The following is a 54,470-nucleotide window of genomic DNA, read 5'->3' on the forward strand; positions in this document are numbered from 1 at the left end:
AAGCGCTACATCGCCCGCGAAGTGTTCCGCGACCTCACCACCGACCTCGGAACCCTTGACAAGCTATAGGACCGTCTTGTTGCGAGGCCTTCGAGGCTCGTCGCTATCGCTCCTCGCACCTCAGGCAGCGGGAGGTTCGGGCAGCTGTTCGGGACGTTCCGTACGTGGTCTCCAGGCGTCCTGCGCAGATGCATCAGAAATGGCCGTTTTAGGCCTCTGACCACCCGATTTGTGGTTTGCTCGAAACCTGTCATAAGCTATGCGAGCTCCCAGCGGAGAAGCGAGACCGGCCCCCTTCGTCTAGCGGCCTAGGACGCCGCCCTTTCAAGGCGGTAGCGCGGGTTCGAATCCCGTAGGGGGTACGCCTGGATGGCACTCGGCAACGAGAGTCGGACAGAACAATTAAACAAGGCCCTGTGGCGCAGTTGGTTAGCGCGCCGCCCTGTCACGGCGGAGGTCGCGGGTTCGAGTCCCGTCAGGGTCGCCAGAGATGACCGGCGCATTCGGTTCTACCGGATGCGCCGGTTGTCTTAGGGCCAGGTAGCTCAGTTGGTACGAGCGTCCGCCTGAAAAGCGGAAGGTCGCCGGTTCGATCCCGGCCCTGGCCACTCAAGAACCACCTGGTGACGGGTGGTTTTTCGTGTCTCTGGGGCGGGTGCTGGCAGGGCCCCGATGACCCAGAGTGACCCATTCCAGATTTAATCGCCGACGCGGTGACCCCGATGACCCAGCCGGCGGTCACTCCGAAGAGGCAGCGTCCGGCTTAGCGGTCGTGATCGAGTTGAGCACCGCGGCGGCATCAGCGAGCGCGTCGTTCGTCGAGTGCGCGTACGTGCGCAGCGTGAACCCGGCGTCTTGATGCCCGAGCCACGCCGCGATGACCACGACCGGCACACCGCGCATGTGCATCAGCGTCGCGCAGGAGTGCCTCGCGTCGTGCAGGCGAACGTGTGGGAGTCCGGCGTCGCTCAGCGCCGACTTCCACGCCTTCGTCAGTGTGTCCGGGTGAGGCGGGCTGCCGAACTCGTCCACGACAACGAGTCCGGAGTCCTGCCACTTTGAACCGAGCGCGAGGCGAAGCTCCCGCTGCCGCTTCCGCTCCGCCCGCAGCGCACGGGCGAGATCGTCCGGCATTGGCAGAGTCCTGGTGCTGGTCTTCGTCTTCGTCGCGCCGGTGACGCTGCCGCCCGAGACCGCGAGGCGCGCAGCGGAGATCGAGACGGTGCCCTTGTCGAAGTCGATCGAGTCCCAGTCGAGCGCGAGGATCTCACCGCGGCGCAGCCCGTACACCGCGAGCTGCCACGCGATCCCGAATGCATCGCCCGCCGTCGCCTTCAGCAATGCGGTCACCTGCTCCGCGGACAGCGTGTGCATCGTGGACTTCTCGGTGGGGAGACTCTTCACGAGCGCAGCGGGGTTACGGACCACGATGCCCTGCGCCATCAAGTCATCGAAGATCGATCGCGCCCTTGCCAGCATTGGGTTGATCGAGGCTGGTGCCCATGGGGCGCGGACCTGCTTCTTGTTCTTGATCAGCTTCTCCGGCGCGTGCCAGGTGCCCATGCGGCTCGTGCCGTCGCGCAGCGCAGTGACTACCTTCTCTATGTCGGCCTTCGTCACCTGCTGCACGGGCCGATCACCGAGAGCGTCGACCAACGGCCGCAGCGACGTGATGTACGCCGACACCGTCTTCGGCCGGATGCGCTGCCCGATCAGCCACGAGTCCACAGCCTGGCGCACCGTGATCTCGCTCGGCGCGACGTGCGTCCCGTGACCGAGTTCGGAGACGACAGTGCTGCGCCACTTCACCGCGGCCTCGACCGTGTCGAACCGCTTCTTGTGCTGGAACCGCGAGCCGTCGGGCCGTTGCCCGTGCACCCGCACCTCGTATCTGCGGCCGGCGCTCGTCTCTACTACCTTTACCCAGTCGGGTCTGCGTGCCATGCACTGAGCCTCTCTTGAGGCACGGCCATTTGCATTGTCAAAAGGACGACACGCCGAGATGTAGACGAAGAACCAGGGAGCACTCAGCGCGACACGCCGAAAAGTACGCGATTCCGTCTCAGTTGGAGGCGTCCGTTTCTCGTGGTGCGATTGCAACATGAACGAGAGCACGACTCCCGACATCGCCGCCGCGCTCGCCACTCTGCTGGCCGCGGTCGGCCAGAACCAGCCCAACCAGACGCCGGCACCGGTCACCATGTTGACCGTGTCGGAGACCGCCGAGCTGCTCCGCTGCAGCGAGTCGCTGATCTACGCGCAGCTGCGTGACGGCAGACTCCGCGGGGTGAAGGTCGGCCGGCGTCGCCTGATCCCGAGCGCCGAGATCGACCGCCTCATCTCCGGCGACATCGCCGCGGCGTAGGCCCCGAACAGCAACGCACCCCGTCACTCGCAGTGAGTGGCGGGGTGCGTTGCGTCGTGAGTCAGGCCGCGGCCTCGATCGCGTGAACCGCTCCCATGACCGCGACACGCTCCATGATCACGTGCCACCGATTCCCGACGGACATCGCGAGCGAGGCTCGGGCCGCCTCGTCCAGCTCCGCGCTCCCGGCGGCGGCCACAGGATCGCTCTCGATCACCGTGTCGATCACGGCGGTGGCTGCCGGATCGGTGAGCCCGTCGATACCCTCGGCGAGCCACCGAACGTGGGCTACTGCGAGCGCGGCGGCGAACGCGAGCGTGGCGGTTCCGCTGTTGGGGTCTGTCTCGGTGAGCAGTTCGATCGTCGCGCGGCGGTACATCTGCTCGTCGGCGGTCAGCTCGGGCACCTCCGTCACGGCGGCGAGTGCGGCCACGTCACCCCACACCTCCGTGAGCCAGTCCGAGAGCGTGAGCATCGTGAAGGGCCCGACCTCCACGGCGGCGGCGTGAACCGCCGGGTCCGTGCTCAGCTCGGCGATCAGCTGGCACGCCAGCGTGGTCCCCTCCAACTGCGCACGATGTCGAGCGGCGGCCACTGCCCCGGCGTACGCGGTGACGGCGGCGGGCGCGTCGCTGTCTCGGGCGATGGCGTAGGCGGCGTGACGGAAGGCGTTCTCGTTCATCGTTCTCTCCTTGGTTCCTGTGGCCCGGCGGTCGGGGCCCGGCACCCGCTGAGGCGGATGCCGCACCCGGACGGTCGGCTCAGATGTCGGCGTCGGTCTCGGGGTTGCCGTCGGTCTTGCCGGCGTAGACACCGAACGGATCGCCGGGCGGCACACGCGGTGCGTTTGGATCCGGCGTCCAGATGCGCTGCAGGTTCTCGTCGTGGTTCTCGTTGGGATCGGTCATGGTTCATCTCTCCTGTTTCTGGTCCGGCGGACCGGCCGTCTCCACGTCACGGGGTACGCGGAGCAGCCCCGCTCGTCGGACTCAGCCGGCCGCCGAGGTGCGGTCTGCCTCCAGGGCCGTTCCGAGGTCGGGCATCCAGTCGCCGGCGAGCACCTGGGCGATGCGCACGATCAGGTCAACGGTGCCGGGCTCATCCGGGACATAGGGGTTCTCGGCGTCGGGGTCAGTCATCACTCTTCTCCTTGGTCCGCCGGGTCAGCGACGGCTCGGGTCGGGATCGGTCCGACATCCGGTCACACCGACTGCTCGGGGATCGACCCGCCGCAGTTCGCCACCGTGCAGTGGACCGGCCCAGACCTCGTCGGAGTTGAAGCCGTGGACCACCGTGCTGCAGACGCCGTCCACGCTGGCCTGGTACACCGAGGCCGGCGGTGCGACGCCCTCTTCGTGGCGCGGGAAGAAGTTGTACGTCACGAGAGCTGTGGCGACCACGGCGCCGATGACGAGCAGCGCGAAGTGCGTGATCGGGTCGCCGAGGATGCGCTTGATGTTCATGGCCGTTTCTCCTTGTTTTAGTTCGGGTTCGTGCTCGCCGGGACGCCCGGCACGACTTCTCCCGCCGTGCAGCCATAGCCGTCATGGATTCGAGCCAGCGCGTCGCCGGCAGCGCGCGGTCCGCCGGAGCGGTTGAGGAACCACTCGGTGCCGTCAGCGAGACGGACCCCGACGTTGCAGACCGGGTTCGTGCCGTCGGGGATCGAGTAGATGAAGGGGTGTCCCTTCGCCTTCGCGGCCTCGGCCGCCGTCGTGTCCATCGCCGTGGCGGGAGCCGGTGCGGTGGTAGGCGCGGGCACGGAGCGACCCGAGCAACCCACCTGCGCGAAGTCCGTCTCGAACGCCGCTCCCTCAGGCTTGATCGGGCCGTTCAGGATCCACGGCGCCGCGCCGCCCGGCACGAGGAGCGCCGAGTGGCAGGCCACGCTTGCGCCGTCGGGCAGACCGACGAGGAACGGCCGGCCCGCCTTGAGCGCGGCCTCCGCCGCCGCGCGGTCCATACCGGTCGCGAGCCGGAGCTCCGGCACCGTGACGGTCGGAGCCGTGCTGCTGCTGCTCGGCGCCGAGACGGACTCGGTCGACGTGCAGCCGGTGAGCGCGACGGTGGCTGCCGCCGTCACCATCCCAGCCGCGATGAGCGTGTACTTCATGTTCTTCTCCTTGTTCATGGTCAGTTCGCGACGCGCAGTGCCACGCCGCGCTCGGGGATGTCGTGCGGCAGCTCGAACGTGACGCCCTGGACACGCACGAGGTTGCGGTCGCCGTCGCGCCAGCGGTAGGGCGTAGACACGGTCGGGTCGTCGACAGTGGGGATGTTCGCGAGCTGGTAGCAGGTGCGGTCGCTCGCCGCGCCGGGGTTCGACCGGAACCACCGCTCGTCGTCGCGGTCACGGGTGAGCGCGCCATCGCCGCGGTACAGGGGCCACAGCGCGGCATCCCAGGTGCGGATGTACTGGCATCCGGTGCGGTAGGTGAACGCGTACGGCAGGGCCTGCCGCGCCGCCTCCTCCGCCGCGATCCGGTCGACCGTGCTCGGGATCGAGAGGACGCCGTGGAGTGCGAGCTCGCGCTCGCCGACCTGAGCCTCAGCCTTCTTCACCTCGCGCGCTCCGAATGGGGAGGCCGAGCTGCTCGGTGCCGCGACCGGGTCGGTAGCCGCGGTGCCGCACGCGGTGGTCAGGGTGAGGGCGGCCGCGGCGAGCGCCGCGACCGAGTACTTCTTCGTGCTCATGTTGTCCCTTTCGTGGACGGAGTGAGGGGGGTGCACCCGGGTGTCGGTGGGGTGGGTAGCGGAGGTCTATGCGAAGGCCGGCTCGGCGGCCTCCAGCTCGCGGGCGGCCTTGACGATGCGCTGCACCGCGCTCTCCGTGATCCCGGTGGCCGCGGCGAGTTCGCGGTTCGAGTCGCCGTTTGCCTTCCCGCGAAGCACGCGGTGCACCACGTCGACCGAGGCTGTGGTGCGGCCTGCTTCGACGAGCAGTTCGGCGCGACGCAGGTGCTCCGAGTCGCCGTCTGCGTCGCGATCGGCGACGGTCCGCGTCGAAGGCGACGCAGGTGCATGCGTCGCGGCGGGTCGCGTCGTCGGTACCGCGGTGAGGCGCCGCGACGTGGCCGCTTCGTCGCCGTTGATGGTTTCTGCGTCGCGCGAATCGTCGCTGGTCACGGGGATCTCTTCCGTGTCTGCGTCGCGAAGCGCGTCGCGCTGCATCGCGGCGTGAGTCGCGGGTTCATCAAGCGCCGCGTCGCGAACGGAGTCGGTCTGCGTCGCGGTGGGAGCGGGCGCTGCGTCGCGAACTGACGCGGTCTGCGCCGCGGTGGGTGCGGGCTCTGCGTCGCGCGTCGCCGGGGCTTCGACCGGCTGCGTCACGGGTGCCTCGTCGCGAAGCACGGGCGCGTCGACGGGGCGGCCCGCCGCGATCTGCGTCGCGTCGGCGGGGGCGCTCCGCCACCAGGCGCGCACCCGCTGCGGGAGGGGTACGGCACCGGCCTGCTGCGCGCCGGCGGCGTCCTGCTGCTGTCGCGCCTCCCGCACCAACTCCAAGGAGGACACCGCGATCGTGATGTCCACGATGAGAGGCAGGATCATGGCGACTACCCAGTCGAGACCCAGCAGCAGTGCGAGGTCACGCTGCGTGATGTAGCTGACGACGAAGGCACCCAGGGCGACCACCGCCGCGGCGGCCACCCCCACCCAGTCCCTGCTCCAGTTCCGGGCGCGGGCAGGGCCGCTGACCTGGTTGTGCGTGATCCAGAACAGGAAGACCGGCGGGATCGAGGCGAGCACCGCAGCACCCGCCGCGGAGGCGATGAACGCGTGCCACACGTTCAGCCCGATGGACGTGGCGAGGGACAGGGCGAGGAGGCCCTTCCAGCGCGGCCAGGTACCGGCGGCCTGGGCTCCTGCGTTCTCCATGCTCTTCTCCTCGTCATGTGCCTTGACCTGCGGAAACGGCGGCACCGGCCGGACTGGCTGATCGACGGCCACAGTGGCGGTCCCTGCCGACCGGTCCGGCTGATCGGCGGCCACGGCGCTCGTAGCGGGCGTTGTGGCGGTCCTTGTAGCGCGGGTTGTAGCGGAACCCGGGTTGTGTTTCGGGTCGACCGGACCCTCGTCAGGGGTGTAAACGTGCAGGTCGCGGGTCTGGAAACACATACCCGGACCCTCGGCCGGCGCGTCCGGACCGGTCACCGCGGTAGGCGCTTGTAGCGCGGGGGTGATCATGCGTTTGCCTCGCGTTCGACGCGTGCATCCGCGACCATCTGTGCGACCGCGTGGCGCCCCAGACCGATCCGGTCGGCCAGCGCGCGCTCGGAGACGCCGGCCTCGTGCAGCAGCAGGAGCGTGTGTGCGATCCGGCGCCGGCGTGCCTTCTCGCCGCGCACCCACCGCTCGAGACCGATCAGGGCATCCTCGGCGGAGTATGGATCCTCGGGGTGGGGAGCGAGCTTCTGGCTAGCCACGGTGATGACGACGGAGAGCGCCTTGGCGGCCTCGCGCAGCTCCTCGGTCGCGCGGGCTGCTGCGGACGGATCGTGGGTCACGAAGCGAGTCACGGTGGTTCCTTCCTGCTGGACGGTCTGAGAGTTTGTGTGCGGCACGGTCTTAGAACTGAGGTGCGGATTGCGCGACGGTCGCGCTGTCTTCACGCACGCGCGCAGCCCCCGGTTTCCTGGATTCCGGTGATCGCTTCGGCCACGGCGGCCTCGACCAGGGCCTCGTCGAGCTCCTCGGTGGGCTTGTACTTGCCGACCTCGGCGCGGGCGACGGACCACTTCCCGCTGCCCTCATCGACCAGGTCCGCATGTCGCGCGTGCGCGAGGGGCTGTCCGGCCAGACGGCGCTGCAGCGTGTTCGGATGCACGCCGAGCGCTTCGGCGAGCGACATGCGCCGGACACCGCCGAGCACCAGCGCGGCGAGGACAGGGTCGAGCGCACCATCGAGCTGCTGACGCGACCGGTGCAGGTGCAGCACCGCCTCGAGCGCCTCATCGACCACGGCGGCCTCGGGTACGAGCCCCTGACTCACCGTGCTGATCGGACGGAGAGCCGCGGCGTAGGTACGGCCGAGGCTGCGGGCGGCGCCGATCATCGACTCGCGGGCGGCACGGATGCTGACCCTGTCCTTGCGTCGGAACATGCCGAGGTGCAGCTCCGGCACGGGAACCGCAGTGGGAGCCGAGGCGGCGAGGCGGTCGGTGAGGGTGCTGCTGCGGATCGAGAGGAGTCGGGCCAACTTGGACTCGCGGACCCCGGCGTCGATCAGCACGCGCAGCAGATCGGTCACAGCGGCATCGACGGTGGGTCGCGCGGCGATCAGGTGCAGCGCCGCGGTGAGGGCGGCCTCCACGGTGGGCGGGTCGGCGACGGTGCGGGCACCGATCGCGGTGAGGGGCTGCAGAGCGTCGGCGTGGGTGGTCACGACGCGGTCCGCAGCGCTGATGATCGCAGCGGTGGTGGCCATGGTCATGGAGGTCTCCTGGTCAGTTGAAGTGGCTGTCGAGGTCTAGGACTTCGCCGCCGCTGTCGAACTCCGGGTGCAGCGGGTCGTACTTGAAGTGGGCCGGAATCGGGTTGCCGTTCTCGTCGTCCAGCGGGACAGCCCGGAGCTCGCGCACGGTTGGTTCGGTGCCGTCCTTGCCGGCGTACAAGCTGAGGTCCTGCCAGTTCTCCAGTCCCTCCGGCGGGGCCCAGCCGAAGCGGCGGGTCGACGGCACCTTCTCCAACGCGGCCTTGGTCTCGCGCCAGCTGGCGAGGGTCTCGGCGGGGAGTCCAGCGAACTTCGGATCGGTGGGCTCCTCACCCGGGGTGTAGCCATGGAACGTGCGCACCAATGTGGGCTTGCCCTGGTGATCCATCAGCGCGAAGCCGGGTTGGCCCTCGACGATCCCGGCGGCGACGGCACGGGCCTCGTCCTGCTGGTCGGGCTGGAACAGGCGCTCGATGTGGCCCGATCCGCCGCTACCGGTCTTCGGCTTGCCGGCGATCAGGCGCCAGCCGGCGGACTGACTGATCGATCCGGGCAGCGAGGCGGCCAGAGCGCTCTGCATCACCAAGGTCATGTAGACCTTGACCGACCGGCCCTCCATGTAGATCTTCGAGACCAGCCGGACCAACTCCTTGCCGGCGTTCTGGTCGGCCGTGTCGGTGGAGTTCAGCAACTCGCTGAGCATGGATCCCCACTCATCGACGATGCACCACACGGGTGCGAACGGCGGGTCCGTCACGCCGCGCTGCGACAGGAGCGGAATCAGCGCCTGCCGCTTCTTCATCTCCTGCCGCGCCCACCAGAGCATCCGGCTGATGGCCGTGACCGACGTCGAGACGTTGCGCACGCCGGGCAGGTTCGCGGTGATCAGCTCGCCGCCCTTGGCGTCGCCGATGAGGATGCCGCCCTGCGGCGCGCCGGCGACCTCGATCGCGAACGCCGTGATCGCGGTGCGGACCCAGCGCGACTTACCCGACCCCGGCGAGCCGGCGACGAGTCCCATCGGACGGGTAGCGAGATCGATAGTCACCGTCTCGCCGTCGGCGGTGAGGCCGACGGGCAGGAACACCTTCCGCGCCACCTTGAGAGCAGACTCCGGCGACGTCGGGCGCCACAGCATCGGCGGCCGCAGGGTGATCGCGGTCGGCCACGTGATCTTCTTCTCCGTGTTGAGGCGCACGAGCACCTGCGAGGTACCGACCTCATGCACCGTGACTGCGGTACGGAAGATCGCAGTCAGCTTCGGTACCGCCGCCTCGAACTCGGAGAACGGCTGGGCCTTGAGCATCCGCAGGGTGAACTCCGGACCGGTCGGGCCATTGCTGTCGATGGAGACCACAGTGGGCACGGTGCGCTGGCCGTTCACTACATAATCGAGTCCCGCCGAGGCGAGGATGCGGTGCCGAGCGAACTTGTCGTCGGCGTAGAAGGCTCCGGCAGCGTGCCCCGCGGCGTTCCACGGCGTTGCCGGGTCCGCCCCGACTCGCTTGCGCCAGACTCCGATCAGGTGGCCGCCATGGGGACCGCGACCGGCGAGGACCGTGCCACCGTACTGGCCGGCACCGATCGCGAGTGCTTCGCGCTGGAACGTCTTGATCGCGTCCTCGGGCTTGAGGCTCGGGTCAGTCTCCGCGAAGATGCGCACTCCCGGTCCGTGCGGCTCCGCATGCGCCGGCGCGTTGCAGCCGAACATCTGGCGGCGCCACGACTCGTCGGCGAAGCGCTGGTTCCAGAGGCGCGCAACGCGCTCGGGCGAGTCCTCCGGTTCGGCGGGCGCAGAGGTGACGCTGGTCTCGGGAGCGGGAGGCTCCGACGCCGCGGAGACCCGCCGCGCGAGCTCGACGAGTTCGGCGGCCTCGGAGTTCAGGATCTGCGTCTGCGACGCCTTCGCGGAGAGCTTTCCCTCACCCGCGACGGTCTCGGCGGCGGCCGTGTCGGCACGCCGCGTCTCCTTCTCTCTCTTGGGAGCGGGCTTCGCCTTGCGCTCAGGTGCGGGCTCGGCCATGAGACCCAGGAGCTCGTCGATGTCAGCCATGGACCGTCACCACTTCCAGATGTCGATCGAGGGCTGGTCCGTTGCCGGCGCAGCGGCCTGCTCCGGCTCCACGCGGTTGGTCAGCGTGGTCACGTAGCGACCCGTAGCCGCCTCGCGGACGAAGGGAGTCGCGCGCTCGACGCGGGCCTCGACGACGAGGAAGGGCAGCGCCTTGTCGAGCTGCTTCTCGGCGATGTGCAGACCCGCGGGCTGCACTACCAGCTCCACGTCGCCGTCGTCGTAGCGCACGTTCGTGAGGGTGGCCGACGGGGTAAACGCGCCGTCCTCATCGACCTCTCCGAGGCCTGCCTCCTGCGCAGCGGTCAGCCACGCCGCGGTCGCCCGGGCGAGGCTTCCGTCGCGACTCACCACGGCGGCGAAGGCGGTCCCGGTCTCCCACGGAGTCACCGCACCGAAGGCCGTGTACCGCTGCAGGTCCGTGGGGTCGGTCGACGGCGGTGCGGGGATCACGGGGTCCGGGGTGGGCGGGACCGCACCCATGTTCATGGGGTCGTAGACCTCGCGAGGCGGCATCTGTGCGGCGGCCTCCGCGTGTGCGCGTTGCACCGCGGCGGCATGTGCGGCCTCGGCGATCTGACGACCGCGGGCCTGGGTGGCGGCGGCGCGCTTCTGCTTCTCCTCGGCGGTGTCACGCCGGTTCACGATGACGACCCACACGACGAACGCGACCAGTCCGCCGAAGAAGAGGAACGCGCCCCAGTCTTCGAAGAACGAACTGAACCAGTCGCCGATGCCCCCACCGGAACCGCCGGACGAAGGCGTCGTGGTGGGCGGGGTGTTCACGACGTTGCACAGGCGTTGGAGGTTGTCCGACAGTCCCACGCAGTCCGGATCCGCAGCATCGGCGGCCGCAACCGGCGTGTTGAGCGTCGCGACCGCGAGGGCCGCGAGGGTGAACCCGCAGGTCAGAAGGCTGCGGGCGCCGGGGGACGTGACACTCGCTCGTCGGGAGCTCGGGGCGGGTCGGTTGATCATGTTCACCAGCGTGCAGCGTTCTAAGACCGTCCCGCAATCGGCGAACGCACTGGTCAGAGCCATTTCTGGCGCCTCACGACGGTGTATGGCACCGCGTGGCGACCGATGCCGCGTCAGAAAAAAGTCTCGGGACACGACACGCTCCTGACCTGGGCGTTTCATCTGAGTCGTCGTCTAGTGGCGGCTGGAGCCATAGTTCTGCGGCACACGGCGCCACGAGGCGCACCAACCCGGGGAAAGGACCGAGATGAAGCAGAACAACATCGTGCGGCGGCTGGGCTACCGGCCTCGCGACGTGGTCGAGGCGACGGGCTTCAGCCTGCGCACCGTCCAGCGCAAGATCGCGAGTGGTGAGCTCGTCGCGCACCGGTGTGGAAGCGCGGTGATCGTCTACCCGGAGGATCTCGAGGCCTGGTTGGGCTCGCTGCCGACCGTCGTGGATCGGGCAGCCGCGTGACCACCGACTCCGTGCGCGCCGCCGCCGAGTCCGCGTTCCGCGCTGCCCATCCCGGTGACCGAACCGGTGCCCTGATCGCCGGCTGCCGCGCCGCCGCACGCGTCGCGGACCCTGATCACGTCCGGGCCTTCACCATCGGCAAGCTCGCCGACGAGGAGAAGGCGCGCGCCAGGGAGATCGACTCCTGGTTGGACCTGCACTGGGCGCGGATCGCGCCCTAGATGCGCGAAAGGGCCGGTGTCGGCCGGCCCGCTTCGCTTCGAATACCCCCGCACTACCAAGAACGGAAGGACGTTCTCATGATCGCATACCCCGCCGATCTCGCAACCCTCACGGACGACACGCCGAAGACCCGCACCGTCCTCCTGAACCTCCCCGTCGCCGGCGTTCGCATCACGGATCAGGACCAGCTCGAGCCGTACGTCGCTACGCCGCTCGCCCACGGCGAGCGCATCGCCGGCCTGGTGATGACGCCGCTGGGCGTGGCCGTCACGGTCACCGTCGCCGATGGAGAGGTGGTGTCGGCATGAGTTGCATCGATCCCACCTACGACCAGCGTGGCGACCTCTGGGTCGGATACCGCCGCGCTTGGGAGACCGCCGAGGCCGAGGTGGTGGCGCGGTACGCCGGCGTGCAGATCGACGTCGTCCGCTCGGGACGCCTCGCCGTGACGCTCGACGAGGTGCGCCGGTACATGGCCGCGCACGGCATCCCCGAGCCGACGAGCATCCCTGAGAAGCTGCCGGCCTGCACGCCTGAGGAAGCGGCCTTCTTCGTCGACGCCATGCTCCGCGCTGGCCTCGCCCTGGTGCCCGCCCGGGTCGGTGACAAGCCTCCGATCTCGGAGTGGTGGACCGAGCGTGCCCCGATCGGCCGGGACGAGGCGATCGCGCACCTGGTCGCCGGTGGCAACCTGGACTACGACGCGGGACAGAGCGGCGTCGTGGTGATCGACTGTGAGGACGCGTCGTCCACGGCGTCGATGAAAGCGCTGGGCATGGTGCCCGACGCCATCACCGCGAAGGCACAGGACCCCACCACCTCGAAGTTCTGCGGTTCGCACTTCATCGTGCCGATCCCCGATGGCGTCGACCGGGACACTCTCGAGACGCGGACCGCGATCAAGCTGCCTGGCGGTGGTGTCGTGGACATCCTCGCCGGTCCCGCTGATCCCAAGCTGCGCAGTACCCGCGTCGTCGTGGGCCTGGGATCGCGACTCGACGTCGCGCCCGGGTACCGGTACGGACACACCGCCGATGGCGTGTTCACGACCGGCGAGTTCCAGAACCGCGGTCTCGCCGACTGGCTGTTCAGCAACGAGGTCGAGTGCCCGGAGTCCGTGGTGCCGCTGCACGGGATCCTCCTGCCTCGCCAGAAGCGGGAGTACACCCCGAACCCCAATGCGGACAGGATCACCCAGGAGGTCGACGGCATGGACGTCGACGCCATGCTCGCAGGGCAGAACCGGGTCTGGATCACGGAGTACGACTCGGACGGCTGTTACGTGCTGGGTTCGGACACCGGCTCCACCAACCGCTCGGCGGTGATCCACGACGGGTGCTCGGTCGGCCGCGGCGTTCACGCGTGGTCCGGTCACCTGCAGGAGGAGTGGGGGCGGCCGCACGGCAGCCGCCTCCAGTTCACCGCGCTGATCCACGGCGAGTCCGAGGCAGACGTCGCGAAGCGGTTCGACATCGACCTGAGCACTCCGCTCACCGCGGTCCCCGCGCCGGAGGGGTTCGAGTACCAGGAGCAGGATCAGGTGGCGGCGGAGACGCCCACCGCGGACTCCACTAACACCAGTGAGCAGCAGCGCTCCGAGAGCGCCCCCGCAGAGGCCTCGGATGACCTCGACGACGGGGACTCGGACGCCCAGGTCACCGCCACCGCCGAGGAGCTCGAGCAGGTGCGGCGGCTCCGCTCGGAGATCCAGGTCCGCGAGCGCCGCCTTGCCCTCATGACGCCGGGGCTGGGGCGCGCGGATCACTGGGCCAAGTGCACGGGCGTGTACCTCCATGGCCTGGTGACCGCGCTGATCTGCCACAGCATCACGCTGGTGCCCCCGAACGTCGTGCTCCCGTCGCGGCAGGGGCTGACCTTCTCCAAGGCGATGGGCGTGTCGGTGAACGCCTTCGGCCTGCTGAACGGCCCCTCGGCTGCTGGCAAGACGGTGACCATGGGTGTCGCCAACGCAGCGATCCCGATCGGCGGCCTCGGCATCAAGCCGATCAGCGACGGCACCGCCGAGGGCATCTGCCGAAAGGCGCGGAACGCGGATCACGGCTGGGTGGAGATCACCGCGACGGGCCTCCTCGTGGCCGCTGATGAGTTCGACTCCGTCGCCGAGGAGATGGGCCGCAACGGCTCCAAGTACGACGCGTTCACCCGCAAGATCTGGATGGGCGTGGAGGCCGGGTCCACCGCCAGCGATAAGAAGAAGGACGCCCAGCTTCCCGCGCACAGCACCCGCGTCTGCATGCTCTACGGCGCCCAGCCGGGAGCGCTGACCCCACTGATCGGGCAGGCCGGTCGGGGCACCCCGCAGCGGTTCGACTTCGGACTCGCCGGCGTGGTGCACAGCAGCGAGCGCGACGAGCTGTACGGGAAGCAGCCCACCCAGCCGATCCTCATGCACCAAGACCGGCTGCCGTGGTGGACGCCGACCGGTCTCCCGCCGGGGTACACGCCGCCGGAACCCGACGAGGACGGCAACGTGGTCACCGTGGGCGGCCTGCCCGGCTACGACGAAGCACCTCCGATCTGGGTGGGCGTCCCGGAGGTGGTGCAGAAGATCATCGACGCGGAAGGTGACCGCGCTGCGCTGCGGGCGGCGGACTGGGACCGTGCCCGACGCGAGGACGAGGCAGGCATCAGCGGCCACAACGTCCTGCTCCAGGAGCGCATGGCGTTCGCCATCGCCATGTGGGACGGAGAGCACAACATCGCGCAGGAACACTGGGACGCTGCGGAGTTGCTCCTCGAGATGCGTCAGCTGGTGTACGACGCCGCGGTCATCGAGTCGCGCATCACCGCGGGGAAGACGAAGACGGCCGAGGGGGTGGACCGCGGCATCGTCAACGCGGGCGCCAAGGCTTCCGAAGCGGCTACCACGGCACGACACCTGCAGTCGGCCTGCGACCGCATCATGGACCTCGTCGACGCCGCGGCGGGTGTCAGGGGGAAGGCTGCGCTGCGCAAGAAGGTCGAGAAGGCCAACCCGCGGCTGTTCGAGGACGGTGCCGTCCGAGTCGCGTACCTCGATGCCTCGCTGTCGAAGGTTCAGCGCGGGTTCGCCGCCACGGCTGTCGCGCAACTTCGAACCCAGCAGGTCATCACCGGGGAGGAGTCCGTGACCCGGCGCCCAGCCCTCAAGGTCGCGCCTCCGATCGGAACCATGCCGGCGCCCGCAGCGTAGGTTCCACACGTGCTCCACAGCGTGGAGACCCCGCAGCCGAACTCCTGGTTGCGGGGTCTTCCGCTTCCGGGCGAACCGAGGTAGTGGCGGCCACTACTTACGCAAGAACCAGGACAGGAAACCGGTTCCCACCTGCGGGTATGTGAGTAGTGGCTGTAGTGGCGGCCACTACTGGCTGCCCCGCGCTACGAGCCACTGCTCCGCTGCCTCACACGAAAGTGAGAGTCTGATTCATTATCTTTAATTTCGGTCACCGATCGAGGGCCGTAGACCTGCCGTGGAGTACCGATTCGGCGCCGTTTCGGCGGAGGGCGCGGGCCAGGGAGTAGTGGCCGCCACTACAGCCACTACTTGCATCCGCGCAGGTGAACGGTACTTTCTAGCAGTGGCTCCGGCGCAAGTAGTGGCCGCCACTACGGACTTTGTGATCTTGAATCGCGGACGTCCCGAACCTGGTACGTGCAGGTGCTGGAGGGCGGTGCCGAAGTCGCCCGCGTCGACATCTGCCCGGAACACGACCGCACACCCGCCGCGCTGTCGGTACCCACCGATACTGTCCAGGTCAACGCCGCACCGAGTGCGAGGACATGCTTCGGAATGCGGACCAAGCCAGGTGCGTTGGTGTGACACACTTGGGGTATTCACACCACAGCTCTCGCGGAGGGAGGATTCATGCTGACCGCAGACCAAGTCGCGAGCGTGATCATCGCTCGCAACGTGAAGCCCTGGACCGACGCGATGTCGTTGCAGAAGCTGCTCTACTACGCGCAGGCATGGCACCTGGCCGTCACCGGTGAGCCGCTGTTCGATGAGCAGTTCAAGGCGTACAAGGACGGACCTGTGGTCCCGCAGGTGCGTCACACCCGGATGGAGCAGTCCAGCCGCAAGCGCAGCGGGCAGAACCTCACCGGCATCGAGCTCGACGAGCTGAGCTCGAACCTGCTGGATCTGGTGATCGCGAGCTACGGGTCGATGTCCGCTGAGGAACTCAGCGCACTAACACACGCGGAGCGGCCATGGCTGGAGGCACGCGGAGATCTTCCTGATGACGCACCCGGCAACGCGCCGCTGTCGCCTGAGTCGATGGCCCGCTTCTACCGCGCGCATCGATCCCTGGCGGGTAGAACCGCCGCCGACCTCGCAGCCGGCGGCGTGTACATCCGTGACCCGAACGTCAGCGATGCGATCGACATCGACTCGCTGCTCGGCAGCCTAGACGACGATGAAACCGCAGAGGACGACTCACCGTGGGGTGGAGCGAACCTCGTACCTTCCCGCAGCGGTGATCGCCCCCGCCGGCCCCATCGGGTCCGCTCCTGATCCAGTGACGGACGGCCACCGGCATCTCGTCGTGTTCGACGTGAATGTGTACCTCGACACAGCGTTCCTCACCGGTCCGCCGTTCTCTTGGGAGTCATTCGATGCGATCGCGGCGTCGATCGCGCAAGTACCCGTCCCACATCCGGATGGCGCCTACGACTCGCTCCGGGCGATAGCGACCTGCCAGTCCGGGACCTTCGCGGGGTTAGAAACCGTCGAGGTGTTCACCAACGACCACATCGAGGACATGGTCCACGCCAAGGCGCAGCACCCTGTCGTGCCCGCTCCCGGGAGTGACCTCAGGGGGCTGGGGTGGAACCGTAGCGATGCGGACGCGCTCTTGGAGGGTTTCGTGTGGGAGGTCGGCAACCGCTCGTCGGGTGGTTGCGTGCCGACCGACGTACCTGACGGCAACCCTCCGCTCGACCACGAGGACGGGATGATCTACGGGGCGTGCAAGTACCTGGCCGGCGAGGACCCGCTGGCGACGGTGTACTGCGTCACTCGCGACCGTCCCTTCCTCGAAGCGGCCAAGTTGGTCAAGCTCAGCGGTCACACGAAGGTTCTCCACCCCTCGAAGTTCGTCGGGCTGGTGCGCGCAGCGCGAGCCAACCTCGGGGTCAAGCGGATGCGTCCCGGCGGACCGGCGCCACTGTGACGTCGATGTAGGCGCACCGCCGCAGCCGGTCTGTCACCTCCGCGGCGCGCCGCCACCTATGCACCAGCAAATCCCTGGAGCATGTTCGGTGTGGGTGACGACGACCAGCAGTGGGTTCCGAAACGAGTCACGACGGCAGACGCGGCCGCCGGCGCAGTGCTGAGACGGGTACGCGAACGTGCCGGGCTGACGCTCGATCAGGCGGCGGAGGCGAGCAGGATCAGCAAGGCGGTGCTCAGCCGGACGGAGCGTGGAGAGCGGCCGGCGAGGGTCACCGAGCTTCTTCCCCTCGCCGCGGCCTACGAGATGACCGCCGCTGAGCTAGCAGCGGCGATCGCGGCCGACCCTGCGGTGCAAGCCGCGGCGATGGAGTAGCTACCCGTCGCCCTTCGGCGGGTGGTAACGCTCGTCGATTAGTCGCGCGATCTCGCGGCTGGGGATCAGGGTGCGGTGCCCGAGACGCATCCCGACAATGACGCCCTGCCTCTTCAGCCGGAAGAAGTGGGTTCGGCTGATGCGCAACCGTTCGATCGCCTCGGGGATCGTGAGCAACTGGTCGTGGCCTGGTTCCATGGCGCGACCGTAGGACGAAACGCACATGCATTGCGAGGTGTCTTCCGGTGCCACTGCATCCGTCGCGGCACCGGTGGATGCATCCGACTACGCCAGGTGCCGACGCACAACCTGGAGGTCCCGCGCATGGTCACGGTCGATCTTCCGTGACTTCAACACGAACGCGGACTTCTCGATCACGACGAGCCGCAGCCCGTGCTCGGGGATGAGGGTGCGCTTGCGCTCGTCGTAGCGGCGGCGCTGCTCACCGCGACCCATGCCCGAGACGGTCTGCCGGCGGTCGAAGAACGGAGACGGCGCCGAGTGCTGCTCCTCCTGGAACTCGACCGCCAGCCGAAGGTCCGGCCAGTACCCGTCGACGGGGAGCGTCGTCCCGCGGGGCCGGTTGGGAGACGGGTCTCCGCGCAGCCAGTCGAACCGCGCCTGCCGGATGCCGGGTACGCCGAGCACCTCGTCGCAGAGGTCGAGGACGTAATGCTCGTCGGAGTCAGCGCGGCGGGCCATGAGGCGGTTCCGATCAGTAGTCCACCGCTGCATCCGACTCGTACAACGCCTTGGCGTCGGCTCCGTCGCGCACGGCCTTCCGCACCGACTCCTTCGTCAGGTCCAGCACCCGTAACGTGTCGCCGACCTTCGCGACCGCCTCGATGCGGCCGTACTCGGAGCCGAAGGTCTCGGCGAAGTCGGCGAGGCCGCGCAGCTTCGGCATCGCATCGGACATGTGGTGGCCGTGCGGGTCGACGATGTTCGCGGCGATCGTCCCGTCAGCGCGGCGGGAGAAGAACAGGAAGTCCGGTCGCAGCGCCTTGAACGCGCCGCTCGACATGTCGCGGTAGGCGATCGACAGGGAGTCCTTCGCCGTGCGCGACGGGTTTCGCCACCAGGCGACGAAGCCGGCGGAGTTCATCTCCTGCTTCAGGACCAGCGTCTCCCAATCGTTGAGAGTGGTCGGCACGTCACCGTTCTCGTCGCAGAGCAGGTGGTGCTTCTGCGTCGGGAGGTCGGACTCGTTGCCGGCGGCGTCGCGCACCTTGGTGTCGGCCTGCCCGGTCCGGGGACGGGTGAGCAGGATCGGCTGCGGCTGCGTCGTCATCGACTCCAGCTCGTCGTAGACGGCCTGCCGCTCGTCGGTCAGTCCCTTGCGCTGCACCCGTGTCTGCTGCAGCCAGTCGGCGGCGAGTTTGTTCGCTTCGTCGTCGATGGCCTCCGCGACCTCGGGCACGAGCGCCGCCGCTGCGAGTTGGACTGTTGCATCGCGGAGCTCATCGTCGTCGGCGTCGTCGCCGGCGAGGTGCCCGACGTAGGTTCGCGCGAGGTCGGCGCTGAAGACACGGCCGGCGGCCCGGTACGCGTCCTGGATGGCGCGGTGGTCGGCGGTGTCGGTGAAGGCCTTGCGGGAGATGGCGGTGTTGCTGTGCAGTTTCCCGCGCAGCTCCTCGCCCTCCATCGTCATGACGTCCTTGACCGCCGCGTCGATCTTGTCTTTGTACTGCACACGCCGCCCGTCGAGGACCGCGTGCAGGTGTGCGTGCGCCTGCTTCCCGGCGTCGGTGATCAGGTCGTCGTCGGAGAGTGCCTTCGCGATCGCGGTGAGCCGCTTGATGGGCTTCGCGGCGCGCTTCGGGATCGTCTGCGCGGGCAGCATGTCGAAGCGTTCCCAGACCTCCTCAGGCACCTGCGGGTTGGGTAGGAGTGTCACCGGGTCGAACAGCACGCGTCGGCCCGGGCCGCCGCCGGAGTCGCCGTCACCGCCGCCGGTGGCGCCGCGCATCAGCTCCTCCGCGACCGCGGTCGCCGTCTTCCGGTCGAAGAACGGGAGCAGGCACTCGACGGAGTTCAGCACCTGGTTGCCGGGGATCCGGCGCGCCAGCGGAGTGCGCACCATGCGACCGAGTAGCTGCGTGATGTGGGTGGGGTCGACCGCAGGCCGGAAGGAGACGAGCACCTCGGCGCGGGGGCAGTCCCACCCGGTGCTGATCGCCGTCTTCGCGAACAGCACCCGGATCCACGTCTCTTCCTGCACCGTCTCCGGTGCCACGTACGGAACGGGCACCTGGTTCACGGACAGGTCTTGGTGCTCGCCGAAGACGTTCGCGAACGACTGGGTCGGTAGGTCCGTCCACTCCTCGAAGACCGCTTCCACCGCTCGGGTCACCGCGGTCTGGGTAGCTGCGGTATCACCGTCGCGCACCTGCACCACCAGGAGCGGCACGACGGGGTCGGTCTCGCCTTGCTCCTTCGCATACTGGGCCCACGCCTTGGTGCTTGCGATCACCTTCCTGACGGCCCGCTTGAGCAGCACCGTGTCGAAGGTGCCCGACTCGCTGGGGATCGACAGGACGATGTCGTCCTTGAGCAGTCCCGATGCCTGGACCAGCGCGGAGTCCACCTCGACCGCCGGCAGTGCCACCCGCCCCTGCGGTGCGTCCTTGAACGCGTCCTCGAAGTTCTGCGTCGTCGCCGAGATGCCCCAGACGATCGGCATCGGTGGAGTGGTGCCGTGTCCGTTGACCAGTCGCTGCACGATGGTGGTGCGGTCGCCGGCGGAGTTGTTCCAACCGCGGTGCGCCTCGTCCTGCACGAAGTACAGCGTGAGCCGCTCGTCGGCGATCGTCTCGGCGATGACGTCGTAGATGTTGCTCTGCACCTCGTCGGGGCGAGGCACCAGTGCCATCTCGTCGGTGTCGCCGTTGCGGTCACCGCGCACGAGCCGCGCGCCCTTGCTCAGCTTCTGCGCGTTGAGGAAGTAGACGTTGCCGGGTCGCAGCTTCGGCTCGTTGAACGTGGACTCGATGATCCGCAGCCGCGAGTCGAGCTGCTCACCACCGGCGGCCTGGATCCGCCTTCGCGACTGCTCGTTCAAGCTGGGGTCGTCGCTGAACCAGAGCACCACCGCCCCGGGGTCGGCGGCGAAGTCGAACTCGTCGCTGCCGAAGAACAGCGCCTCGATGACGGCGGCCGCCATGACGGTCTTGCCCGCGCCGGTGACGGCGGACAGCGCGAACCTCGACTTGGAGCCGAACTGCTTGTAGAGGGTGCGCGCCTGCGTGAGGTTGTCGAGCACACCCGCGACGGCACCGACTTGGTAGTCCTTGAGCGTGTACTCCATCAGGCGAACCTCCCAGAGTTGATCTCGAAGTTCCGCAAGTACGACTCGTAGAGCTGGACGGGCCGGACCCCCTTGGGTAGTTCTCGGCACACCATCTGGAAGGCGAGGTCGTCGTCGGTGACGATGTACACCATCGCCACGCCCGGCGTCTTCTTCACCTCGGTGACGAAGCGGGCCGCGGTGTCGAGGTCGTCGAGTACGCCGTACACGTCGGTGAGGTCCCAGCCCTTGTCGCCGATCTCGGTGATGATCGGCCCGCGCGCCCCAGCGCGCAGCCACAGCATCGGCGCGACCCTCGCGAAGGCACGGTGGTGGGCTACCGACAGCGGACCCTCGTAGGTCAGGGTGAAGAACGCCGCGTTCTCCTCGAAGCCCTCGGCCATGGGGAACTCGTCGGTGAACTTGTAGGCACCGCGGAGCGGGTCGCCATCGGGTGTCTTGCCGGTGATCGCTGCCTTGATCCTGGGCTTGGTGATGTGGTCGCACACCCCCCATTTCTCCCAGTCGGGGTCGCCGGGTCGCAGACCCTCAGCGCTCAGGGCACCCTGCTCGTCGGCGGAGACCTCGTTGTTGGTGACCGAGATGCACTGTCGCTGCCCACCGTCCTGCTTGTTCAGGCGCATCACGGCGTGCGCGGTGGTACCAGAGCCGGAGAAGAAGTCGAGCACCACCGCGGTGGGCTTGTCCTGGACGAAGAACCTGATCGTGTCCTCGACCGCGTAGAGGGACTTGGGGAAGTCGAACCTCCGCCCGGGCAAGATGTCGCTGATCAGAGTTGATCCGTACTCGGAGGCGTTGTGAGACTGAATCTTCCACTGCGTCGGAGCCACGCGGTCGTCACCGAGATCCGCCCGGTAAGCGAGCAGCGAGCCGTCGTCGGCACGCCCGCGCACCTCGTACTTCCCGGATTGCACGTCCGCGTACGCACCGTCGGGGAGATAGTTGACCACGAAGCCATAGGCGGTTGCGCGCCCGAGCCGCACCCGGCCTTGTGCCATGCGGGAGCGCAGCTCATCTGCGCCGACCTGCCATCGACCTTCGCTTCCGTTGCGCCGGAGCGGGAGGATCGCGACGAGTCCCTCCTTCGGGGGCGCCTCGCTCGTGCCGGCCGGAATCGCTTCTCCAACCTCGACAATCCGCTTCGTGTCCGGGTCCGCGTAGATGGGATAGAACATCGTTGGACGGTCGACCCGCCGCGAGTTGCTGCCGCGGCGCATCATCGATGTCCACTCCGGCTCGACCTCTCGCGCATCTTCTGGGTCCGGGGCCTCGGCCATCGCCCCGCGCGGCGATGGTGACCACTCCGGTGCGAGGGTCAGGCGAGCCGGGTGACTCGACCCGAACATGACGAAGAAGATGTACTCGTCCGCTCGCCTGAAGCCACCGTTGGTGGACACACCTTTCGGGTTGATGATGCTGCTCACCATCTGGACTCGCGCTTCGGGGAACAGTTGCTCGAGCAGCAAGCCAAGCCGATGAACTTCCAGTTCGTCGATGGTCACGATGAGCACGGAGTCCGCTGGGTTGAGCAGCTCAGCAGCGACGAGAAGGCGGCGCTCCATCATGGCGAGCCACTTCGAGTGCCGGTAGTCGTCGTCCGCCTCCACGTACAGGTTGTTGTACTTCCAGTCGCGGAACGATCCCTTGTTGTAGGGCGGATCGATGTAGATCGCGTCGATCGCGTGGCGGTGCGTGTAGGTCAGCATCTCCAGCGCGTGGAAGTTCTCCGCGTTGATCACGGTGTGGAACGGCTTATCGCCGCCGTGCTCGACTCGACCTGTTTCGATCAGGCCGGGGTAGATGTCGTCGCGGAACTCCGCCACGATCACGAGGTCGGCTACGAGCGCGGTGGTGGTATTCCGCGGCTCGTCCTGGCCGACTTCGACCAGGTGCGCCACCCGGTCGCTGCCCTTGCCTGCGAAGCCTGTCACCGACCACAGGCGTTGATCGCCGCGTGAAGTGACGCCACGCGACGGCAACACTCGCACCTTGTCGCCTTTCCTGACCGGTTGTCCTGCCAGCTCGACAGCCTCGGGCTGGTGCCGCTCGAAGACGAGTCCGAACGTACGGCGCTTGCCAAGGGCTCGGAACTCCCGTTCCAAGTCAGCACCCAGTTGGGAGTCCGCAGCCTTGGCTTGGCGGATCAGATCGGACAACCTGGACACGCGTCAACTCCTGGTAGAGAACCTATTCCAGGTAACCGTAAACGAGCAGCTCGCGGGCGGAGTCGTTACCCGCTGCGTCGTGTCGGAAGCGGTGGGGTGTACGGCCTCGGCGGGCCCTGACTTACGCCGCGTCCTCGCCCCGCCGGCGGGGGTGATCCTTCTGAGCGATGGTGCCGCCGGGCACTGCCTCCGCAGCGGTGTGGCGTCCATGGAGCAGATCGCTCTCCGCGCTGCCGGAAGCGAGCGTGGTGGACTCCTTGTCCTTCGACGATCCAGCGCCGCCACCGGGACCGCCCATGCCGCCCATCGGCATCATGGGCATGCCTCCGGCGCCCATGGGGCGGGTACCGGTAGCGCTGGCCGGAGCGGTGCCGCTCGTGCCGGTGCCCGTGGCGCCACTGGTCTTCGTCTCCGGACCGACGGAGAACGCGCCGCGGGGTTCGCCCGACCTACCGCTGACGTCGGTGGTGGTGTTCAGTCCCTGCGCCGAGGTGCCGGAAGTCACCGGTTGAGCATTGGCGGTGGCACTGGCGCTGAGACCAGTCGTAGAAGGTGCTGCCGCTGCCGGCGCGCTCGGGGTGACGGCCGCGGCGGGGGTGCTGTGCGCACTGCCGCCGCCGAGGGGGAGGGGCGTGCCGAGACCCAGGGTCGCGAGGTCGCCGGTGTCGAGGATGCCGTCCGCGCCCAACAGCTTGTCCCAGGGGTTCGTCTTCGACTGTGCGGTGTCCTTGTCCTTCTCCGGCTGCTGCGTCTGCTGCGGGGCGGCCGCGGCCGGTGTCGCCTGCGCGGTGGGCTGTGCCTGCTGCGCGGACTGCGGCTGTTGCTGCTGCTGGGAGGCGAGCGCGGTGAGCAGACCGCTGAGATCGTCGCCGCTGGTCTTGGTCTCGGTGGTAGACGGCTTCGCGGACGGGGTAGCGGCGGGAGTGGCGGGAGTGGCGGACGGCTTCGCGGTACCGCCGGCGGTGGACTTGCCCGGGGCGCCGGCGGAGGGGGAGGGGGTGCCGGTGCCGGTACCGGTGGGGGGAGAGGTGGTTCCTCCACCGGGCACGTTACGACCTGAGGAATCCTGCTCCGAGGCGGTTCCCTTGATCTCCTTGAGCTTGTCCGCTGCCTTCTTCTCTGCGGCGTCGTAGGCCTCGTCTGCGGCCTTCCGCTTGTCCTTCAGCTCCTTGAGCTTTTTCTGTGCGGCCTCGAGCTTCGTGGAGGCCGCGCTTGTGTCGCCGCTGGCGGCAGAGGCATCCATGAGTGCCTTCTTCGCGTCGGCCACCGCCTTCTTCGCAGCTTCGATTTCGCTGTCCTTCGCCGCGTTCGTGTTCCATGCCTTCGCCGCTGCCTCACGGATCTGCAAGGCATCCGCGACGATCTTGAGATTCGCGGCGGTCTTCTCGGCGATGCCGGCCTGAGTGGTCAGGATCTCGAGCTGCTGAGACACGATCTTGCCGGACGCGTGGGCGTTGAGATCGGTCACCTGCTTGCGCAGGGCGATGGCCGAGGTGCTTGTCGCAACGGCGGCGGATCGGACGGTGGCCTGACCGAGGTCCTCGGGGCGATGCTCTCCACTGGGTGCCATGGCTCCAGGATGCCAGCTCTACCAGCGAAAACGGGTCTGAGACGTCTTACTGAGCAGCGGTCGCGACGGTTACGTGCAGCCGGTCGAGCGCCGGGCTGATGAAGGTGGCCAGCCCCATGGCGCCGTCGACTCCGCGGTGGATGCCGATGAGGATCGCCGAACCCGAAGGGGCGACGACGAAGACCGGGGCACCGGAGTCGTTGCCCTGGGTGGTGGCCTGGGTGCGGATGTCGTAGCCGTCGGCGCTGATCAGGGGGCTGCACATCACGCCCGAGCGCGAGCCATTGAGACAGACCGGGTCACCGGGCTTAACGAGGGAGGGGACGTCCGCCTTGGCCATGATCCCGGCCACCGGCCATCGGCCAGCGATGCGGCTGGCGTCGGCGGCGGCAGGGGCCCAGATGACCGCGGAGTCGTTTGCCGCGTCGTCGTCAACGGCGTCCTGGACATCACCCATCAGCGTCTGTGGGCCGAGAGCGTCGCTGGTCTGCGAAAGGTACGCGGGAGTGGACGAGAGAGCGGCAGTGCAATGGCCGGCGGTGAGAAAGCCGCTACGTCCGGTCGCATCACGCACGGCGGGGCCGAGGGTGCAGACACGCGATTGCTTCTCGCTGTTGCGGTAGCCGAACCCGATGCCGGGCTTGGCGTCCGTGCCGTACTGCATTCCCTGCGTGTCCCGTGGGAGAACAGGCGCCTCAGCTTCGACGTCCACCCACCGGATCAGCTGTTCCGTCTCCGGGCTGGAGGAAGCGGTCACTGCGCTGGACTGCACCGCGACCGGTTGCCCACCGGTCGCCGTCGAGCACGCCGACAGCACCACCGCGGCGGCGATGCCGGCGGCGGCTGCTCGAAGGCGCTTCGTGCTCATGCGTTCGATCATCGCAGACGAGGCCGAACAACCCGCCGAATCCGGTGTCACGTCCCCCGGCTGAATGCCTTGAGCGCGCGTGGGATTCATCGGTCGGCCTGGTCCACGAGGCGCTGTTCCACGGCGCGGAGGTCGGCCGCCACGGCAGGGAGATGCGCCCGGTCCAGGAGCTCGATCACGCTGTGCAGCCGGGCCCGTGCGCTGCGTACGTCGCAGTGCACTCCGCGGTGCAGGTTGGTGATCAGCGGTCGGTAGTCGGTACTCATGCCCGGCAGCGTCGCAAGCGCCCGCCGACGAAGACGTACGCGGCGCGGGCTCGGCAGGTGCGCGCCGAAGTCGTGCCGCGTTCACGGCGCTGGTGCGGACCAGCAGTAGGAACCGCTGCGCTGCAGAGGGTTCCGGAAAAGTTGGAACAACATTTCTGATTCTGTCCCAGCCGCGTCGCTGACCAGCGGACTCTCGATTATCGAGACAGATTCCGAGCCTGATCAGGCACGATGCGGCGGCTTCGTTGCAGGGCGCTGTCCAATGTGCTTGCTACAACTGGAGCTACATCGAGTAACAACCACCACAAACGACAGGAGCTGATGATGAGGATGCTCAGCGTGCCGGAGCTCTCCGAGCGTCTCGACGTGTGCCCCAACACGGTCCGCGCCATGCTCAAGCGCGAGGACCTTCCGTCGATTCGGATCGGCGGCCGCTACTACAGGGTCCGCGAGGCCGACCTGGAGGCCTTCATGGCCGGCGGTACCGCCCCCGCGAACGCCGCCTGACCTACCCCGGAAACGACGAACGAGCCGAGGCTCCACCCTCGACTCGCTCTGTGTTCGCCCGCCCGACCAAGAACGAAGGAACGAATCGATCATGGCATACCCCGCCAATCTCGCAAACCTCACGCACGACACGCCGCAGATGTCTGCCGCCCGCATGGATTACCTCGGCGCGGTGGCCGCCGGATCGCACACGGCGGAGGAGCTCGCTGCGCTCAGTCGGCTCGCCGACGAGGCCGACGCGGAGATCGCTGCGTGCCCGCCCGCCGTGCCCTGGAACCCGGCCCCTCCGACCACGCTCCAGACGTGGTTCCCGTTCATCCCCGAGCACATCGCCGCGGGCTTCGTCGCGCCCGCCGAGGGCGGGGCCTGCATGTGCCCGAACAACGGAGCGCTGGCCCTCCACGTCGAGGGCTGCGACCAGGGTGTGGGTGGTAAGGCGCAGCCCTTCGCGCCGGACTTCTGCACTGAGTACGGGGTCACGCCGAACGGGCTCATCGATGCTGTCGAGCTGGGGTGCGCACTGCGGGGCATGCGTCCGATCCCGGAGAACGCGGATGCTCTGCGCGAGCTGATGGACCTGGAGTCGGAGGACCGTGAGTACGTCGCCGCGTTCACGGGACCCCGGACGCCGGAGGAACGTGCGGCCCGAGCTGCGAACGTCGAGGCGTACCTCAGTGACCCCGCCGTCCGCGACGAGTTCGACCGCGACCAGGCCGAACTCGAGGAGACCGAGAGCGAAGCGGATGCGCTGTTCGAGACGCTGCGCCGGCGAATGACCGTGGAGGACTACGACGCGCTGTTCGACGACCTCGACGTCGGCGACCCCGCTGCGGTGCTCGAACGGCTGCGCGCGGAGGTGGCTGCGCTGCCCGCGCCCGCCGCGCCGTTCACGGTCCCTCCTGCGCCGGGTGCGGCACAGGCGAGGGCCGAGGGTCCGGCTCCGGCCGTGGCGGGTTCCGCCGAGACCCCGGGACCGGACGCTCAGACCGCCGAACAGGCTGAGTCGGACGCACAGGCCGCCGCGCAGGCGAAGGCCGATGCGCACATGGCCGCGGCGGATGCACCCGAACTGCTGGACGCTGTGTTTTGCACGGACCTCCTCAAGGAGATCCGCGCTCGCGCCGCTAAGGCTCAGGTGAGCCCGATGCTGGCGCTCAGCGCGAACATCGGCGGTCTGCTGTCGGTGGTTCCGTACCAGGTGTGCCTCCCGAAGCTCGTCGGTAAGCGTCGCCAACCCCTCAACCTGATCACCGTCCCGATCGACGAGTCCGGCGGCGGCAAGGGAGGTGCCACGACCGTGGACATCGACCCGATCCCCGCGCAGCGAGGACAGCGGTTCGTCGGTCTCCCCTCGGATGCTGTGGCCGGCGCCGAGGGCGTGGAGAAGGTGCGGCGGATCCCGATCCCAGTCCCCGCGGGCAGTGGCGAAGCCATGGCGGAGGGGTACGCGCACATGGAGAAGTGCGAACACACCGGCGAGAAGATCTCCGTGAACCACAACGAGTCGGCCTGGTTCGCCTGGGACGAAGTGGGAAAGATCCTCGCCGTGCGAGACCGCAAGGGCTCCACGATCGAGCCCGAGCTCTGCCACGGCTGGAGCTGGGAGACGCTGGGCTCGAAGACCAAAACCAACCCGTTCTGGGTGGAGCCGCGCACGTACCGGATGCTGGTGACGATCTGCGCGCAGTTGGTGACCGCGGCGGGTCTGCTCGCTGACGAGTACACCGGCCTGGTCCAGAGGATCTGGTGGGTGTCCGCGGCGTACCTCATTGAGGAGGCGGACGCAGCTCCGGAGAAGCTCGCTGCAGGTCGCCGTGATGCCACCGGCGACTGGTTCGCGGAACCGGACGACGAGCAGCCCCTGATCCCCGTGCAGCTCCCGGAGTGGCCCTCCGACGGTGTGCTCCGCGTTGCGGCCTCCGTCGCCGCGGAGATCGAGGCCGCGCGTGCGGCTCACGGTCGTGGCCGCAAGTCCCACCCGTGGGACCGTCACCAGCTCCTGATCCGGCTCCGACTCGCCGCGGCGGGCGCGATCATGCACAGCTGCGCCGATGTCACGGCGGAGTGGTGGGCGTGGGCGGGCCTGCTGATCGAGCACAGCAAGCACGTCCGCGATGCCGTCGTCGCGCTGCGAGGGACCGCTACCACCAAGATGGCAACCGACGCCGGAAAGAGCGATGCGATCCGCGCAGAGGCACGCAGCACGGCGCAGTGGCGGCGCGCGGTCGACTCGACCGAGAAGTGGGCGGAGGAGCAGTTGGGGAGCCGTCCCGACAGCCTCGGCCGATTCACGTTGAACCAGGCGAAGCGCGCGGCCGGTCCCGGCTTCCGCAAGGACAACATGGGCGACATCCTCGCCGCTCTGATTCAGGTCGGGAAGCTGATGCCGGACGTGGTCAATGTTCCCTCCGCCGGAGGCGACGTCGTCTACTACCGATTCCTGCCCAAGAAGGGGTGAGAGGGGGTGAGGGGGGGTGAGGGGGTGAGAGTCTCACCCCCTCACAGATACAAGAGGAACTTGGATGAGAAACGATCATCTACTACTTCTTGTGTCTGACCTGCACGTTTAGGTTTCAGGGGCGGAGGGGTGAATCTTGCATGAGGGGAGAAAAAGTTCTCACCCCCTCACCCCTCTCACCCCCTCCGCCAGGTCCGAGATGAGCCGCGCGGACACGTGTAAGTGAGTCGCGCGGCGAGGCTTACGCCTGGCGCACCGCCGAGGAGATGCCCGCGCCGCGAGCGGATGTTGTTCGCCGACCGCTACTCCGTCGAGTACCTGTCGACGCGGTGACCGACCCGACCGACTCCTCGTAGCGGAGGTGTCGACGGCGCCGCCCGCACAACCTGTACGCCGCCCGCGTTCCCCAGCTCACCCCCGCCGCGGCGGCACGGGCATCAGTACCCGCACCGCGACCGACAGCAAACTAGCGACAGCCCCGCACACACCACCTGGTCCATGCACCGGTCACCTCTCCATTCTCTGTTTCAGAGAACATCGCTGCAGGTAAACACACATTTCCTTGTTGCCAGGTATCGGTACGGCCAGTAGTATCGGTCGCAACAGAATGAGCAGTACCAGCAAATGAGGAGAACCAGTGACCGCCACCGAGACCATCAACCTGCCCACGGCCACGCTGACCGACGCCGAGTGGATCCAGCAGCACGCCCTCACGAACTGCGCCGGCCGCGCCGCCGTCGCTGTTCTGCTCGACGAGCCTGGTCAGCCCTACTTCCAGAAGCTCACCGCCGCAGAGGCCGCAGCGGCGGCGTGGTACGGCCGGTTCCGGCAGGCCCGTGAGGTCCGGGGCCTCGACCGCGAGGCCGCCGCGGAAACCGCGTACGACCCCATCTCCCACCTCGCGCACGCGGAGCTCGGCGAGGCCGCGGCGAGTGTGCAGTCGACCGTCGACCGCTACTGGGCGCTGATCTGCGCGACGGCTGACGTGATGCGCGAGAGCGCCACCCGCTGACCCCCACCCCATGCTCCGGCCGCCGCGCCTGCCCCGCGCGGTGCGGCGGCCGGCACCATCCCGAAGGAGAACCAACCGTGAGCGAGTACACCGGTCCCGCACAGCACCCGGAGATCAGCTGGTGGAGGCGCCTGCTGCTGACGCTGCGAGCGCGGCGGGAGGCGCGTCGATGACCGTTCCCGTCACCCTCGACCCCACCACCGCCGGCCGCACCGTCGTGGGGCTCGACTTGAGCCTCACCGGCGCTGGTGTCGCCGCGATCGACCTGGTGACCGGAGCGCTCTCCACCGCGGTGCATCGTTCCCCGGCACCGAAGGTCGACACCCTCGGCGCCCATGTCGCGCGGCATCGTGCGCTCGTCGACGGGATCGTGCAACAGACCGTGGCCTGCGACCCCGCCCTCGTGGCGGTGGAGGGACTGCGGTTCTCCGTGAGCGCTCAGGACTCGTCGCTCTCCCGCCGCGGATTCCTGTGGTGGGCCGTGGTCGAGGGACTGGTCGCCGCGGGTGCACCCGTGCTGGAGGTCACCCCGTCGCAGATCAAGATGCTCGCCACCGGCAACGGTGGCGCGAGCAAGGACATGATGGTCGCCGAGTACGCGCTCGCGTGGCCGGACGCCACCCGCGACAAGAACACCCAGGACCGCGCCGATGCCGCGTTCGCCGCTGCGCTCGGAGCCGCGTACCTGCGCTCCCCGCTGCTCCCGTTCAAGGTGACCGGCAAGCGGCGGCAGGCTCTCGCCAAGGTCGCCGCCCCGTCGATCCCACCCCGCATCGCCACAGCCGACGCGGCCTGACCCACCCCAAGAAGGAGAACAACCGTGACCATCACTCTCTACACGCAGCCCGGCTGCGGCGGCTGCATCTTCGCCGCGAAGGACCTCCGCCGAACGGGCGTCCCGTTCACCGAGCGCAACGTGCGCGCCGACGAAGCCGCCGCCGAGACGGTGCAGCGGCTCTACCAGGAGCACCGCGACCCCGGCGTCGTCCCGGAGACCCCCGTGATCGTGATCGACGGGCAGGTGTTCTTCGGCGCCGTCGAGCTGCACGCGTACCTGCGCGAGCTCGGTCGGGAGAGCGCGGCGTGAGCGGAACCATCAGGCGTCCCGCTCCGGGCGGCGGAACTTTCATCACCCGTCCTGCGGCGGCGGCGCTGCGCGGCGTGACACGCAGGCGCATCGACTCGCTGATCCAGAACGGCGACCTGCCCGCCTACCAGGTGGGCCAGCGCGTGATGGTGCTGGAGTCCGATGTCCTCGCGCTCGAGCTGCCGACCACGCCGCCCGAGGGATGGATCTCCCGCCATGCCGCCGCGAAGGTCCTCGGCTGCACCCACCGCGCCGTGGGACTCATGGTGGCGCGAGGAGACCTGCCAGCCGAGACCATCAACGGCCGCCTGTACCTGCGCGAGGCCGATGTATGTGCCGCCGCGACACCCCGCCGCGTGATGCCCCCTCGCCGCCGGTGACCCCCAGGACAGAAGAGAGAAGGAACCACCATGGCCCAGTTCGGAGGGCTCGCCAGCCCGATCCCTGACCCCACCCCACAGCCGCACGGCGCTGCGTCGACCACCGACATCCCCGTCCGCGGTACGCCCGACGCCGCGGACACCAAGCCCGAGCCCGCCACGGAGTCGAAGCCGGACGCCGAAGAGAAGCGGAGGCCAAACCGCGACGGCAAGACCCCGGCGGACCCGAAGCCGGTGCCCGACGCCGGGGAGAAGCCGGACACGGACGAGAAGCCGAAGCCCGACGTGGACAAGGCCGAGCCGAAGGCCAAGGTCAAGGACATCGGTCAGGTCACCGCGAACGACAAGGTGTCGACGATCGGCAAGTCGTTCGGCAAGGCGTACCTCGAAGCCGCGAAGAGCCCCATCAAGGGCATCCCGGCGATCGTGAAGGCCGAGTACAAGGCCGGCACCGCCCTCGGCGAGAAGCTCGCGGGCAAGATCGCGGGCGAGGGTCTGCTGAAGAGCGCCTCTAGGGTGAGCCTCAAGACCGCGGGCCGTCTCGTCCCGGGTGTGGGCACCGCGATCGGCGTGATCTCGGCGTACAAGAACTTCGAGCAGGGTGACTACGTCGGCGCAGCCATCAACATGGTCTCGGCGATCCCCGGGCCGATCGGGTGGGTGGGTATCGCCGCGAGCACCGCGTGGGAGGCCTTCGACCTGGGCGGCAACAAGATCGGGCAGTGGGACTCGCCCGACGGCAGCACCACCCACATCCTCCCGGCCGCCGCGCACGACATCGGTGGTGTGACAGCGCTCGACTCGCAGCTGCGGGAGGCGCAGCAGTGCGTGTTCAGCTTCCAGGACGGCCCCCGCGGCAAGGTGTGGGACTCGAACCCGCCCGAGGCGCTGCGACTGGACGGCGCCGACATCCAGAAGGAGATCGCAGAGGCTCTCGGAGGCATCTCGGACCTCTTCGCCGAGGTGGACCGGGTGATGAGCTCGGCCGGCGAGGCGTACTTCGACGAGTACAAGGCGCGGCTGCAACCCCATCTGGAGGCGATGGCCGCGCTGAAGGAGCAGGTGAAGCCGTTCACGCAGCAGCTCGGCAACGCGTCCGATGGTGCCGCGACCGCGTACACCGCCGTGCTCGACGCCAACCGGGCCGCACGTGAGCAGCTGGCGAACGACTCCAAGTTGTCGGATCAGGGACCGGCGTCCACATTCACATCCGCGGTGAGCGCGGCCGGCTCCGCAGTCATCGCCGCTGACCAGAACATCAGCGAGATGTTCGGTGATCCCGCCCCTGTGCTCACGGCGACGGTGGCCACCGGCACCGGCACGCGCGTCGACCCGAGCAAGACGGAGAAGCCCGTCACGCAGACTCCCGCCACGCCCGCTGCGCAGACCCCGGTCACGCAGGCGCCGGCAGCGACGCCGGCCAAGACCGAGACGCCGCAGAAGACGGACGAGCTCTCGAAGCTGCTGAACTCGCTGACGCAGCAGAAGCCGGTCGCCACCCCGAGCACGCCGTCCATGCCGAACCTCGGCAGCGGGGGCGGCCTCGGCGGAGGCAGCCCGCTGAACAGCGGGGGCGGCGGATCGCCCCTCGGCGGGCAGCAGAGCAAGCCCCTCAGCGCCGACGGCGAGGGCAAGAAGCTCGACGACGGCAAGAAGAAGGGCGAGGACAAGAAGTCCGAGCGCAAGCTCGGGGACCCGGCCAAGGACAAGAAGGAGGAGAAGAAGGCCAGGCCGCTCTCGGCCTCGCAGACCGAGAACAAGACCACGAAGCCGCTCACCACGGAGCAGAAGCCCGGCAGCCCCACCACGGTGCCGGCCCAGCCCTCCGCCGCTACCGCGACCCCGAACCCGGCCGCCGCCGCTGCGCAGGGACAGTCCCAGCCTCCCGAGGCGAGCAAGGAGGTCGACGTCAAGGGCAACAAGACCACCTTCCCGGACGCCAAGACCGCGAAGATGGCGCAGCTCCTCGCCAACGCCGATCCCGCGCACCCGCTCAGCCTCTCCGAGGCGGCGAAGATGGCCGGCCTCACCCCTCCCGTTCCGGGGCAAGATCCCGGCAGCCAGGTCGCCCCGGCGCAGGCCAAGCCCGGCGACCTCCTCGTGGCCGGCGACAAGAGCTACCTGTTGCTCGGAGATGGGCGCTTCTACGACCTGACCGAGTACAAGGTGATCTCGGCCGATCAGCTGCCGCAGGACATGGGCAGCAGGGGCGGCTACTTCCACCTCAACGATCCGTCGCCCACGGGTGCACCGGGTACGCAACCGGTCTCGGGGCAGACCCCGAACGCCGTGGACCAGCAGGTGCCGGGAGGCACTCCAACTCCTGCTGCGCCGACCGATGCGAGCTCGCCGAAGCCTGATCCCGCTCCTGGTGCTCCCGCACCGGCCCCGCCCGCAGGTGCGGTTCCGTCGACCGGTACGCCGGGGGCACCGAAGCCCGCACCGTCGGGTGGACCCGCCTCGGCGGAGTCGACCGCAACGGGCGCCGCGCAGGCGCAGCCGTCACCCTCGACCAACGCGCTCGACCCCAACGCCGTGCGCTGACATCAGGAACAGAACACCCCGCAGCCCAATCGGCTGCGGGGTGTCTCTGTGTCGGTGGTCGGGGCGCACTCAGTCCCGGTCGTGCTCCTCGTCAGGCCACTGCGTGCCGTCGTCACGTACATCCTCGGTGTCGTACACGGGGCCGGTCATGCTGCCGCTCCTTCCCGGTGCGCGCTCACGAACGCGGGATCGCAGTGGGCCACCGCAGCGGCCATGGCATCCCGCGCCACCCGCAGCGCGGTCACAGCTTCGTGGTACCCGTCGGCGGACGGGTCGAGCTGCTCGAACTCGGCGAGCAGGGCTCGTACTTCATGGAGCAGTTCCGGGGGCTCGTCCTCGGCGGCGGGCTTGGGCCAGTTCGACTCGTTCATGGGGCGAGCATGTCGGCGGCGCCGACAAGATGGTGTGCGGGGCGCGGGTAGCCGCTCTCAGCTCGGCGTCGGCTCCGGCAACAGGACCACGGTGTTGCCGATGGGATCGCTCACCCACCAGCCCTTGGTGTCCCGGGTCTTCTCCGGCAACGCGTAGGCGCGGTCCATCAGCCTGGTCACCGCCGCGTCCATGTCCTGGCCTCGGAACTCGACCCTCGTCGCCGTGTGCGGCCGCGATGTGGCCGGGTACAGCTCCATGACGAGGCCGGTCTCGGCGGACGTGACCGACCAGTGCCGGGGACCATCGCCATGCTTCTCGGCGATGGGTTCCGCGTCGAGGATCGCCCCGTAGAACGCCGCGGCGCGGTCGAGGGTCGGCTCCGGCACGTACAGGACGATCAGACTCAGGCGCATCAGTCGAGCCCCGGCAGCCGCATCTCGGCCTGCGGAGCGATCCGCAGCTCGCCACGGGTCTCCTGCTCCCTCAACGCCTGCTGCTTCTCCTCGGGCAGGGTGTCGACGTACTCCTTGGCGATGACAAGCGAACCCGGCACCGGGCCGAACCCATCAGTCGGTGTCGGATGCACGTCCGGGCAATCCGCCATGCAGCAGCCGCACCAGGTGTACCGGGCCAGCGTGGAGTCTTCGGGCTCCTCACCGCGGATCGACGGGTTCACGCAGCAGCCGTCTGTGGACCCGACGTGGTCGCGGCGTGGACAGTCGCACAGCTCGACGGGCGCGGACTCGGTCATGGCTGGAGAGTAAGCCGCAGCAGTGACACGGGGCGATTGGTTTCCGTAGTCGTAGACCTCGAACTCGCAGCTCAAACCCCACCTGAGCAACCGACGAGAAATTCGTCCGACCAGTCTCCGAGGCCGCCCCCGGCCCTGTTTCCCCAGCCCGAATCCCACTCTCCACCAGCCCCCGCACAGTCACTCGCGATGGATGCGCGCGAGCCGGCGAGAAATGTCATTCCCGCACATGGCAGGCCGGTGAGCTGGGGAAACGGGCGGGGAAGCGTGTGGATTCTCGGTGGTTGGGGCAGATTGTCGGGGTGTCCGTACCCGCGCCGCGTACCTGCGCTGCGAGGGTGTCGGGCCTACCTTCCGCGCCATGATGCTTCCCGCAGTGACCGCCGCCGCACAGCCGCCGGACCTCCCCGTCGATGTGGTGGAACGGATCCGTATGGCCACCATCGACAGTCAGTCGGAGGGGACGAGAAGGGCCTACAGCTCGGCGTGGCGGCGGTTCGAGGGCTGGTGCCGGCGCAGCGGGTACGAGTCGCTGCCGGCACACCCCACGGTGATCGCGGCGTACTTGGTCGACGCGGCCGAGACCGTCAACGGGAACGGGGAGCGCGCGTACTCCACAGTGACGCTCAGCAAGTGGACCGCCGCGATCTTCGATCGGCACCGACGAGCCGGGCTGGACCCGAACCCCGCAGCGCACGAGCTGGTTCGGCAGACGATGAGCGGTATCCGGCGGCAGTACGCCAGCCGCGGTGACCGCCCACGGCAGCCCCGGACTCCGCTGCTCACCGACGACATAGTGCTGCTGGTCTCCACGGCGCGGGAGCAGGCAACGGGCTGGGCGTCGCAGGTGTGCGAGCGACGAGACAGCGCGCTGCTCCTGATGGGGTTCGCGGGTGCGTTTCGCCGCAGCGAGCTCAGCGGGCTCACCGGCGGCGACGTCGAGCTGCACGCGGCGGACGGCATCCATGTGCACCTGAGGAAGTCGAAGACGGATCAGCTCGGTGAGGGCGCCGTGTTCCCGTTGCCTCGGACGAAGGACCCGCTGCGTTGCCCCGCGTGCGCGTTCGTCCGTTGGGCCGCAGTGGTTTCCGAGTACGACGCCGGAGGCGAGGACGCGGTGATCCGTCTGCTCACCGACGCCGCGCCGTTCGGGAGCCGGCACACGTGCCGGTCGCGCGCACCGAGGATCGACCGCCGGGCGCCCGTGTTCCGGTCGTGCCGCAACGGGGTGCTGTCCACAGGTCCGCTGTCAGGTGCCGGTGTCCATGCGGTGATCCGACGGCGTGCGCTGCGAGCCGGATTCGAACCGGAAGCTGTCGCGAGACTCGGTGGCCACTCGCTGCGCGCCGGGTTCGTGACGCAGGCAGCTCGGGCCGGGGCCGATCACCACAGCATCATGCGGCAGACCGGACACAGGACGCCGGCGATGGTCACCCGGTACGTCCGGGAGTCAGCACCGCTCATCGGCAACGCAGTCACCGTGCTCGGACTCTGACTACGGCTGCACCAGGAACACAGTCCCATCGGTGCCGTTGACGTCCACGGCCTGGCGTCCGTCCTCCGCCACCTCGAATCCCAACGCGCGCAGTCGATCCGCCGCACCGGAGTCCACGGCGACGGTGAGGTCGACGTACCGGCTGATCGTCTCGACCACCCGCGCAGTGGACACCACCACGACAGGACCTGCAGCTGGGGTGATGTGCCAGAGGCCGTCGCCAAGTTCCTCGGCCGGCACACCGAAGATGGCCGACCAGAAACGCGCGGTGGAGGCGCCGTCGTTGGACTGGAGCTTGACCTCCGTGATCACGCCGAGCCTCCCGTCTCCGCGACGATCATCACCAGGTGCGGTTCCGCCGGTGCGGCTACCACTTCATCCGACGCCGTGATCATCACCGGCGCGTCGAACAGCAGGCTCAGGAACTCGGCGGTGCGGGCGATGTCTGCGGTGCTGGCGCGGATCACGGGACGGGTAGCGGTGGTGTTGCTCATCCAACGAAGACTGCCATGTCGAACTGACATCGGGTGGCTTGAATCTCAAGCGGCGCAGACTGGTTCGGCGATCCTGCATCACGCCGGGACGCTGTCGCTGGTCTAGGCGATGTTGCTGGTTCCGGTGCATCTGCAACGGAACGTGCATCGAGGAAATGGCTCGCGCGGTGTCAGTGCAGGCGTCCACACTGGCCGCATGCCGAGCTCAGAAGATCGTGACCGTCGCGCCGCAGACCTCCGCGAGCGTGCCGCTCTCGTCCGCCGTGATGGCTGGGAGCCGTACGGAAGCGTCTGGTCGAGCGGTGAGGTTGCCGGAGTCCGTGCGGTACTCGGTGAGCCGGGGGCGCTCGACGCTGCGGTGGAACTGTGGGCACCGACGCTGTGGGGCGCTGGCCCAGCTGAGGCCGACGCCCGCACCGGCTACCGGTCGACGAGGAAGTGGTTCGCCGCGGTGGCTCAGGACGACGCCATGGAGATGACCGACGCCGAGAAGGCCAGCCTCGCCGCGAGCAACGCCGCGATCAGCGACCTCGCCGGCGCGCTGCTTTCGCGAGACCGTGAGGGCGCCGACGCCGCCTTCGCGGCGATCCAGCAGGCGAATACCAAGCTGGACCGCGAGGCTCTGCTCGACAAGATCCACATGCCCCGTGACGCTGAGGGTTTCGAGGACGGCCTGCGCGCGATCATGCGCCGTATCCCGCCGAACTGGGGTCGGTGGATCAGCTGCTCGCGCGGCTGGTACCCGATCGTCATCGAACTGGATCAGCAGCTCGCCGAGATCGACCCGGGGTACGAGGTTCACCAGTGCAAGGAGAAGTTGGGAGGCCTCCGCTACTACTTCGGTGCGTCCGAGGGCGTGTCCGAGGCCGACCACGACCGCATGCGCGAGCTGGTGCGCGAGGCCGAAGCCCGGTGTGAGGTCGCCTGCGAGCTGTGCGGTGAGCCGGGCGTGAGGCACGCGACCCCGCACGGCTGGCTGCGCACGCTGTGCGTGGCATGCGCTGCGGCCTCGAAGCACGACTACGAGCCGCTCGGCGAACAGGTCAACGATCTCGACGCTGACCGCCGCGGCCTGTGGCGGGTGACCTGCTACGGCGACGACCCGGACTCGCACTGGGACATGACGCACGGGGAGGTCAGCGTGATCGACGGGGAGAGGTACAGCGGCTTCGAGGTACTGGCCTACCCGTCGGTGCTGCGCACGTGGCGGATCAGGTTCAGCGACGGCACCGAGATCGAGTCGGGGTTGATCGCGGCGATCGAGCGTGTGCGATGAGCGACAGCGACGTTGTCCGCATCGAGCCACGCGGCGGCACCGTGCTGCGCATCGAGCACCGGTCGGGTCTGATCCACGACACCGACTTCTCCTACTTGCTTCGAGACAACCCACCGGACAGCGTGTTCGCCGACTTCACCGCGGAGACGATCCAGGCCGCCGAACTGGTGCACGGCACCGTGGCGTGGCACCGGCCAGAGGGTCTGGTGGACCTGGCGAACCACGTGATCGAGGAGCACGCAGAGGTGAACGAGTGCGTCGGCAGCTGCGGGTGGGAGCCCGGCGACACCGTGGTGATCCGGCCCGCGAGCGAGGAACCGTGACCGAGAACGTCGAGTTCCCGCCGCCGAGGACGGTCGCGGAGCTGCGCCGCCTGCTCGACCAGCTACCGGGGGACGCGTTAATCCTTGTCGACGGGTACGAGGCTGCGTACTCGGCGATCGCAACAGCCATGCTCACCGAGGTGCAGGAGCTGAGTGGCCGGCCCAGCTACTTGGGCCGGTTCGAGCATCCGAGCGATGCGGCGCGTGCGGTCGCCGGTGTCGACGCTGCGGCGTGGGTGATCACTGATCCGGAGCCGCTTCCGAAGCTGGTCGGCGAACCGACGCTGGCACTGGTGCTCCGCCGCGAGGAACGAGATGACGATGACTAGGGAGCGGCGCGCCTGGGAGACGAGGCTGATGCGTGCGGCCTCGGCCGGTTATCCCGGACCGAACATGCCCATGGTGGAGCGGGCAGCCGTGGCGTTCCTCCTGTCCGATGACCCGGAGTTGGACCTCCGCACCGCCACTGTCATGGCCGAGCTGATCGCCGTGGACGTGCCCGCGACGGACCGGGTGGAGTTCACCCAGATGTGGATGTGCGAGCTCCGCGACGCGCTGCGGAGAGGGCCACAGCCGTGAGTGTGCCGTGGCACCGGCAGGTACCGTGCGCCCAGGTGCCAGGAGCGGGACAGTACCTGTGACGGAACCGGAGCGCATCCGGATCTCGGCTCCGACCATGTACGAGCTGAAGCCGCGGATCGTTGCGCTACTGGCCGACGGCTGGCGAATGACGCGGATGGACAAGCCGGTCATGGAGGGGAACGGTGTCGACGTCGTCGCGTGGTTCGAACGGCCGAGGGTGCAGCTCGATCACGACGACTGATACCGGGCCCGTACCGCGTCACCGTCCCGCTGGCCCGCTCGGCTGGGTTGCCCGGGGAACAGCTGTGCGATCGGACCCACCGATGACCCACCGATGACCCATTCACCGCAACCCGCCCCGCGATCGGCACAGAGAACGCCCAGGTCACGGCGATGAGGCTCGCGAGCTGAGCTGGGAGAACGGTCGGCCGCCGTTCTGAAAAGCGGAAGGTCGTCGGTTCGATCCCGACTCTGGCCACCGACGAAAACCTCCCGGTTCACCCGGGAGGTTTTTTCGTGTTCCGGCATCGGTGCCGGGGGTGGTGCCCACGGCGTGGGTCACTGGCCGATGGGGGCCGGCTGTCGGTGCGGGTTCTCGGTGGTCTATCTGCCCAGTCCGTGATGGAGTCCGGCGACGTCCTCCCGGCTGACGGCGCTGCATACGGTGGTCCATCCGGGACGAGCCGCGTGGCCATCCAGCCGTTCTCCAACTATAGTTGTGTTACTCTAACTTTCGTTGGAGAAGGGGTTGGTCATGCAGCTCAACAAGCCGTTCGCCACGGTGACGCCGACCCTGGACGGCGACGTGCTCGCGGTTCTGGCGAGCGCTGATGTCACGTTCACGATCAGCCAGGTCCAGCGCATCCTCGGCACCGCATCAGGCGAAGGCATCCGCAAGGTCCTCAACCGGCTCAGCGCACAGGGCGTGGTGCTGCACGATGAAGTGGGGCGGACCCATACCTACCGTCTCAACACCGAGCATCTCGCAGCCCAGCCGATCATGGCGCTGTCGCGGCTGAACTCGACGTTCCTGCATCGCCTCGAACAGCATCTCACCGAGTGGGAGGGGTCGCTCCGGTACGCCGCGGTGTTCGGGTCGGCGGCGACCGGGCGGATGAGGCTGGACAGCGACATCGACGTGTTCCTGGTGCGCGCCACCGACTCTGAGGACGACGGGTGGGACCAGCGGGTCACCGAGCTCGCTCGTCTGGTCACCGCGTGGACCGGCAACGACGGCCGGATCATCGAGTACACGGAGGACGAGTTGCGCGCCGCGGTCGCCGCCGGTGAGCCTCTGCTCGACGACGTGTCGAAACAGGGCCTGACCGTTGCGGGGACACGGGCCTGGTTCACCGCGCAGCTGCGCCCGGCGAGGAGGTCCTGATGGCGGGACAGCGGAACTGTGACGCCGCGGTCACGGCCGGGCGCATGGCCAAGGCGACCGAGTTCTTCGCGGCCGCCGACCATCTCGGACCGGAGATGCCCAACGCAGCCGGGGACCTCTACGTGGATGCAGGTATCGCAGCCTCGGACGTGATCTGCTGCGTGCGGCTCGGCGTGCACTCCAACACCGGGAACCACAGCGAGGCCGTCGCGTTGCTCAAGCGGGCAGACAGGGGATCCGAGCGGTATCTGAACATCCTCCTCAACCTGAAGAACAAAGCGGCCTACACGCATCAGAACCTCGCCGCCGCGGAGTTGACGAAGATGAGCCGCGCGGCGGAGCACCTGCTCGAGGCAGCCAAGAAGGCCGTGGCCGCCCGCGGGTAGTTCGCTGCTCGTGTCGTGGGCGCGCGGGTGCGGACCCGCATGGCGACGCGGAGAGCTGGGATCTGGCTGGGACGAGGGGAATTGCCGCGCGGTAGGGGTTGTCACCGGTCGGAGCGGATCGCGGTGAGGCGCGCATCGAGCGCCGCGGCCACCGCGTCGAGCTCGCCGTCGAACAGGTCGGCATAGGTGTGGGCGGTCACCGTGATCGACGCGTGCCCCATCGCCACCTGCAGCAGACGCAGATCCGCGCCGGCCGCGCGGGCCAGACTCGCATAGGTGTGGCGCAGATCGTGCACCCGCAGTGCCGGGTAGCCCAGCGCGGTGACCTGCTCACGCCACCGCACCGCGCGCACCCAGTTCTCCCGGCTCAGCCGCGCCCCGCGCGGTGAGGTGACCGCCGGGGCGGTGCGGGCACGTCCACCGATCCGGGCGGCCAGCACCGCCACCACGGACCCCGGGATGGGCACGGTCCGCAGCCCGGCGCGGCTCTTCGGGGTGCCGGTCACCAGTCGCCCGCCGACCTGGGTCATCGACCGCCGCACCGAGATCCGGCGGCGGACCAGATCGACGTCGGCCACGTTCAGCCCGGTCAGCTCACCCCAGCGCAGCCCGGTGTAGGCCAGGATGCGCACGATGTCACCCTGCGCGCCGCACCGCCCGGCGAGCTCGTCGACCTCGGCGTGGGTGAGGTAGAGGTGCTCGGCCGGCACCAGCGGCGGAAACACCGTCACCTCGGCCGGGTTCTTCACCAGCAGACCCTCGAGCACGGCGTGCGCCAGGATCATCCGCAGCAGCGAATGCCGCCACCTTTTGGTGCGCGGCGCACAGTCCATCGCGTTCACCCACGTCTGGATCGACGCCCGGTCCACCCGGGTCACCGGCCACGCCCCGAACTGCGGCTGCACGTACAGCCGCCAGTTGTCCTCGAAACCCCGCCGGACCTTCGGGGTCACGTCCTGGCGGGTGGCCAGCCAGGACGCATAGACCGCGGCGACGGTGAACGCGTCGCCGCGATGCGGGTCGAACACCACACCCCGGTTGCGGGCGGCGATCGCCTCGGCCTCGAAGGCCTGCGCCTCGCGCCGCGTGCCGAACGTCTTGCTCCGGGTCCGCCGGTCGGGCAGCCGCCACTGCACCCGCCAGCGCAGCTCACCCGACCCCGTCCGGTAGCGGGTGATGCTCATCGCCGGCCTGCGGGACGGCCGCGGTACGGCAGCGGGGGTGTCACCGGTGCGGGTGCGCCGACAGTGTCCACGGCGGTGCCTCCCTCGGGGTCGGATGCGGGGTCGGGGGGTCGGGGGCACCCCCGCCCGCGGCCGGTGCGGCAGCGCCCGGCCCGGCGACGTCGTCGACAATGAGACGCGCCCGGCGCCCGTCCGGTTCCCATCACCGGAAGGCGGCACCCCGGCCGGGGAGGGATCTCCCACGGACGCCGCCTCGTACACGGCACAGACCCGTCGCCGGTTTTCACCGGCCGGAAGGTCCGGGTGGCCACATACTTCTCTGCATGAGAAATCGCGCCACGTCGGTGCTCATCCGCAGCGCCTACGGGACCGCGGCCGTCGAGTGGTTCCTGATCCTGGCGATCGGCACGATCCTCATCACCCGGCTGTACCTGCACCTGACCGGCTACCCGCAGATCGGTGGCGGCACCCTGCACATCGCCCACGCCCTGTGGGGTGGTGCGCTGATGATGCTGGCGCTGATCACCGGCTGGCTGTTCCTGGGCGCCACCGCGCGGGTGACGGCGGTGGTGTTGGGCGGCATCGGTTTCGGGCTGTTCCTCGACGAGGTCGGCAAGTTCGTCACCCGCGACAACGACTACTTCTACGGGCCGTCGGCGGAGATCATGTACGTCCTCGTTGTGCTGGTGTTGCTGATCAGCCGCATCGTCCGCGACTTCACCCCGCCGACCGGTGCCGAAGCCCTCGCCAACGCGGCCTCGATCGCCGCCGACGGCGTCGCCCACGGCCTGCCGGAGCGTCGTCGGCGACAGGCCGAGGAATTCCTCGAGATGGCCGCCGCCAAGGGCTTCGACGCCCCCACCGTCGACCAGGTGCGCGGCCTGCTCGACTCGAGCAAGGGCACACCGGACCGGCTGATGATCCTGCGGGACCGGGCCGTCGGCCTGATCCCCGACTTCTTCCGCAGTCCGCGCTGGGTGCCGGTCGTCGGCTGGAGCCTGGTGGCCTTCTCCACGGTCACCGTCGTCATCGGCGCGCTCAGCTTCGTGTTCACCAAGGACCGCTTCGACGACATCGACATCTACATCGAACTCGCCGACAACCGCATCGCCACCTGGATTCTGTTCCTCAGCGGCATCGCGACGCTGGCGCTGGCGTTGCCCGCCATGCTGGCCCGCCGGCGGGGGATGGCCGGGATCTGGCCGCTGCGCACCCTGCGCATCGCGTCGCTGGTGTTCATGCTGAGCAACGCCCTCGTCGACTTCGCGCTCGAAGGCTTCGGCGCGGTGCTCAACCTCGGCATCGGCCTGTTCGCACTCAGTGTGGTCAGCTATCACCTCGGGCAGGCGGTCACGGCGTCGGACGGGAAACGTGATCAACTGAGGGTGTGACTCACCTCGAACGGGCCGTGGCGGCCGAGCGCGTCGAACGGTTCGCCCCCCGCAGGGTCGACGTCCCGGGCGCGCGGCCGGCATCCGTGGTGCTGACGGTGGCCGAGAAAGACGGCAGGCAGGGGATCTGGCTGTGCAAACGGCCCCCGACCATGCGGCGTCACGCCGCCCAGTTCGCGCTGCCCGGCGGCCGGCTGGACCCGGGGGAGGACCACATCACCGCGGGACTGCGCGAGCTCGACGAGGAACTCGGGGTGCAACTGCCGCCGAGCTCGGTGCTGGGCACCCTCGACGACTACCCGACGCGCTCGGGCTTCGTGATCACCCCCATCGTCTGCTGGGCCGAGGACTACCAGGAGCCCACGCCGAACCCCGCCGAGGTGGCACAGCTGTTCTTCGTGACGTTCGCGGAACTCGCCGTGCAGCCCCGGTTCCTGACGATCCCGCAGTCGGAGCGCCCGGTGATCCAGCTGCCCATCGTCGAGGCGCTGGTGCACGCGCCCACCGCGGCGGTGATCTACCAGTTCGCCGAAGTCGTGCTGCGCGACCGCCACACCCGCGTCGACGAGTTCGAGCAGCCGGTATTCGCCTGGAAATAGACCCCTTCTGGGCCTTGTGACCGAATCGTACGGTCGTCCCACCGGATTGTGTCGTTCTCAGATACGTTCTGCGACAAGAATTTCCACCGATCAGACGACACGGATTCGGCTGGCGGGTCACTCGCCGGTTGGGTATGATGGCGGGCGTGACAGATGCCAACTCGTCGAACGCGGCGAACCCGCCCGTCGACGGCCGCTCACCGGACCGGGCTCCGGCAGCGACCCCGCAACCGCCGGCGACCGAGCCGGCGAAGGTCGTGTACCGCTACGAGTACAACGACCCCTATGCGCCGATGTCCACGCGCAAGCAGGTGCTGCTGGGCTGCGCGATCTCGCTCGTCGTGATCGCCTTCATGGTGGCCGCGCTTCTCATCGGGCGCGGATAGTCCGGTCACAGTGCCGAGACCGGGGGCCGGGATCAGCTCCGGTGACTCACCGTTGACGTCCTAGGTGGGCACGACGCCGCGCCTCACGCGGTCAGGATCATGGGCGGTAGCGGTCGACCATGCCCGTCAGCCACTCGACACCCACGGGGTTGGCGCTGTGCACCCGCACGACCTCGGGCCATACCTCGTGCTCGCACATCCACAACACCACCGGACGCGTCGTGTCGTCGGCCCCCGAGGTCGTGATCGAGAGACGGCTCCGTCACGGCATGGTCGGTCAGCATGCCGATCGCCTCCGCGCTCGTCTTCGCCCACGCCCAACCGTCGGGAGGCGTGCGCAGATCATCGACCCACAGCTTCATGGCGGTCCATCCTCTCAGATGGCTGGTGCCGGCCGCTCGGCGTCGCGCGAGTGAGAGCCATCGACCCCGCCGGCGGTGGACGCTGCGCAAAATGGGGGCCGCAAACTCGACTTCCGCCATCGGGTGATGTGTCTCACACGAGAAAGTCGGCCCCGGGGAATGAAACCGGACCGAGGGCCGTTTACAGTGGCGATGGGTGGACCAGGCCCACGCGAACCAACCACCTCGCTCGTCTGGAAGGACGCAATCATGACCGCAGCCACCACCGTCAAGGCCCCGATCCCCGCCGGCACCTGGAACATCGACGCCGTCCACTCGGCCGTCGGTTTCTCCGTCAAGCACCTCATGGTCAGCAAGGTGCGCGGCACCTTCGACACCTTCTCCGGCACCATCACCGTCGCCGAGGACGGCACCCCGGCCGTGCAGGCCGAGATCGACGTGACCTCGATCAACACCAACAACGAGCAGCGCGACGGCCACATCAAGTCGGCCGACTTCTTCGACGCCGAGCAGTTCCCCACGGCCACCTTCGTCTCCACCGGCGTGCGCGCCAAGGGCGACGACTACATCCTCGACGGCGACTTCACCCTCAAGGGCGTCACCAAGCCGGTCAGCCTCGAGCTCGAGTACAACGGCACCAACCCGGGCATGGGCCAGGGCGTCGTCGCCGGATTCGACGCCAAGACCGTCATCAACCGCAAGGACTTCGGCATCGACATCGAGATGCCCCTCGAAGGTGGCGGCGTCGTCGTCGGCGACAAGATCACCATCACCCTCGAGATCGAGGCTCTCCAGGCCTGATCTCCCGCACACCCCCGACCGGACTCGACACCCCTGAGTCCGGACGGTGCACGGACCGGCATCCACGCATCCCCCGCGTGGGTGCCGGTCTGTTCTCACCCGCCCGGGCGACAAGGGACTTTTGATGTGTCCTCGGTTACACACGCTTCGGTAGGCTGCCAGTATCGCCTTCAGGCAGGAGAAGCCCATGGGACGCAGGCGCCGCACCCGCCGTGGCGTGCCGTGGACGCGACTGAGACACCGCACCTCCGGGATGCTGTGGGGACTGCCCACGGTTCCGAGCCCCAAGACGTGGGCTCGCGTCGGCCCGGAGATGCGGGCCCGCATCGCCCGCCACGCGACCGTCACGGCGATGACCGGTGTCGTCGCCAGTAACGCGCTGATCGGCGTCGAGACCTTCCTCCTCGTCCAGCTGGCCTTCAACGGCGGGCAACTCACCTTCGCCGAAACGCTCGGCGCCCCCAACTTCCCGGCCGTCGTCGGCGCGATCATCACCGGCCTGCTGGTCAACCTGCTGCTCGGACTGCTGGTCTTCCGACCCCAGCTGCACTGGTTCATCAGCTGCCGGCCCGCCGACCATGCGCGTCGACGCTCGGTGCAACGAATACCCGGATTCCAGCTGCTCGTCACCGTGGTCGCGTGGTTCGGCGCCGCGCTGTTCTATGTGCTCGTCGCCGACGACCTCACCGTCGCGACCGTCGCCGGCGTCGCGGTGGCGTTCAGCCTCGCCGGCATGTCGAGTGCCTGCCTGACCTATCTGTTCGTCGAACGCGCCGCCCGACCGCTGGCCATCGTCGTCCTCGAGGACTTCCCGGCCAACCACGTCATGAACGGCGTCCGGATCCGGCTGCTCGCGGTGTGGGCGGTGAGTTCGGCGGTGCCGATGATCGGGCTGCTGACCGTCAACGCCGGCCGCTTCACCGGGATGCTGCCCGAGGTCTACGGCGCCGTCGACTGGACCACCGTCGTGCTCACCATCGTCGGACTCCTCGCCGGGGCCCGCGTCATCGTCCTGGTCGGACAGGCCATCACCGACCCGCTGACCGAGATGCGCCAAGCCGTCCACCGCGTCGACCACGGCGACTACAACGCCCGCGTCCCCGTCTACGACTCGTCGGAACTCGGTGTGCTGCAACACGGATTCAACGTGATGGTGCAGGGACTCGCCGAACGCGACCGGATGCGGGAGATCTTCGCCCGCCACGTCGGCGACACCGTCGCCGAACTCGCCATCAGCGACGGCGTCGGCATGCATGGCACCAACACCGAGGTGGGCGTCCTGTTCGTCGACATCGTCGGCTCGACGCGGCTGTCCCAGGACCGTAGTCCCGACGACGTCGCCGAACTGCTCAACGCGTTCTTCAGCATCGTCTTCGACGTCGTCGACCAGCACTCCGGCTTCGTCAACAAATTCGAGGGCGACGCCGCGCTCGCCGTCTTCGGGGCGCCCGTCGAACTCGACGACCCGGCCGGGCACGCGCTCGCCGCCGCCCGCGACCTCGCCGACCGCCTCGCCAAGAGCCTCGACATCCGGTGGGGGATCGGCGTCTCCTTCGGCGAGGTCTTCGCCGGCAACATCGGCGCCGAACGACGCTACGAATACACCGTCATCGGCGACCCGGTGAACGAATCCGCCCGCCTGTCCGACATGGCCAAGACCGGTCGCGTCCCCGCCCTGGCCAGCGGCGCCGCCCTCGACGCGGCCGGCGCGGAAGCCGACGAATGGGAACTCCTCGGCAGCCGCATCATGCGCGGCCGAACCCAGCCCACCGAGTTCTACGCCCCCACCGACCTCGTCGAACGACTCGGCTCGTCGCGCAACCTGATCGCCGAACTGCTTCGCCCGGCACGACGCATCGTCGGCGCCAGTCCACTGCGGCTGACGACGTTCTTCGGCGGGTGAGCACCGGAACGTCGGGACTGTCTGCTCGAGATGACTCGCCGTGTTCTGTTGGTTGAGCCGGTAGTGAGCGAAGCGAGTCACCGCGTCCTGCGGGTCGAGCGGAGCGAGCCACCGCGTCCTGCGGGTTGAGCCGGTAGCGAGCGAAGCGAGCCACGCGTCCTGCAGGTTGAGCCGGTAGCGAGCGAAGCGAGCCACCGCGTCGAAACCCCCCGGTCGCTCGAGACGGATCGTTGACGCCGTCCTACGTCGTCAATAGCGTGGGCCGCAGGATCGCGGTGACGACGCCGGGGCCACACACCACCCAGGGGGTTGCGATGAACGATTGGACGTCAGCGAACATTCCGGATCAGACAGGCCGCACCGTCGTGGTGACCGGCGCCAACAGCGGCCTCGGGGCCGAGACGGCCAAAGCGCTCGTCGCCGCCGGCGCGCACGTCATCCTGGCCTGCCGCAACACCACCAAGGCCGACGCCGTCGCGTCGAAGCTGGGACCCAACGCGACGGTCGCCGAACTCGACCTCGCCGACCTCGCCTCGGTCCGCTCCTTCGCATCGAGCTTCACCGGCGCCGACGTCCTCATCAACAACGCCGGACTCATGGCCGTACCGCTGCGGCGCACCGCCGACGGCTTCGAGATGCAGATCGGCACCAACCACCTCGGTCACTTCGCCCTCACCGCGCTGCTGCTGCCGAAGATCACCGACCGCGTCGTCACCGTGTCGTCGGGCGTGCACCAGATCGGGAGGATCCAACTCGACGACCTGAACTGGGAACAGCGCCGCTACCGCCGCTGGCAGGCCTACGGCGACTCCAAACTGGCCAATCTCATGTTCGGGCTCGAGCTCGCCAAACGACTCAAGGACGCCGGCTCGTCGAAGCAGTCGTTCATCGCCCACCCCGGTTATGCCGCAACGGAATTGCAGGGCCGCAGCGAGAACTTCACCGACGTCGTGGCGAAGCTGGGCAACAAGCTGCCGATCGCGCAGTCCGCCGCCGACGGGGCGTTGCCGCAGCTGTACGCCGCCACCATGTCGGGACTCGAATCCGGCACGTACTTCGGTCCGACCAAATTCTTCGGCCTCCACGGCGCGCCCGGACGGAACAAGTACAAGAAGGTCGCCGACGACGAGTCGTTCCGTGCGCGGCTCTGGGCCGAATCCGAACGTCTCACCGGGGAGAAGTTCGACGTGTCGGCGGGGTGAGTGCCGCAGCTCCTCACATACAGTGCGGGCTCAGTGCTGGAAACCAGCACTCAGCCCGCATTGTGCTACGTCCCCGGTCGAGGGATCACTCGACCGAGAACGCGATGCTGTTCGATGCGCCCGAGATCAGGTCGGTGACGCGGATGGTGAAGTTGCCGCCGCCCTTGAAGAAGTAGGACTTCACCGCGGTGCAGTCCTGCGTCTTGTACAGCGCCGCTTCCTTGGGCACCTTCGGTCCGGCGAGGCGGACCTCCATGCGGCACTCGTTGCCGTCGACGATGGGGCCGGAGGCGATGATCGAGTTCCAGCGCACGCCGAGGCGTGAGTTCTTCGCGAAGGTGCCCGGCGTCGTCTCCTTGGCGCCCTTCGGGTTGTAGGCCCAGACGTTGATCGACTTCACGCCGTTCGGCGCGCCCGCGCGGCCGAGCTTGCCGTAGTGGGTGACCTTGCCGCCCGACGACCCCAGCGCGGCGCTTCCGGAGTCCAGGCTGCCGCTGGCGCTGCCGAACAGGTCGTCGACCGGGTTGGCCGTCGCCGGGGCGATCGGGATCAGCATGGCGGCAGCAACCAACAAACCGGCGACACCGGAGCGCTTCATCGAGTTTCCCCCTCGTGATTTATAACGAAACGATTTAAGCATCGTCGCCGCAACTGTGCTGTGTCCCACTTCACACCCCGGGGCGCGGGTGTTCTCTGGGGGCAACAGGCCGATCGCGCAGCGAGCGATACGGCGGCCGAGGGGCGGACCGTCCGACGATGTGAGTGGCGGGTCGCGGACGAGTAGAGTTCCGCGGGTTCACCACCCCGATACAGAGGAGTCCGCGGTGCGGAAGTCCGCGCAGACCGCCCCCGACGCGGTGTCACCGGCCACCATCTCGCCGGCCGACCGCCAGTCCGTCCTGCTGACGCTGCGCTCACCGAGTCGGCTGCGCACCGAGGTCCTCGCCGGACTCGTCGTCGCGCTGGCCCTGATCCCCGAGGCGATCTCGTTCTCGATCATCGCCGGCGTCGACCCGCGGGTCGGCCTGTTCGCGTCGTTCACGATGGCGGTGACCATCGCGATCGTCGGCGGACGACCCGCGATGATCTCGGCCGCGACCGGTGCGGTCGCGCTGGTCGTCGCACCGCTCGTCGAGAGTCACGGCCTGCAGTACCTGATCGCCGCGGTGCTGCTCGGGGGCATCTTCCAGGTCCTGCTGGGTGCGCTCGGGGTCGCCAAGCTGATGCGATTCATCCCGCGCAGTGTGATGGTCGGCTTCGTCAACGCGCTGGCCATCCTCATCTTCTCCGCGCAGGTGCCGCATCTGCTGGGCGTGCCGTGGCTGGTGTACCCGATGGTGACCGCCGGTATCGCGATCATCGTCTGGTTCCCGCGCCTGACGACCGTGGTGCCGGCGCCGCTGGTCGCCATCGTGCTGCTGACCGGGGTGACCCTGATCGCGAGCCTGAACGTGCCGAATGTCGGTGACGAGGGCGAACTCCCGGACAGCCTGCCGACGCTGCTGGTGCCCGACGTGCCGTTCACCTGGGAGACCTTCACCGTCATCGCGCCGTACGCGCTCGCCATCGCCGTCGTCGGTCTCCTCGAGTCGCTGATGACCGCGAAACTCGTCGACGACATCACCGACACCCACTCCAACAAGTCCCGCGAAGCCGTCGGGCAGGGAGTCGCCAATCTGGTCACCGGCCTCTTCGGCGGCATGGGCGGCTGCGCGATGATCGGCCAGACGATGATCAACGTCAAGGAATCCCGTGCGCGCACGCGCATCTCGACGTTCCTGGCCGGCGTCTTCCTGCTGATACTCGTTGTGGGACTGGGCGATGTGGTCGCCAAGATCCCGATGGCCGCGCTGGTCGCGGTGATGATCATGGTGTCGGTCGGCACCTTCGACTGGCACAGCATCAACCCGAAGACGTTGCGCCGCATGCCGAAGTCGGAAACCGTCGTGATGCTGGCGACGGTCGCGGTGACGGTCGCGACGTCGAATCTGGCGTACGGCGTCGTCGTCGGCGTGCTGACCGCGTCGGTGCTGTTCGCGCGTCGCGTCGCGCATATGACGGAGGTGGTCGAGGTCGCCGGACCTGACGCCAACACGCGCGTGTACAAGGTCCGGGGCGAACTGTTCTTCGCCTCGAGCAACGACCTCGTCTACCAGTTCGACTACACCGCCGGCGAATCCAACGTCGTCATCGACCTCAGCGACTCGCACGTCTGGGACGCGTCGTCGGTGGCGACCCTCGACGCGATCACCACCAAGTACGAGGCCAAGGGCAAGGACGTCACGATCGTCGGGCTCAACGACGCCAGCGCCGAACGGCACGGCCGGTTGAGCGGGCACCTCGGCGGGGAGTAGCGCGGTGTCGTGCCGGTTCCTACTGCTGGGCTGAGCCGGTTCCTCGCGCAGCGAGGCGCCCTACCGCTGGCTGAGCCGGTACCGAGCGCAGCGAGGCACCCTACTGCTGGCTGAGCCGGTACCGAGCGCAGCGAGGCACCGCGTCGAAGCCACCCGCAAGCCGACATCGAACCCGCTGGGGATCGAGCTACTACCTGTGGATACGACAGTGCCGCAGGCCTCGCCATCGTCCACAGTCGATCCATGTCCGGCTTCGTCTACATCCTCGAGTGCGCCGACGGCAGTCTGTATGTCGGCAGCACGCGCAACGTCGAGCACCGCGTCAACCAGCACATGAGTGGGAAAGGTTCGAGGTACACGCGCTCACGGCTTCCTGTTCGTCTCGTCTATCAAAGAGAGTTCCCGCATATCGGTGAGGCGCATGCGGCCGAACGCCGCCTGCACGGTTGGTCGCGTGCAAAGCGTCGTGCGCTCGTCGAAGGGAGAATGGATCTGCTGCCCGGCCTCGCGATGAAGGGTGGGCAGCGGAGGCTCATGATCGACCCATGAGGGTGGCGGTGCGGGGGCTTCGACGCGGTGCCTCGCTGCGCTCGGTACCAGCTCAGCCGGCGGTGGGGGTGGCGGTGCGGGGGCTTCGACGCGGTGCCTCGCTGCGCTCGGTACCGGCTCAGCCGGCAGTGGAGGTGGCGGTGCGGGGGCTTCGACGCGGTGCCTCGCTTCGCTCGGTACCGGCTCAGCCAGCGGTGGGCAGCCGTCAGCCGGCGGGCATCGGGGCAACGATTGAACCCCAATGCTCGAACGTGCGTTCGATCCGGGTGTATGGTGGCGACATGTCCATCGGCATCCAGGGCTCGTTGTTCGCCGAGGTCGCCGCAGAAACGGCGCTCGGCGACCTGTCGACCTCGATGACGCGGCGTCCACTCACCGACGGTGCGTGGGTGGACCTGTGCCCGGGGTGGATCGGCGGGCCGGACGAACTCTTCGACCGCCTCCGCGAGAACGTCCCCTGGCGGGCCGAACGGCGTCAGATGTACGACCGTGTCGTCGACGTCCCGCGGCTGGTCTCGATCTACCAGAAGGACGATCCGTTTCCCGACGGGCTGATCACCGACATGCGGGCCGCGTTGAGCCGCCACTACCGGGACGAGCTGCCCGAGGGGTTCGCGACCGCCGGCATCAGCCTCTACCGCGACGGCAACGACTCGGTCGCCTGGCACGGTGACCGCATCGGCCGGGCGTCGACCCACGACACGATGGTGGCGATCGTCTCCTTGGGAGCCCCGCGCCCACTGATGCTGCGCCCGCGAGGCGGTGGCAAGTCGCTGAAGTTCACCCTGTCGTCGGGCGACCTGCTGGTCATGGGCGGCAGCTGCCAGCGCACCTGGGAACACGCGGTACCCAAGGTGCGCGGCGTCGGCGCCCGGATCAGCATCCAGCTGCGGCCGCCCGGGGTGTGGTGAGCGAGCCAGTCCTGGGCGTCGAGCGGGTTGTGGGGTGGTTGCTCGTTTCGACGCGGTGGCTCGCTGGCGCTCGCTACCGGCTCAACGAGCAGGGGTGGTCGCTCGTTCGACGCGGTGGCTCGCTGGCGCTCGCTACCGGCTCAACGAGCGGGGGTGGTCGCTCGTTCGACGCGGTGGCTCGCTGGCGCTCGCTACCGGCTCAACGAGCGGGGGGCGGTGGCTCGCTACCGGCTCGACGAGCGGGGTCGCGAGCTCAGCCGGCGTTCGAGATCGGCGTGATCGGCAACCGCAGGGCGGCGGGTGCGTACTCGGGGACCGTGGGACGGACCGGCGGCACCGGGGCGACCGGCTCATACGACGCACCGAGCTCCGGCCGCGGATCGGCCTCACCGGCGTTGGGCCACATGGCGAGTGCGCGTTCGGCCTGCGCGGTGATCGTCAGCGACGGATTCACGCCGAGGTTCGCCGACACCGTCGAACCGTCGACGATGTGCAGGCCCGGGTGGTTGAACACACGGTGATACGGGTCCACGACGCCGTCGGCGGCGGACCGTCCGATCGAGCAACCGCCCAGGAAATGCGCGGTCATCGGGATGTTCAGCCAGTCGACGATGGAACCGCCGGCGTCGCCGTCGATCTCGTCGGCCATCTTGCGGACCGCCTCGTGGCCGACGGGGATCCAGGTCGGCGGGGGCTCGCCGGCACCCTGCTTGCTGCGCAACATCGGTCCGAAACGTCCTCGGCGGGCGAACAATTCGAGGGAGTTGTCGGCGGTCTGCATCACCAGCGCGATGATCGTGCGTTCCGACCAGCGTCGCACCGACAGGCCCCGCAACGTGACGAGCGGGTGCTTGATCATCTCGACCAGAGCCGCCAGCGGACGAGGCAGACGGCTGTCGCCATCGATCAGCATCGCCTGCAACAGTCCGATCAGGTTGCTGCCCTTGCCATAACGCACCGGCTCGATGGGCGTGTTCGTTCGGGTGGAACGACGACGTGATCGCCACACCCTCGGTGTAGTCGACCTTCAGGTCGGTGGCGGTCGCGGCCAGGACGGCCTCGGAGTTGGTGCGGACCACCTTGCCCAGACGCGACGACAGCCCGGGAAGGGTTCCGCTCTGCTGCATGTCCAGCAGAAGCTTGTTGGTGCCGTAGGTGCCGGCGGCGAAGACGACGTGGTCGGCGGTGAACGACCGGCGACCACGACGCGACCGGCGTCGACCCGTCCGATGCGCCCCGACCGTGTGCCCGCCTCCGGAACGCGGGCGGACGGTGTCGACGGTGGTCAGCGGAATGACCGTCGCTCCCGCCTGCTCGGCGAGATACAGGTAGTTCTTGACCAGCGTGTTCTTCGCGCCGACCGGGCAGCCGGTCATGCAGGCGCCGCAGTCGGTGCAGCCGGTACGGGCCGGGCCGGCACCGCCGAAGTACGGGTCCTCGACGGTCTTGCCCGGCTCACCGAAGAAGACGCCGACAGGGGTGTGGACGAACGTGTCGCCGACGCCCATGTCCTCGGCGACCTTGCGGATCACCCGGTCGGCCGGCGTCACCTTCGGGTAGGTGGTCACGCCGAGCATGCGTGACGCCTGGTCGTAGTAGGGGTCGAGTTCGGCGGCCCAGTCGGTGATCCGGCCCCAGTGCGGGTCGTCGAAGAAGGCGGGGAGCGGCCGGTAGAGCGTGTTCGCGTAGTTGAGCGAGCCTCCGCCCACACCCGCACCGGCCATGACCAGCACGTCGCGCAGGAGATGCATGCGCTGCACGCCGAACATACCGAGTGCCGGTGCCCACACGTAATCCCGGAGGCGCCAACTGGTCTTGGGGAGGTCGGCGTCGGTGAAACGACGACCCGACTCGATGACCGCGACGCGATAACCCTTCTCCGTCAACCGGAGTGCGGCCACCGAACCGCCGAAACCGGAACCGATGACGATGGCGTCGTAGTGGTCGACGTCATGACGAACGGCGTCACGAACACGGGAGCGGGTCACTGGGCGAGGGTCCTCTCGGGATCGGTGTCGATTGCGGTGGTCTCAACGGCTTCGGCGACGGCCGGGACGGCGTCGTCGAAGCGGTGGTCGGCGGCCTCGAAGGACGCCATCTGCCGACGGAAGTCACTGGTGAACTTGGGCCACATCACCGAGTTGCGTCCGGTGGAGTCGAGGTACCAGCTCGAGCAACCGCCCGAATTCCACACCGTGCGTTCGAGTTCGGGGTCCAGGTCGGCGTTGTAGGAGTCCTGCGCGGCCTGGGTGACCTCGAAGGTCGAGTGTCCGGACCGGGTGACCTCGGCGATCGTCTTCGACATGTAGTACGCCTGTGGTTCGAGCATCAGCACGATCGAGCTGTGGCCCAGGTTGGTGTTGGGGCCGTACAGGAAGAACAGATTCGGGAAGCCGTGGACCTCGACGCCGCGGTATGCGCGCGGCGAGCCCTGCCACGTCTCCGCCAGGGTGCGTCCGTCGCGCCCGGTGACGACCTTCGCGATGGGCGGTTCGGTGGGGGTGAATCCGGTGGCGAAGATGACGGTGTCG

59 protein-coding genes, 3 tRNA genes and 2 pseudogenes (1 of these 64 running past the window's edge) are annotated in these 54,470 nt (G+C 68.6%); 35 read left to right on the plus strand and 29 right to left on the minus strand.

Annotation, left to right across the window (positions count from 1 at the left end; all coding sequences use genetic code 11):
• Positions 1–289: 289 nt before the first annotated feature.
• From BPODLACK_RS20760 to BPODLACK_RS20770, 3 genes are all read left to right on the plus strand, one after another.
• Positions 290–362: transfer RNA gene (locus tag BPODLACK_RS20760), tRNA-Glu, on the plus strand.
• A gap of 48 nt (positions 363–410) precedes the next feature.
• Positions 411–487: transfer RNA gene (locus BPODLACK_RS20765), tRNA-Asp, on the plus strand.
• A gap of 47 nt (positions 488–534) precedes the next feature.
• Positions 535–608, plus strand: a tRNA-Phe gene (locus BPODLACK_RS20770).
• Between the two features lie 130 nt (positions 609–738).
• Here BPODLACK_RS20770 and BPODLACK_RS20775 read toward each other — a convergent pair.
• Positions 739–1,944, minus strand: a complete 1,206-nt coding sequence (locus tag BPODLACK_RS20775; protein WP_159406122.1) for a site-specific integrase — start codon at positions 1,942–1,944, stop codon at positions 739–741.
• A 157-nt stretch (positions 1,945–2,101) separates the two neighbouring features.
• On the opposite strand from BPODLACK_RS20775, the gene BPODLACK_RS20780 reads away from it, so the two are divergent.
• Positions 2,102–2,365, plus strand: a complete 264-nt coding sequence (locus tag BPODLACK_RS20780) for a helix-turn-helix domain-containing protein (protein WP_159406123.1) — start codon at positions 2,102–2,104, stop codon at positions 2,363–2,365.
• A 61-nt stretch (positions 2,366–2,426) separates the two neighbouring features.
• Here BPODLACK_RS20780 and BPODLACK_RS20785 read toward each other — a convergent pair whose 3' ends face one another.
• The 11 genes from BPODLACK_RS20785 to BPODLACK_RS20835 all read right to left on the minus strand — a co-directional run bounded on the left by BPODLACK_RS20785 (position 2,427) and on the right by BPODLACK_RS20835 (position 10,845).
• A complete protein-coding gene (locus BPODLACK_RS20785; protein WP_159406124.1) occupies positions 2,427–3,047 on the minus strand; it encodes a hypothetical protein in 621 nt (206 codons plus the stop codon).
• A 79-nt stretch (positions 3,048–3,126) separates the two neighbouring features.
• Positions 3,127–3,273: a hypothetical protein gene (locus tag BPODLACK_RS20790; protein WP_011723426.1), complete on the minus strand. Its 147-nt coding sequence runs from the start codon at positions 3,271–3,273 to the stop codon at positions 3,127–3,129.
• A gap of 81 nt (positions 3,274–3,354) precedes the next feature.
• Positions 3,355–3,504 carry a hypothetical protein gene (locus BPODLACK_RS20795; RefSeq protein WP_159406125.1) on the minus strand — a complete coding sequence of 50 codons (150 nt, stop codon included), beginning with the start codon at positions 3,502–3,504 and terminating at the stop codon, positions 3,355–3,357.
• 24 nt (positions 3,505–3,528) lie between these two features.
• Positions 3,529–3,828 carry a hypothetical protein gene (locus BPODLACK_RS20800; RefSeq protein WP_159406126.1) on the minus strand — a complete coding sequence of 100 codons (300 nt, stop codon included), beginning with the start codon at positions 3,826–3,828 and terminating at the stop codon, positions 3,529–3,531.
• Between the two features lie 17 nt (positions 3,829–3,845).
• Entirely contained in the window at positions 3,846–4,478 is a 633-nt protein-coding gene (locus tag BPODLACK_RS20805; protein WP_159406127.1) for a hypothetical protein, read from the minus strand.
• A gap of 20 nt (positions 4,479–4,498) precedes the next feature.
• The gene (locus tag BPODLACK_RS20810; protein ID WP_159406128.1) at positions 4,499–5,059 is read right to left on the minus strand and encodes a hypothetical protein; all 561 of its coding nucleotides are present in this window, start codon (positions 5,057–5,059) and stop codon (positions 4,499–4,501) included.
• A gap of 66 nt (positions 5,060–5,125) precedes the next feature.
• Complete coding sequence (locus tag BPODLACK_RS20815) at positions 5,126–6,241, minus strand: DUF2637 domain-containing protein (RefSeq protein ID WP_159406129.1); 1,116 nt, start codon at positions 6,239–6,241, stop codon at positions 5,126–5,128.
• A gap of 305 nt (positions 6,242–6,546) precedes the next feature.
• Positions 6,547–6,882 carry a chromosome partitioning protein gene (locus BPODLACK_RS20820; protein ID WP_159406130.1) on the minus strand — a complete coding sequence of 112 codons (336 nt, stop codon included), beginning with the start codon at positions 6,880–6,882 and terminating at the stop codon, positions 6,547–6,549.
• An 89-nt stretch (positions 6,883–6,971) separates the two neighbouring features.
• Positions 6,972–7,796 carry a hypothetical protein gene (locus BPODLACK_RS20825; RefSeq protein WP_236577739.1) on the minus strand — a complete coding sequence of 275 codons (825 nt, stop codon included), beginning with the start codon at positions 7,794–7,796 and terminating at the stop codon, positions 6,972–6,974.
• Between the two features lie 13 nt (positions 7,797–7,809).
• Positions 7,810–9,849, minus strand: coding sequence for an FtsK/SpoIIIE domain-containing protein (locus BPODLACK_RS20830; protein ID WP_159406131.1), 2,040 nt, complete (start codon positions 9,847–9,849; stop codon positions 7,810–7,812).
• 6 nt (positions 9,850–9,855) lie between these two features.
• The gene (locus tag BPODLACK_RS20835; protein WP_236577740.1) at positions 9,856–10,845 is read right to left on the minus strand and encodes a hypothetical protein; all 990 of its coding nucleotides are present in this window, start codon (positions 10,843–10,845) and stop codon (positions 9,856–9,858) included.
• A gap of 247 nt (positions 10,846–11,092) precedes the next feature.
• Between BPODLACK_RS20835 and BPODLACK_RS20840 the strand changes: the two genes are divergently transcribed.
• The 7 genes from BPODLACK_RS20840 to BPODLACK_RS20870 all read left to right on the plus strand — a co-directional run bounded on the left by BPODLACK_RS20840 (position 11,093) and on the right by BPODLACK_RS20870 (position 17,070).
• Positions 11,093–11,302 carry a helix-turn-helix domain-containing protein gene (locus BPODLACK_RS20840; protein WP_064847807.1) on the plus strand — a complete coding sequence of 70 codons (210 nt, stop codon included), beginning with the start codon at positions 11,093–11,095 and terminating at the stop codon, positions 11,300–11,302.
• Positions 11,299–11,523 carry a hypothetical protein gene (locus tag BPODLACK_RS20845; protein ID WP_159406133.1) on the plus strand — a complete coding sequence of 75 codons (225 nt, stop codon included), beginning with the start codon at positions 11,299–11,301 and terminating at the stop codon, positions 11,521–11,523. The genes BPODLACK_RS20840 and BPODLACK_RS20845 overlap by 4 nt, the downstream gene beginning before the upstream one ends.
• Before the next feature lie 78 nt (positions 11,524–11,601).
• On the plus strand, positions 11,602–11,832 hold the full coding sequence (locus tag BPODLACK_RS20850) for a hypothetical protein (RefSeq protein ID WP_159406134.1): 231 nt from the start codon (positions 11,602–11,604) through the stop codon (positions 11,830–11,832).
• Positions 11,829–14,717, plus strand: a complete 2,889-nt coding sequence (locus BPODLACK_RS20855; RefSeq protein WP_159406135.1) for a hypothetical protein — start codon at positions 11,829–11,831, stop codon at positions 14,715–14,717. Before BPODLACK_RS20850 ends, BPODLACK_RS20855 begins: the two co-directional genes overlap by 4 nt.
• A gap of 672 nt (positions 14,718–15,389) precedes the next feature.
• Entirely contained in the window at positions 15,390–16,037 is a 648-nt protein-coding gene (locus tag BPODLACK_RS20860) for a Panacea domain-containing protein (protein WP_159406136.1), read from the plus strand.
• Between the two features lie 4 nt (positions 16,038–16,041).
• A complete protein-coding gene (locus BPODLACK_RS20865) occupies positions 16,042–16,695 on the plus strand; it encodes a hypothetical protein (RefSeq protein ID WP_159406137.1) in 654 nt (217 codons plus the stop codon).
• A gap of 81 nt (positions 16,696–16,776) precedes the next feature.
• Positions 16,777–17,070: a helix-turn-helix domain-containing protein gene (locus BPODLACK_RS20870; RefSeq protein ID WP_236577741.1), complete on the plus strand. Its 294-nt coding sequence runs from the start codon at positions 16,777–16,779 to the stop codon at positions 17,068–17,070.
• Here the strand turns inward: BPODLACK_RS20870 and BPODLACK_RS20875 are convergent, their stop codons facing one another.
• The 7 genes from BPODLACK_RS20875 to BPODLACK_RS20905 form a co-directional block, all read right to left on the minus strand.
• A complete protein-coding gene (locus BPODLACK_RS20875) occupies positions 17,071–17,268 on the minus strand; it encodes a helix-turn-helix domain-containing protein (protein WP_201450637.1) in 198 nt (65 codons plus the stop codon).
• Between the two features lie 87 nt (positions 17,269–17,355).
• The gene (locus BPODLACK_RS20880) at positions 17,356–17,772 is read right to left on the minus strand and encodes a hypothetical protein (protein ID WP_159406139.1); all 417 of its coding nucleotides are present in this window, start codon (positions 17,770–17,772) and stop codon (positions 17,356–17,358) included.
• Between the two features lie 13 nt (positions 17,773–17,785).
• Positions 17,786–20,377, minus strand: coding sequence for a DEAD/DEAH box helicase family protein (locus BPODLACK_RS20885; RefSeq protein ID WP_159406140.1), 2,592 nt, complete (start codon positions 20,375–20,377; stop codon positions 17,786–17,788).
• A complete protein-coding gene (locus BPODLACK_RS20890; RefSeq protein ID WP_159406141.1) occupies positions 20,377–22,542 on the minus strand; it encodes a site-specific DNA-methyltransferase in 2,166 nt (721 codons plus the stop codon). Before BPODLACK_RS20890 ends, BPODLACK_RS20885 begins: the two co-directional genes overlap by 1 nt.
• Before the next feature lie 121 nt (positions 22,543–22,663).
• Positions 22,664–24,112, minus strand: a complete 1,449-nt coding sequence (locus BPODLACK_RS20895; protein WP_159406142.1) for a hypothetical protein — start codon at positions 24,110–24,112, stop codon at positions 22,664–22,666.
• Positions 24,113–24,158: 46 nt separating this feature from the next.
• Entirely contained in the window at positions 24,159–24,980 is an 822-nt protein-coding gene (locus BPODLACK_RS20900) for a hypothetical protein (protein WP_159406143.1), read from the minus strand.
• An 86-nt stretch (positions 24,981–25,066) separates the two neighbouring features.
• Positions 25,067–25,246 (minus strand): hypothetical protein, encoded by a 180-nt coding sequence (locus BPODLACK_RS20905; protein ID WP_159406144.1) that lies wholly within the window; start codon positions 25,244–25,246, stop codon positions 25,067–25,069.
• Between the two features lie 321 nt (positions 25,247–25,567).
• Between BPODLACK_RS20905 and BPODLACK_RS20910 the strand changes: the two genes are divergently transcribed.
• The 7 genes from BPODLACK_RS20910 to BPODLACK_RS20940 all read left to right on the plus strand — a co-directional run bounded on the left by BPODLACK_RS20910 (position 25,568) and on the right by BPODLACK_RS20940 (position 33,234).
• Positions 25,568–25,753, plus strand: a complete 186-nt coding sequence (locus tag BPODLACK_RS20910; RefSeq protein WP_100522417.1) for a helix-turn-helix domain-containing protein — start codon at positions 25,568–25,570, stop codon at positions 25,751–25,753.
• 91 nt (positions 25,754–25,844) lie between these two features.
• The gene (locus BPODLACK_RS20915) at positions 25,845–28,211 is read left to right on the plus strand and encodes a hypothetical protein (RefSeq protein WP_159406145.1); all 2,367 of its coding nucleotides are present in this window, start codon (positions 25,845–25,847) and stop codon (positions 28,209–28,211) included.
• A gap of 637 nt (positions 28,212–28,848) precedes the next feature.
• Positions 28,849–29,223, plus strand: a complete 375-nt coding sequence (locus tag BPODLACK_RS20920; protein ID WP_159406146.1) for a hypothetical protein — start codon at positions 28,849–28,851, stop codon at positions 29,221–29,223.
• Between the two features lie 169 nt (positions 29,224–29,392).
• Positions 29,393–30,019: a hypothetical protein gene (locus BPODLACK_RS20925; protein ID WP_159406147.1), complete on the plus strand. Its 627-nt coding sequence runs from the start codon at positions 29,393–29,395 to the stop codon at positions 30,017–30,019.
• A gap of 24 nt (positions 30,020–30,043) precedes the next feature.
• Positions 30,044–30,310 carry a glutaredoxin family protein gene (locus BPODLACK_RS20930; RefSeq protein ID WP_159406148.1) on the plus strand — a complete coding sequence of 89 codons (267 nt, stop codon included), beginning with the start codon at positions 30,044–30,046 and terminating at the stop codon, positions 30,308–30,310.
• On the plus strand, positions 30,307–30,690 hold the full coding sequence (locus BPODLACK_RS20935; RefSeq protein ID WP_159406149.1) for a helix-turn-helix domain-containing protein: 384 nt from the start codon (positions 30,307–30,309) through the stop codon (positions 30,688–30,690). Before BPODLACK_RS20930 ends, BPODLACK_RS20935 begins: the two co-directional genes overlap by 4 nt.
• A 30-nt stretch (positions 30,691–30,720) precedes the next feature.
• A complete protein-coding gene (locus tag BPODLACK_RS20940) occupies positions 30,721–33,234 on the plus strand; it encodes a hypothetical protein (RefSeq protein ID WP_159406150.1) in 2,514 nt (837 codons plus the stop codon).
• Between the two features lie 146 nt (positions 33,235–33,380).
• Here the strand turns inward: BPODLACK_RS20940 and BPODLACK_RS20945 are convergent, their stop codons facing one another.
• From BPODLACK_RS20945 to BPODLACK_RS20955, 3 genes are read right to left on the minus strand one after another with little or no spacing between them, the layout of a single operon-like run.
• Positions 33,381–33,605: a hypothetical protein gene (locus tag BPODLACK_RS20945; protein ID WP_159406151.1), complete on the minus strand. Its 225-nt coding sequence runs from the start codon at positions 33,603–33,605 to the stop codon at positions 33,381–33,383.
• A 57-nt stretch (positions 33,606–33,662) separates the two neighbouring features.
• Positions 33,663–34,019, minus strand: coding sequence for a VOC family protein (locus tag BPODLACK_RS20950; protein ID WP_159406152.1), 357 nt, complete (start codon positions 34,017–34,019; stop codon positions 33,663–33,665).
• Positions 34,019–34,357 (minus strand): hypothetical protein, encoded by a 339-nt coding sequence (locus BPODLACK_RS20955; RefSeq protein ID WP_159406153.1) that lies wholly within the window; start codon positions 34,355–34,357, stop codon positions 34,019–34,021. The genes BPODLACK_RS20950 and BPODLACK_RS20955 overlap by 1 nt, the downstream gene beginning before the upstream one ends.
• Before the next feature lie 361 nt (positions 34,358–34,718).
• On the opposite strand from BPODLACK_RS20955, the gene BPODLACK_RS20960 reads away from it, so the two are divergent.
• Positions 34,719–35,852, plus strand: a complete 1,134-nt coding sequence (locus BPODLACK_RS20960; RefSeq protein ID WP_159406154.1) for a site-specific integrase — start codon at positions 34,719–34,721, stop codon at positions 35,850–35,852.
• Here the strand turns inward: BPODLACK_RS20960 and BPODLACK_RS20965 are convergent, their stop codons facing one another.
• Both BPODLACK_RS20965 and BPODLACK_RS20970 read right to left on the minus strand, forming a co-directional pair.
• Positions 35,853–36,164, minus strand: a complete 312-nt coding sequence (locus tag BPODLACK_RS20965; RefSeq protein ID WP_159406155.1) for a hypothetical protein — start codon at positions 36,162–36,164, stop codon at positions 35,853–35,855.
• A complete protein-coding gene (locus BPODLACK_RS20970) occupies positions 36,161–36,346 on the minus strand; it encodes a hypothetical protein (protein ID WP_159406156.1) in 186 nt (61 codons plus the stop codon). The genes BPODLACK_RS20965 and BPODLACK_RS20970 overlap by 4 nt, the downstream gene beginning before the upstream one ends.
• 196 nt (positions 36,347–36,542) lie before the next feature.
• Here BPODLACK_RS20970 and BPODLACK_RS20975 point away from each other — a divergent pair, with 196 nt between their 5' ends.
• From BPODLACK_RS20975 to BPODLACK_RS21005, 7 genes are all read left to right on the plus strand, one after another.
• The gene (locus tag BPODLACK_RS20975) at positions 36,543–37,622 is read left to right on the plus strand and encodes a hypothetical protein (RefSeq protein WP_159406157.1); all 1,080 of its coding nucleotides are present in this window, start codon (positions 36,543–36,545) and stop codon (positions 37,620–37,622) included.
• Positions 37,619–37,945 carry a hypothetical protein gene (locus tag BPODLACK_RS20980; RefSeq protein ID WP_159406158.1) on the plus strand — a complete coding sequence of 109 codons (327 nt, stop codon included), beginning with the start codon at positions 37,619–37,621 and terminating at the stop codon, positions 37,943–37,945. Before BPODLACK_RS20975 ends, BPODLACK_RS20980 begins: the two co-directional genes overlap by 4 nt.
• A complete protein-coding gene (locus BPODLACK_RS20985; protein ID WP_159406159.1) occupies positions 37,942–38,274 on the plus strand; it encodes a hypothetical protein in 333 nt (110 codons plus the stop codon). Before BPODLACK_RS20980 ends, BPODLACK_RS20985 begins: the two co-directional genes overlap by 4 nt.
• A complete protein-coding gene (locus tag BPODLACK_RS20990) occupies positions 38,267–38,524 on the plus strand; it encodes a hypothetical protein (protein ID WP_236577742.1) in 258 nt (85 codons plus the stop codon). Before BPODLACK_RS20985 ends, BPODLACK_RS20990 begins: the two co-directional genes overlap by 8 nt.
• Positions 38,525–38,582: 58 nt before the next feature.
• Entirely contained in the window at positions 38,583–38,768 is a 186-nt protein-coding gene (locus BPODLACK_RS20995; RefSeq protein ID WP_159406160.1) for a hypothetical protein, read from the plus strand.
• A gap of 513 nt (positions 38,769–39,281) precedes the next feature.
• Positions 39,282–39,911: a nucleotidyltransferase domain-containing protein gene (locus BPODLACK_RS21000; protein ID WP_024498627.1), complete on the plus strand. Its 630-nt coding sequence runs from the start codon at positions 39,282–39,284 to the stop codon at positions 39,909–39,911.
• The gene (locus BPODLACK_RS21005) at positions 39,911–40,297 is read left to right on the plus strand and encodes a hypothetical protein (protein ID WP_024498628.1); all 387 of its coding nucleotides are present in this window, start codon (positions 39,911–39,913) and stop codon (positions 40,295–40,297) included. Before BPODLACK_RS21000 ends, BPODLACK_RS21005 begins: the two co-directional genes overlap by 1 nt.
• Positions 40,298–40,398: 101 nt before the next feature.
• Here the strand turns inward: BPODLACK_RS21005 and BPODLACK_RS21010 are convergent, their stop codons facing one another.
• A complete protein-coding gene (locus tag BPODLACK_RS21010) occupies positions 40,399–41,481 on the minus strand; it encodes a tyrosine-type recombinase/integrase (protein WP_159406161.1) in 1,083 nt (360 codons plus the stop codon).
• Positions 41,482–41,825: 344 nt separating this feature from the next.
• Between BPODLACK_RS21010 and BPODLACK_RS21015 the strand changes: the two genes are divergently transcribed.
• The 3 genes from BPODLACK_RS21015 (at position 41,826) to BPODLACK_RS21025 (ending at position 43,857) form a co-directional block, all read left to right on the plus strand.
• A complete protein-coding gene (locus BPODLACK_RS21015; protein ID WP_159406167.1) occupies positions 41,826–42,872 on the plus strand; it encodes a hypothetical protein in 1,047 nt (348 codons plus the stop codon).
• Entirely contained in the window at positions 42,869–43,471 is a 603-nt protein-coding gene (locus tag BPODLACK_RS21020) for an NUDIX hydrolase (protein ID WP_024498630.1), read from the plus strand. Before BPODLACK_RS21015 ends, BPODLACK_RS21020 begins: the two co-directional genes overlap by 4 nt.
• Before the next feature lie 137 nt (positions 43,472–43,608).
• The gene (locus BPODLACK_RS21025; RefSeq protein WP_232513116.1) at positions 43,609–43,857 is read left to right on the plus strand and encodes a hypothetical protein; all 249 of its coding nucleotides are present in this window, start codon (positions 43,609–43,611) and stop codon (positions 43,855–43,857) included.
• 97 nt (positions 43,858–43,954) lie between these two features.
• Here BPODLACK_RS21025 and BPODLACK_RS23945 read toward each other — a convergent pair.
• Positions 43,955–44,339 (minus strand): annotated as a pseudogene (locus BPODLACK_RS23945) (cyclic-phosphate processing receiver domain-containing protein).
• 129 nt (positions 44,340–44,468) lie between these two features.
• Here BPODLACK_RS23945 and BPODLACK_RS21035 point away from each other — a divergent pair.
• The 3 genes from BPODLACK_RS21035 to BPODLACK_RS21045 all read left to right on the plus strand — a co-directional run bounded on the left by BPODLACK_RS21035 (position 44,469) and on the right by BPODLACK_RS21045 (position 48,125).
• The gene (locus tag BPODLACK_RS21035; protein ID WP_006435405.1) at positions 44,469–45,020 is read left to right on the plus strand and encodes a YceI family protein; all 552 of its coding nucleotides are present in this window, start codon (positions 44,469–44,471) and stop codon (positions 45,018–45,020) included.
• 187 nt (positions 45,021–45,207) lie between these two features.
• Entirely contained in the window at positions 45,208–46,923 is a 1,716-nt protein-coding gene (locus BPODLACK_RS21040) for an adenylate/guanylate cyclase domain-containing protein (RefSeq protein WP_159406162.1), read from the plus strand.
• Positions 46,924–47,237: 314 nt separating this feature from the next.
• Positions 47,238–48,125, plus strand: a complete 888-nt coding sequence (locus tag BPODLACK_RS21045) for an oxidoreductase (RefSeq protein ID WP_006435407.1) — start codon at positions 47,238–47,240, stop codon at positions 48,123–48,125.
• An 85-nt stretch (positions 48,126–48,210) separates the two neighbouring features.
• Here BPODLACK_RS21045 and BPODLACK_RS21050 read toward each other — a convergent pair whose 3' ends face one another.
• Positions 48,211–48,723 (minus strand): hypothetical protein, encoded by a 513-nt coding sequence (locus BPODLACK_RS21050; RefSeq protein ID WP_159406163.1) that lies wholly within the window; start codon positions 48,721–48,723, stop codon positions 48,211–48,213.
• A 226-nt stretch (positions 48,724–48,949) separates the two neighbouring features.
• On the opposite strand from BPODLACK_RS21050, the gene BPODLACK_RS21055 reads away from it, so the two are divergent.
• The 3 genes from BPODLACK_RS21055 (at position 48,950) to BPODLACK_RS21065 (ending at position 51,939) form a co-directional block, all read left to right on the plus strand.
• Positions 48,950–50,479, plus strand: a complete 1,530-nt coding sequence (locus BPODLACK_RS21055) for a SulP family inorganic anion transporter (RefSeq protein WP_394854780.1) — start codon at positions 48,950–48,952, stop codon at positions 50,477–50,479.
• Positions 50,480–50,722: 243 nt separating this feature from the next.
• Positions 50,723–51,028: a GIY-YIG nuclease family protein gene (locus tag BPODLACK_RS21060; RefSeq protein ID WP_006435410.1), complete on the plus strand. Its 306-nt coding sequence runs from the start codon at positions 50,723–50,725 to the stop codon at positions 51,026–51,028.
• A gap of 281 nt (positions 51,029–51,309) precedes the next feature.
• Positions 51,310–51,939: an alpha-ketoglutarate-dependent dioxygenase AlkB gene (locus tag BPODLACK_RS21065; protein ID WP_006435411.1), complete on the plus strand. Its 630-nt coding sequence runs from the start codon at positions 51,310–51,312 to the stop codon at positions 51,937–51,939.
• 253 nt (positions 51,940–52,192) lie between these two features.
• Here the strand turns inward: BPODLACK_RS21065 and BPODLACK_RS21070 are convergent.
• Together BPODLACK_RS21070 and BPODLACK_RS21075 are read right to left on the minus strand one after the other, a co-directional pair.
• Positions 52,193–53,927, minus strand: a pseudogene (locus BPODLACK_RS21070) (GMC oxidoreductase).
• Positions 53,924–54,470 carry the final stretch of a flavin-containing monooxygenase gene (locus tag BPODLACK_RS21075; RefSeq protein WP_024498638.1) on the minus strand. It continues 995 nt past the right edge of the window, so the window shows 547 of its 1,542 coding nt (coding positions 996–1,542); its start codon lies off the right edge, out of view; it ends in the stop codon at positions 53,924–53,926. The pseudogene BPODLACK_RS21070 and the gene BPODLACK_RS21075 overlap by 4 nt, the downstream one beginning before the upstream one ends.

Origin of the sequence: Gordonia sp. YY1 (assembly GCF_009872315.1) — a bacterium.
In the GTDB taxonomy this organism is placed as follows: Bacteria; Actinomycetota; Actinomycetes; order Mycobacteriales; family Mycobacteriaceae; genus Gordonia; species Gordonia amicalis.

Excerpts from the sequence above, each read along its gene's own strand:
- BPODLACK_RS20915 (WP_159406145.1), top strand. The coding sequence starts at position 25,845 with ATGGCATACCCCGCCAATCTCGCAAACCTCACGCACGACACGCCGCAG.
- BPODLACK_RS21045 (WP_006435407.1), top strand. The coding sequence starts at position 47,238 with ATGAACGATTGGACGTCAGCGAACATTCCGGATCAGACAGGCCGCACC.
- BPODLACK_RS20940 (WP_159406150.1), top strand. The coding sequence starts at position 30,721 with ATGGCCCAGTTCGGAGGGCTCGCCAGCCCGATCCCTGACCCCACCCCA.
- BPODLACK_RS21060 (WP_006435410.1), top strand. The coding sequence starts at position 50,723 with ATGTCCGGCTTCGTCTACATCCTCGAGTGCGCCGACGGCAGTCTGTAT.
- BPODLACK_RS20900 (WP_159406143.1), bottom strand. The coding sequence starts at position 24,980 with ATGAGCACGAAGCGCCTTCGAGCAGCCGCCGCCGGCATCGCCGCCGCG.
- BPODLACK_RS20980 (WP_159406158.1), top strand. The coding sequence starts at position 37,619 with ATGAGCGACAGCGACGTTGTCCGCATCGAGCCACGCGGCGGCACCGTG.
- BPODLACK_RS21010 (WP_159406161.1), bottom strand. The coding sequence starts at position 41,481 with ATGAGCATCACCCGCTACCGGACGGGGTCGGGTGAGCTGCGCTGGCGG.
- BPODLACK_RS20810 (WP_159406128.1), bottom strand. The coding sequence starts at position 5,059 with ATGAGCACGAAGAAGTACTCGGTCGCGGCGCTCGCCGCGGCCGCCCTC.
- BPODLACK_RS20835 (WP_236577740.1), bottom strand. The coding sequence starts at position 10,845 with ATGATCAACCGACCCGCCCCGAGCTCCCGACGAGCGAGTGTCACGTCC.
- BPODLACK_RS20955 (WP_159406153.1), bottom strand. The coding sequence starts at position 34,357 with ATGACCGAGTCCGCGCCCGTCGAGCTGTGCGACTGTCCACGCCGCGAC.
- BPODLACK_RS21000 (WP_024498627.1), top strand. The coding sequence starts at position 39,282 with ATGCAGCTCAACAAGCCGTTCGCCACGGTGACGCCGACCCTGGACGGC.
- BPODLACK_RS20840 (WP_064847807.1), top strand. The coding sequence starts at position 11,093 with ATGAAGCAGAACAACATCGTGCGGCGGCTGGGCTACCGGCCTCGCGAC.
- BPODLACK_RS21025 (WP_232513116.1), top strand. The coding sequence starts at position 43,609 with ATGGCGGGCGTGACAGATGCCAACTCGTCGAACGCGGCGAACCCGCCC.
- BPODLACK_RS20815 (WP_159406129.1), bottom strand. The coding sequence starts at position 6,241 with ATGGAGAACGCAGGAGCCCAGGCCGCCGGTACCTGGCCGCGCTGGAAG.
- BPODLACK_RS20875 (WP_201450637.1), bottom strand. The coding sequence starts at position 17,268 with ATGGAACCAGGCCACGACCAGTTGCTCACGATCCCCGAGGCGATCGAA.
- BPODLACK_RS20825 (WP_236577739.1), bottom strand. The coding sequence starts at position 7,796 with ATGACCATGGCCACCACCGCTGCGATCATCAGCGCTGCGGACCGCGTC.
- BPODLACK_RS20990 (WP_236577742.1), top strand. The coding sequence starts at position 38,267 with ATGACTAGGGAGCGGCGCGCCTGGGAGACGAGGCTGATGCGTGCGGCC.
- BPODLACK_RS20895 (WP_159406142.1), bottom strand. The coding sequence starts at position 24,112 with ATGGCACCCAGTGGAGAGCATCGCCCCGAGGACCTCGGTCAGGCCACC.
- BPODLACK_RS20805 (WP_159406127.1), bottom strand. The coding sequence starts at position 4,478 with ATGAAGTACACGCTCATCGCGGCTGGGATGGTGACGGCGGCAGCCACC.
- BPODLACK_RS20790 (WP_011723426.1), bottom strand. The coding sequence starts at position 3,273 with ATGACCGATCCCAACGAGAACCACGACGAGAACCTGCAGCGCATCTGG.
- BPODLACK_RS20785 (WP_159406124.1), bottom strand. The coding sequence starts at position 3,047 with ATGAACGAGAACGCCTTCCGTCACGCCGCCTACGCCATCGCCCGAGAC.
- BPODLACK_RS20905 (WP_159406144.1), bottom strand. The coding sequence starts at position 25,246 with ATGAGTACCGACTACCGACCGCTGATCACCAACCTGCACCGCGGAGTG.
- BPODLACK_RS20860 (WP_159406136.1), top strand. The coding sequence starts at position 15,390 with ATGCTGACCGCAGACCAAGTCGCGAGCGTGATCATCGCTCGCAACGTG.
- BPODLACK_RS21040 (WP_159406162.1), top strand. The coding sequence starts at position 45,208 with ATGGGACGCAGGCGCCGCACCCGCCGTGGCGTGCCGTGGACGCGACTG.
- BPODLACK_RS20970 (WP_159406156.1), bottom strand. The coding sequence starts at position 36,346 with ATGAGCAACACCACCGCTACCCGTCCCGTGATCCGCGCCAGCACCGCA.
- BPODLACK_RS20885 (WP_159406140.1), bottom strand. The coding sequence starts at position 20,377 with ATGGAGTACACGCTCAAGGACTACCAAGTCGGTGCCGTCGCGGGTGTG.
- BPODLACK_RS20950 (WP_159406152.1), bottom strand. The coding sequence starts at position 34,019 with ATGCGCCTGAGTCTGATCGTCCTGTACGTGCCGGAGCCGACCCTCGAC.
- BPODLACK_RS20795 (WP_159406125.1), bottom strand. The coding sequence starts at position 3,504 with ATGACTGACCCCGACGCCGAGAACCCCTATGTCCCGGATGAGCCCGGC.
- BPODLACK_RS20870 (WP_236577741.1), top strand. The coding sequence starts at position 16,777 with ATGTTCGGTGTGGGTGACGACGACCAGCAGTGGGTTCCGAAACGAGTC.
- BPODLACK_RS20780 (WP_159406123.1), top strand. The coding sequence starts at position 2,102 with ATGAACGAGAGCACGACTCCCGACATCGCCGCCGCGCTCGCCACTCTG.
- BPODLACK_RS20975 (WP_159406157.1), top strand. The coding sequence starts at position 36,543 with ATGCCGAGCTCAGAAGATCGTGACCGTCGCGCCGCAGACCTCCGCGAG.
- BPODLACK_RS20925 (WP_159406147.1), top strand. The coding sequence starts at position 29,393 with ATGACCGTTCCCGTCACCCTCGACCCCACCACCGCCGGCCGCACCGTC.
- BPODLACK_RS21005 (WP_024498628.1), top strand. The coding sequence starts at position 39,911 with ATGGCGGGACAGCGGAACTGTGACGCCGCGGTCACGGCCGGGCGCATG.
- BPODLACK_RS20945 (WP_159406151.1), bottom strand. The coding sequence starts at position 33,605 with ATGAACGAGTCGAACTGGCCCAAGCCCGCCGCCGAGGACGAGCCCCCG.
- BPODLACK_RS20960 (WP_159406154.1), top strand. The coding sequence starts at position 34,719 with ATGATGCTTCCCGCAGTGACCGCCGCCGCACAGCCGCCGGACCTCCCC.
- BPODLACK_RS20830 (WP_159406131.1), bottom strand. The coding sequence starts at position 9,849 with ATGGCTGACATCGACGAGCTCCTGGGTCTCATGGCCGAGCCCGCACCT.
- BPODLACK_RS20800 (WP_159406126.1), bottom strand. The coding sequence starts at position 3,828 with ATGAACATCAAGCGCATCCTCGGCGACCCGATCACGCACTTCGCGCTG.
- BPODLACK_RS20775 (WP_159406122.1), bottom strand. The coding sequence starts at position 1,944 with ATGGCACGCAGACCCGACTGGGTAAAGGTAGTAGAGACGAGCGCCGGC.
- BPODLACK_RS20850 (WP_159406134.1), top strand. The coding sequence starts at position 11,602 with ATGATCGCATACCCCGCCGATCTCGCAACCCTCACGGACGACACGCCG.
- BPODLACK_RS20880 (WP_159406139.1), bottom strand. The coding sequence starts at position 17,772 with ATGGCCCGCCGCGCTGACTCCGACGAGCATTACGTCCTCGACCTCTGC.
- BPODLACK_RS21065 (WP_006435411.1), top strand. The coding sequence starts at position 51,310 with ATGTCCATCGGCATCCAGGGCTCGTTGTTCGCCGAGGTCGCCGCAGAA.
- BPODLACK_RS20855 (WP_159406135.1), top strand. The coding sequence starts at position 11,829 with ATGAGTTGCATCGATCCCACCTACGACCAGCGTGGCGACCTCTGGGTC.
- BPODLACK_RS21035 (WP_006435405.1), top strand. The coding sequence starts at position 44,469 with ATGACCGCAGCCACCACCGTCAAGGCCCCGATCCCCGCCGGCACCTGG.
- BPODLACK_RS21050 (WP_159406163.1), bottom strand. The coding sequence starts at position 48,723 with ATGAAGCGCTCCGGTGTCGCCGGTTTGTTGGTTGCTGCCGCCATGCTG.
- BPODLACK_RS20910 (WP_100522417.1), top strand. The coding sequence starts at position 25,568 with ATGATGAGGATGCTCAGCGTGCCGGAGCTCTCCGAGCGTCTCGACGTG.